Genomic DNA, 56,102 nt, shown 5'->3' on the forward strand with positions numbered 1-56,102 from the left:
AAGCTCGACGTGCTGCTCACGCACGGCGCCGGCGCAGGAGCCGGAGGGGGCGACCACGTAGTCGATCGACGGATCCGAGAAGGCGTCGACGTAGGTTTCGATGATCGGAAGGGCCTGCTCTTTATAGCCGGTGTTCACGTGCATCTGGCCGCAGCAGGTCTGCTGTTCGGGAAAGACAACGTCGTAGCCCAAGCGGGAAAGCACAATGGCCGTAGCCTTGTGCGCGTCGGGGAAGAGGGCGTCGCCGATACAAGTAGAAAACAGCGCTACTCGCATGTTCGGACTCCTAAAATTGTGAGATCACAGGGAAAAATGAAAGCCCCCGCAGGCTGTGATGACCTCGAGGGCTCCGATATTCGGTTGTCAGTTACGGAACGACCGGCGCAAGCACGCTCAGAACGTTCGACTGAAGGAAGACTATCACGCACACTGCAACCAAGAAGCCGAAGCTCCAGCCGACGACATTCTTGAAGATCTCGGATTCCTTGCCCTCCATGTTCACCGCGGTGGCGGCGATGGCGAGGGACTGCGGGGAAATCATCTTGCCCACAACACCACCGGTGGTGTTGGCTGCCAGCATGAGGTCCGGGTTGAGCCCCAGGTTGTTCGCGGCGGTGACCTGCAGGTTGGCAAACAGGGCGTTGGCGGAAGTGTCGGAGCCGGTCACAGCCACGCCAACCCAACCGAGGACCGGAGAGAAGAAGGCGAACGCCGGGCCGAGGTTGGCGAAGAACTCGCCGATGGTCACGGTCTGGCCGGAGTAGTTCATCACGTACGCCAGCGCCAGCACGAGCACGATGGTCAGCGCGGACCAGCGCATCTTCCACACAGTATCGGTGAATTCTTTGCCCACCTGGCCCCAGGTCAGGCTGTAGCGGCCGTTCTCGTTGAACACCATGTACGCCACGGACACGATCAGGGCGGAAATGACCAGCAGCGTGCCCGGGTTGTTGATCCAGGCGAAGTTGTAGTCGCTGTTGACGGTCTCACCTGCGGCGTCGAGAAGCTTGCCGTCCAGGCCCGGCCACGGGAAGGAGATCTTGAACTTGTTCAGCCAGTCCGGGATGGTGCTGCCCAGGTTGGCCAGACCGAAGATAACCACAACAACTGCGTACGGCATCAACGCCATCCACACACGGTGTCCTGGCAGTTCTGCTTCCTCGGTGCGCTCCGGGAGTTCGAGGCGCTGGCGCATCTCGTTGATGCCCTTCGGCTGCCAGAAGCGCAGCAGCAGGAACGCCGCGCCGAGCGCGACGATGCAGGCGACGACGTCGGTGAGCTGGTAGGCGAAGTAGTGGGAGGTCCACCACTTGGCCACGGCGAAGGTCAGGCCGATGGTGAACGCGGCCGGTGCGGTTTCGCGCACGCCGCGCTTGCCGTCGATGATCAGCGCGATGATGAAGGGGACGAAGAACGCCAGGATCGGGGTCTGGTTACCGATGATCGCCGCGATGTTCTCGGTCTGCTCGACCGTGCGGCCGCCGACCTCGCCGGCGGTGGTGATCGGAATGCCCACGGCGCCGAACGCGACCGGGGCGGTGTTGGCGAGCAGCACCACGGTGGCGGCCTTCAGCGGCGGGATGCCCAGCGCGAGGATCATGGTGGCGGTAATGGCTACCGGCGCGCCGAAACCGGCGAGCGCCTCAAGCAGGCCGCCGAAGCAGAACGCGATGAGCATCGCCTGGATGCGCACGTCGCCGTTGCCCATCTTGTCGAAGACCAGGCGCAGGTCTTCGAAGCGGCCGGAGGCGACGGTGATCTGGTAGAACCAGATGGCCGTCAGGATCACGAAGACGATGGGGAACAGGCCGAACAGGCCGCCGCGGAAGGCCGAGGAGATGGCCATGCCGGTGGGCATATTGAAGCCGAGGATGGCTACCAGCAGCGCAACAACGAGCGCGACGGCGCCGGAGGTGTGTGCGCGGGCCTTCAGGCCGAGCAGCATGATGAAGAAGGTGAGCAACGGCAGGGTGGAAACCAGTGCCGAAAGGCCCACGCTGCCACCGATTGCGTCGGTGAACACTTGGAATTGATCCATGGGGGAGGCTCTTTCGAGTCAGTACGGGCAATGACTGGGAAACAATATGCCACCATAACCCCGGAAGTGACCAATAGAGGGGTATTACTTTGGTGTGACCTATTGCACCGCGGTGCCTGTGGGCATGCTTCGTGCGGTGTCGGCGGGTGTTTTAAACTTGTGCCCCATGACGCCAGCTGAACTCGCAACCACCGTGAAAGAGGCCGCGACCCGCGTGCTCGCCGCCCACGACCTCGACGCCTCCGTCGTCCCTGAGACCGTGACCGTGGAGCGCCCCCGCAACCCCGAGCACGGCGACTACGCCACCAACATCGCGCTCCAGGTGGCCAAGAAGGCTGGCACCAACCCGCGCGAGCTTGCTACTTGGCTTGTCGACGACCTGTCGGCCAACCCCGCAATCGACTCCGCCGAGATCGCCGGCCCCGGCTTTATCAACCTTCGTCTGGCCGCCGGCGCGCAGGGCCAGCTCGTGGCGAAGGTACTGGAGGAGGCCGAGAAGTTCGGTCACTGCGACCTGTACGCGGACGAGAAGATCAACCTCGAGTTCGTCTCCGCCAACCCCACCGGCCCGATCCACCTGGGCGGCACCCGCTGGGCGGCGGTGGGCGACTCGCTCGGCCGCGTGCTCGAAGCCGCCGGTGCTGAGGTGACCCGCGAGTACTACTTCAACGACCACGGCGGGCAGATCGACCGCTTCTCCCGGTCACTGGTCGCCGCGGCGAAGGGCGAGCCCACCCCGGAAGACGGTTACGGCGGCGATTACATCCGCGAGATTGCCCAGGCGGTCGTCGAAAAGCATCCTGATGCTCTCGACGGCACCGACGCCGAGGTGCAGGAGACCTTCCGCGCGGCTGGCGTGGAGATGATGTTCGCGCAGATCAAGCAGTCCCTACACGAGTTCGGCGTGGACTTCGACGTGTACTTCCACGAGAACTCGCTGTTCGAGTCGGGCGCTGTGGACAAGGCCGTGCAGACGCTGAAGGACAACGGCAACCTGTACGAAAACGACGGCGCGTGGTGGCTGCGCTCCAGCGACTTCGGCGACGACAAGGACCGCGTCGTGCTCAAGTCCGACGGCGACGCCGCCTACATCGCCGGCGACATCGCGTACGTGGCCGACAAGTTCGACCGCGGCCACACCCTGGCCATCTACATGCTGGGTGCGGACCACCACGGCTACATTGCCCGCCTCAAGGCCGCGGCGCAGGCGCTGGGCTACAACGCAGACGCTGTCGAGGTGCTCATTGGCCAGATGGTGAACCTAGTGCGTGACGGCCAGGCCGTGAAGATGTCCAAGCGCGCCGGCACCGTGATCACGCTCGAGGACCTCGTGGACGCTATCGGCGTCGACGGTGCGCGCTACTCGCTGGTGCGCTCCTCGGTGGACTCCACCCTGGACATCGACCTGGACCTGTGGACGAAGCAGTCCTCCGACAACCCCGTCTACTACGTGCAGTACGCCCATGCCCGCCTGTGCTCCATCGGCCGCAAGGCGGAGGAAGCTGGTGTGTCCTTCGCTGACCCGGACCTGGCGCTGCTCACCCACGACAAGGAGGGCGACCTCATCCGCACCCTCGGCGAGTACCCGGCCGTCGTGCGCGCCGCCGCCGAGCTGCGCGAACCGCACCGCATCGCCCGCTACACCGAGGAGCTGGCAAGCGCGTTCCACAAGTTCTACGACTCCTGCCAGATCCTGCCCAAGGCTGGCGAGGACGCGGAGCCGATCCACACCGCGCGCCTCGCGCTGGCGATGGCGTCGCGCCAGGTCGTCGCAAACGCGCTCGGCATGATCGGCGTGAGCGCACCGGAGCGGATGTAAATGACCGTTTTTGTCTCCACGCCCTACGAGAAAGACAGCGGCGACTTCAACGACCTGCCCGCACACGTCTGGCCCCGCTGCGCCAAGCGCGAAGAAGATGGCGTGGTCACCATCGCCGGTGTGCCGCTTTCCGAGATCGCCGCGGAGTACGGCACCCCGGTCGTGGTCATCGACGAGGACGACTTCCGCTCCCGCTGCCGCGACATGGCCGCCGCGTTTCTGGCGCCAGGCAACGTGCACTACGCCTCCAAGGCGTTTCTGACCCGCCGCGTGGCGCGCTGGGTGGATGAGGAGGGCCTCGCCCTCGACGTGGCCAGTGAGAACGAGCTTCGCATCGCTTTGGCCGCGGACTTTCCACCGGAGCGCATCACCGTGCACGGTAACAACAAATCGGACGAATTCCTGCGACTGTGCGTGGAGTCCAAGGTCGGCCACGTGGTCATTGACTCGCACCAGGAGCTGGCGCAGCTCGAGGCCGTCGCTAAGCAAGCTGGCGTAAAACAGGATGTCTTCGTCCGTGTGAAGCCCGGCGTGGACGCGCACACGCACGAATTCATCGCCACCAGCCACGAGGACCAGAAGTTCGGCATCTCGCTCGCAACCGGCGACGCACTGACGGCCGCCACCGCAGCCATCGCATCCGACTGGCTGGAGCTGACCGGCCTACACTGCCACGTCGGCTCGCAGGTCTTCGACGCCGAGGGCTTCAAGCTCGCCGCCGAGCGTGTGCTGGGCCTGTACGCCGAGATCTGGAAGACCCAGGGCGTGGCGCTGGGCTACCTCGACCTCGGCGGCGGCTACGGCATCGCCTACATGCCGGGGGAGTCGCCCCTGGATGTCAACGCTGTGGCGCGCGACCTGCTCGCCGCCGTCCAGGAGGTCGCCGACGAGCTGGGCATCGCCGCGCCCACCGTGGTGGTCGAGCCCGGCCGCGCGATCGCCGGCCCGTCCGCGGTTACCGTGTACACCGCCGGCGTGATCAAGGACGTGGACACCTCGTACACCACCTCGCGCCGCTACATCGCCGTCGACGGCGGCATGAGCGACAACATCCGCCCCTCGCTGTACGGCGCGCTTTACGACGCCCGCGTGGTCAACCGCTTCACCGATGGCGCCCTCACGGACACGCGCCTGGTGGGATCCCACTGCGAGTCCGGCGACATTCTGGTGGAGGAGGCCTCCTGGCCCGACGACATCGCCCCAGGCGACCTCATCGCCCTCGCCGCCACCGGCGCCTACTGCTACTCGATGGCCTCGAACTACAACGCGTTCGGCCGCCCGGCGGTGGTTTCAGTGCGCGGCGGTGAAGTCACGCCGATGGTGCGTAGGGAGACGGTCGAGGATCTCATCGCCCGCGAATATTAATTGACCGTCGGTGCCATTTGCGCGATAGTAGACAAAGCGGTTCACCGCTGATCCCCGCCACGTACGACGAAGGAGCTACACGCAACATGACTTCCGCCACCGCCGAGGGATACAACGGCAACTACCCGGGCAAGGGCATCGGCACCCCCGTGGGCATCGCCGTGCTGGGCAAGGGCACCGTCGGTACCGAGGTGCTGCGCCTGCTGTCGGAGTTCTCCTCGAACTTGGAGCACCGTATCGGTAGTCCGATTGAGGTGAGGGGCGTTGCGGTATCGGACGTCGAGAAGCATAAGGATGCTCCCGAGGTCCAGGGCTTGTACTTGACCGGGGATGCGCGCGAGCTGGTCACCCGCGACGACGTGGACATCGTGGTCGAGCTGATCGGCGGCATCGACTACCCGCGCGAGCTCGTCCTCGAGGCGCTGAAGGCGGGCAAGTCCGTGGTCACCGCGAACAAGGCCCTTGTGGCCGCCCACAGCGCCGAGCTTGCCGACGCCGCCAACGCCGCCGGCGTCGACCTCTACTACGAGGCGGCCGTCGCCGCCGCCATCCCGGTGGTGGGCATGCTGCGTCGCTCGCTGGCGGGCGACCAAGTGCAGAGCATCTCCGGCATCGTCAACGGCACCACCAACTTCATCCTCGACGCCATGGCCTCCACCGGCGCGAGCTACGAGGAAGCGCTCGCCGAGGCCACCCGCCTCGGCTACGCGGAGGCAGACCCGACCGCGGACGTGGAGGGCCACGACGCCGCATCCAAGGCCGCGATCCTCGCCTCCATGGGCTTCCACACCCGCGTGACCTTCGACGACGTGTACTGCGAAGGCATCACCAAAATCACCGCAGACGACATCGAGGCCGCGAAGAAGTCCGGCCACACCATCAAGCTGCTGGCCATTTGCGAGCGGCTTGTCGACGACGCCGGCAACACCACCGGCGTCAACGCCCGAGTCCACCCGACGCTGGTGCCCAACGAGCACCCGCTCGCTACCGTGGACAAGTCCTACAACGCCATCTTCGTCGAGGCAGAAGCAGCAGGTCGACTTATGTTTTACGGTAACGGCGCCGGCGGCGCCCCCACCGCATCCGCAGTGCTCGGCGACCTCGTCGGCGCTGCCCGCAACAAAGTCCACGGCGGTCGCGCCCCGGCCGAGAACCCTTACGCGGACTACCCGGTCGTCCCGTTCGAGCAGGTGACCACGCGCTACACCATCAACATGACGGTCAACGACCGCGTCGGTGTGCTCGCCGACCTCACCGCCCGCTTTGCCAAGGCCGGGATTTCGCTGTCCGCGGTGCGCCAGGAGGAGTCCGGCGACGGGGCCCACCTGATCGTTGTCACCCACGCCGCGCTCGAGGAGGATCTCAAGGCGATCGTGGAGCAGCTCACCGGCCACGACGACGTGCTCGCCGTCAACTCCGTTATCCGCCTCGACTCCTAAGGTTTCCGTCTATGGCTATCGATCTGCAGCCCGGCCTGAAAGTCAAGGTCACCGTCCCCGGCTCGTCGGCGAACCTGGGCCCCGGCTTCGACACCCTCGGCATCGCGCTGAGCATCTACGACACCGTTGAGGTCGAGGTCACCGAGTCCGGCCTCGACGTGGAGATCTTCGGCGAGGGCGCCGACGACCTACCCCGCGACAGCTCCAACCTCGTCGTCCGGGCCATCCAGTCCGGCCTGACTGCCGCCGACGTCTCCGCACCCGGCCTGCGCGTGGTGTGCCACAACAACATCCCGCAGTCCCGCGGCCTCGGCTCCTCTGCCTCGGCCGCCGTCGCGGGCGTGGTGGCCGCCAACGCGCTGGCGGGCTCGCCTTTGGACGAAGACGCCGTCGTGCAGTTGTCCTCCGAGTTTGAGGGCCACCCCGACAACGCCGGCGCATCAGCCCTCGGCGGGGCAGTGGTGTCCTGGACGGACATCCCCGTCGACGGCCAATCCAAGCCGTCCTACCGCGCCGTGCGCATCCCGGTCGACGAGTCCATCAAGGCCGTCGCCCTCGTTCCTGATTTCCACGCCTCCACCAACGCCGTGCGCAAGGTGCTGCCCAGCCACGTCACCCACACCGACGCACGCTTCAATGTCTCGCGCACCGCAGTGATGACGGCCGCGCTGCAGCATCACCCGCAGCTGCTCTTCGAGGGCACCCGCGACCGCCTCCACCAGCCGTACCGCGCCGACGTTCTGCCGGTGACGGCTGAGTGGGTCAACCGCCTGCGCAACCGCGGCCACGCCGCCTACCTCTCCGGCGCCGGCCCGACCGCGCTGATGCTCACTACGACTGAGGTGGAGCCTTCGCTTCTCGACGAAGCCCGTTCCGCCGGCCTCCGCGTCATCGAACTCGACGTCGCAGGCCCAGCCACCGCGGAGCTCGTGCGCGACTAACTATTCCGCGAACGAGTCACCCGGCGTAACTGTGTCGCGCAGCGGACCAGTGTGGTCGCGCGTCCTCGTCGGCAGGGAGCGGTTCCTAGACACATACTGCGTTCCGTCCTGAAGTCGGAAGTACAGGTCAGGGCCGTGCGGCTGAATATAGGCGAGTCCGTGGCTAATCTTTGCGTGGCAGCTCGAGCACAGTGGGATCAGGTTGTCCATGTTCGTCTCGCCACCTTCTTCCCATTCCCGGATGTGGTGGATCTCGATGAAACGCTTGTGGTTGCAACCGGGCATCGCGCACTGGTGGCCCCAGGCCGTGAGCAAGGCGAGCACCTGGGCGTCCGTGGCGAAGCGGCGGGACCGGCCGACGTGGATAGTCAGTCCTTTCTTGTCTAGCAGGTGCAGCCGAACATTCGCGTTTGCGATGTAGCTTCGAACCTCCGCTGAGCGAGCCGAGGTGTTCTGCGGCATCCATGCCCCGCCGTCCTCCGTGAGCACAATATTGACGTGGGCGCCCGGTGCGCGCAGGGCGCTGACTGGGTTCGTACGCACCATCTCCATCATGGCAACAAAAGCGGGGTAGAGGTCCTTCCTTTCCGGATTGCCGTAGCGGGACGGGGGCCGCAAGATGCTGTCCATGTCCAACTTTGTCCGTGGGCGTTCTGTTTCCACCGTCTCGTCTGCAGGGCACGCCTCCGGTTCGTTTTCTACTGCGTCAATGAGCCTCTCTAGCTCCTCTGGGTCTGCAAGCTCGTCCACATCGGGGAGTTCTGCGCAGTAGTTCGCCAACTGCGCGATTTTCAGCGCGCAGAGCAGCGCCTGGCCCTGGACAGCCGGAAGCAGTGCGCGGAAATCGAGCATGCCGTCCGTGCGAAACTTCGCGGTCACCACTGGTTCCTCCGGCTCCCGTTCCTCGGCGGGATCGCTGCCGGCAAGGACCTGCTCGAGTTCGGAGTAACCGTGAATTAGAGCGAGGTCTACCAGTTCTTCCTCGTTCTGCTCGTGCATGTAGCGCAGCAGCAGGCGCATGGTGGAGTACGGCATGATGCCGGAGCGAAACGTCTCATACAGCAGGCGGAATCTGCGAAGACCCCGGGAGACGTGGACGTATTCGTAAGCCGTGGCCGTGGCAAGGTTGAGCTCGCGTTTGAGCCAGGTGGCGGTGGATGTCTCACCTCGCTGGGAGGCGATGTCGGCTTCATCGAGTTGGCCGAGGGCGTTAAGCATTTCGGCGCGGTGGAAGTGGGAATTGCGGTGGTGGTGCTTTAGCTCGTCGATAAGCAGAGATGTGCGCTCGGTTTCGATGGCTGCTGTCATGGCAGGTCCCCCGGGGATGGTTTGGCGGTTGCTGTTTGGCGTCGAGCGTAAACGCAAGAGTGTTCGATGTAAAGGATTTTTGTGTTCATTTTAGTGGACATCTGGGGGCGGATCCTGCAATTGCGGAACCATCTCAAGTGCACATTTAGGGAAATGTCCGATTGTGTCCGATCGTTCCGCAACTGCAGAATGGAAAATGGAAAACGGGGGTATGTTCGATATGTCCGGTTGTGTCCGAACGTTCTGCAATTGCGGAAACAGGCATAAAAAGGGGCCGCACGAAAGCATCGTGCGGCCCCGGATCGCGCGAGTTTAGTGCTTCGCCTCGTACTTCTTCGGTTCCGGCAGGCCGCGCTCTTCGCGGACGCGGCGGGCGGTGTGCTCGAGGGTGATCAGCGCCTCGACAACCTGGGCCGGCTCGACCGGGAACGGCATGTTGTGGATGGTCTCCTCTTCGGCGGTCGCGGCCTTGGCAACAGCCTCGAGGACGTCGGTGTCCTCGGGGGACAGGCCCACCTCAGTCAGCGTGGTAGGCAGACCGACCTTGGTGGTGAACTCGATGAAGTCTTCGATCTCCTCGGAGTCGGCGCCCTCCATGATCAGCTGGGCGAGAGTGCCGATGTTGACCTTCTCGCCGTGGGAGAGGCCGTGGGTTTGCTCGGCGGCGGACAGGCCGTCGTGGATGGCGTGGGCCGCGGCCAAGCCGCCGGACTCGAAGCCGAGGCCGGACAGCAGGGTGTTCGCCTCCACCACGGCGTCAAGCGCCGGGGTGACTACGCCTGCGCGAACCGCATCGAGGGCGGCGAAGGAGTCCTTGCGCAGAATGTCAGCGCACAGCTCTGCAAGAGCAGCGCCTGCGCGAGTGGGGTGGCCGCCGTTCATGGTGGTGCCATTGCCCCTTGCGGTCGCGCGTGCCTCCACCCAAGTAGCCATGGCGTCGCCGATGCCAGCGATGAGGAACTGCTCCGGGGCGCCGGCGACCAGCTGGGTGTCAATGAGCACCAAGTCGGGGTTGCGGGGGAAGAAGCGGTATTCGTCGAAGGCGCCGTCCTCGGTGTATATCACCGAAAGCGTGGAAGTCGGAGCGTCGGAAGACGCCGCGGTGGGCACCGAAGCCCAGCGGATGTCCGCCTCGAAGCCGGCGGCCTTCGCGGAGTCGATGGCGGAGCCGCCGCCGAGGCCGACCACCACGTCGTAGTTATTGTCCTTGATCAGCTTGACCGTGTCGTTGACACGCTCGGCGGTTGCGAAACCTTCGAACTTGACGCGGTTGACCGGGAGGCCTTCCTTTTCAAACCCGTCGGTGAGGGACTGTTCGACGAGGCCCCACACCGTGTCGTCGGAAAGCAGCAGCGGGTTCTCGCCGAGCTGCTTCAGGTACTTGCCCAGCTCGTGGATGGCATCTTTGCCCTGCACGTAGCGGGATGGACTGGAGAAAATGCTTGGCTTTGCTGTCATGCCCCGCCATCGTACCGTGACTTTTCGCTTTACGACGTCGCCTTCGGCCGGCTGCCGGGGCCGGGCAAGGCGATGATGTCGAACTCGTCTTTGGCGAGGTGTTTGCGCAGGTCCTTCTTGTCGAACTTGCCCACGGACGTCTTGTCGATGGAGTCGACAAAGGTCCAGTACTCGGGCGCCATCCACTTCGGCAGCACGTCGGCGAGCCCGGCGCGCAGGCGAGCGGCGGTCTCCGCAGTGGGGGCGACCTCGGCGGTCAGCTTGGTCACAGCGAGGGGGCGCTCGCCCCACTTGTCGTCGGGGATGCCGATGACGGCGCACTCGATGACTTCTTCGGATTCCATGATCAGGTTTTCCACCTGGGCGGAGTAGATCCATTCGCCGCCGGAGCGGATGACGTCGCGGGCGCGGTCGTAGAGCGTGAGGAAGCCGGCGTTGGTCACGGTGCCCACGTCGCCGGTGCGCAGCCAGCCGTCGGCGGTGAAGTGCTCGCGCTCGTCGTCGACATCTTCGCCGCGGAAGCGCGAGGCGATCTCGCCGGGCTCCTGGGTGGGCGAGTGGTAGTAGCTGGCGGCGACCATGTTGCCGCGCACCTGGATCTCGCCCTGGGTGAGGTCGGTGGGCGCCATGACTTGGCCGTCGTTGACCAAGCGGTACTGCAGGGTGGGGGCGAAGCGCCCCGGGGAGACGCGGTAGGCCCAGCGGGCCTCACCCGACGCGCCCGACGGCGGCCGCGCCACGGTGCCGACGGTGGAGGTCTCGGTCATGCCCCACACGTGCACCACGTCCACGCCGTAGCGCTCCTCCCAAACCTTGATCAGTGCGGGCGGGGCGGGGGAGCCGCCAACGAAGATCTCCTGCAGGCTCATGCGCTCGGGCGGGTTGTGCAGGTAGTGCACCATCAGCTGGATCCACAGGGTGGGCACGCCGTGCGCCACGCGCGGGTGGGTGCCGGCGATGAGCTTGGCCAGGGTGGGCGCGGACATGTCCGAATCCGGCAGCACCAGCGGAGTGCCGGCCAAAAACGCGGCGAGCGGCACGCCCCAGCTGAGCACGTGGTAGATGGGGATGCAGCACAAAAAGGTCTCGCCGTGGGTCACGGCGAGCGAGTCGGTGGCGCGCAGGCCCGTGGCCTCCAGCCACAGGGAGCGGTGCGAGTACGCCACGCCCTTCGGCGCGCCGGTGGTGGCGGTGGAGTACACCAGCGCTGCGGCGGTGTTTTCCGGCAGTTCGGGCCATGGGTAGGACGTCGGCCGGCCGTCGAGAAGCTGCTCGTAGCTGTGCACCTGGACTGTGTCGGGGAGGTGCGAAGCGGCGTCGTCAAGCGGGGCGATGCCTGTAAACGCCACCGCGCGCACGGTGGGGCAGTCCCGCAAGATTGCGCCGAGCTTCTCCGCCAGGCGCGGGTCCGCGACGATGACTTCGGACTCGGAGTGGTTGACCACGTACGCGATCTGATCCACCATGAGCTGCACATTCAACGGGTTGAACACCGCGCCCTTCGCGGCGACGGCGAACATCACCTCGATGTGCTCCGCGCAGTTGTACAGCAGCGTGGAGACACGCTGGTCGCCGTCGATGCCCAGGTCGCTGTGCAGCGCGTGCGCAAAAGCCGCGGCGCGCGCGCCAATCTCGGCGAACGTAGTCTCCTCCGCGCCGGATGCGCGCCACGTCGTGCACTTCGTGTTGGCGTGGGCGGTGGTGCCGAACTCCAAAATCCTGGCGACGGAGAACGGCACCTCCTGCATCGTTGAAAGCATGCAGGCCATGTTAGCGCGGGCCTGATTAGCGCAGGGCCTTCTATGCGCTACACTTTTGCGTGGATCGTGCGAATTGCACCCGTCCCGGAACTTTTCCGGTCGAGGGTGCTGGCGGAGCAACCGGGAGGAACGTTTCCCCGGGCCCGCGGGATCCGTAAGACCGCACACGACCGCTACCGGTGTATGCAAACGCGAATATCTGCGCGATGAAGCAGCTGGCTTAGCGACGAAAGGACACACGTGACCGAAACCGGCACCGCGGCCGACCTCGCCGCAATGAAGATTCCGGAGCTGCGCAAGCTCGCCGCCGAGAAGGGACTCAAGGGGATCTCTGGGCTCCGCAAGGGGGAACTCATCCAGGCCATCGTCACCGGGCAGGTGCCGCGCAAGGCCGCCGCCGAAAAGGCTGCGCCGGTGGAGAAGCCGGAGAAGGCGGAGAAGCCGGCCGAGCCAGCTGAGAAGCAGCAGCCTGGCGACGACGACGAGTCCCGCGGGGCGTCGCGCTCCGCGGCACGCCGCGCCCGCCGCAACCGCGCGCGCTCGCAGCACGACGAGCAGCAGGGCGGCGAAAACCGGGACAACCGGGACAACCGCGACGAGCAGGACGGCAATCAGGAGCGCGGCAACAACGACCGTGGCGGCCGCAACAACCACGGCAACAACAACCACGGCGGCAACAACAACGACGACCACCACGGCGGGGGACGCCGCGGCCGCCGCGGGCGCCGCAACCGTAACCGCAACCGGGACCACAACAACGGCGGTGGCAACCACGGAAACAACGGCAACAACAACGACAACCAGAACTTCAACCCGGAGGACCTGCAGGATGTCGCGGGTATCGCGGACGTGCAGGACAACGGCTCCGCGTTCATCCGCACCACCGGCTACCGCCAGTCCAACGCGGACGTCTACGTGCCGCAGAAGCTGGTGCGCCAGTCGGGCCTGCGCTCCGGCGACGCGGTGACGGCCCAGGTGCGCGCGAACGGCCAGTCCCACTCGCAGGGCAACGGCCGCAACCGCCGCAGCTACAACCAGGTTGTGCGGGTGGATGCCATCAACGGACAGACCACTGAGGCGGCGAAGGCGCGCAAGGAGTTCCACAAGCTCACCCCGCTGTACCCGAACCGCCGTCTGCGTCTGGAAACTGAGCCGAAGATCCTCACCACCCGCGTGATCGACCTGGTCATGCCGATTGGTAAGGGTCAGCGCGCGTTGATCGTCTCCCCGCCGAAGGCCGGTAAGACGACGATTCTGCAGAACATCGCCAACGCGATCGCCACCAACAACCCGGAGTGCTATCTCATGGTGGTGCTGGTGGACGAGCGTCCGGAGGAAGTCACGGACATGCAGCGCAGCGTCAACGGCGAGGTGATTGCCTCCACGTTCGACCGCCCGCCGTCAGAGCACACCGCCGTGGCCGAGCTCGCAATCGAGCGCGCGAAGCGCCTGGTGGAGATGGGCCAGGACGTGGTGGTCCTGCTGGATTCCATCACCCGCCTGGGCCGCGCGTACAACAACTCCTCCCCGGCGTCCGGCCGCATCCTCTCCGGCGGCGTGGACTCCAACGCGCTGTACCCGCCGAAGCGTTTCCTGGGCGCCGCCCGCAACATCGAGGAGGGCGGCTCGCTGACGATCATCGCCACCGCGATGGTGGAGACCGGCTCGGCAGGCGACACCGTGATCTTCGAGGAGTTCAAGGGCACCGGCAACGCCGAGCTCAAGCTGGACCGCAAGATCGCGGAGCGCCGCGTGTTCCCGGCTGTGGACGTCAACCCGTCCGGCACCCGCAAGGACGAGCTGTTGATGAGCCCGGAGGAGGCGCGCGTGATGCACAAGCTGCGCCGCATCCTTTCTGCGCTGGATCCGCAGCAGTCCATTGACATGCTGATCAAGCAGCTGAAGAAGACGAAGACCAACGGCGAGTTCCTCATCGGCGTGGCCAACTCCGCGCCGATGGCGCAGACGGAAAACGATGAGGAGGACTACTCCTAATGGCAGACAAGACGCAGGTTTCGCTTGTCGACGACTACGTTGCCGAATACCAGGGCATCCAGGCCCAAATGGGCGACCCGGAGGTTGCGGGTGACCAGGACCAATTCCGCAAGCTGTCCAAGCGCTACGCCGAGCTGCAGCCGATCATCAACGTCTACAACGACCTGACCCAGGCACAGGAGGACCACGAGGCCGCGGCCGAGATGGCCAACGAGGACAAGGAGTTCGCCGAAGAAGCTAAGCGCCTCGAGGGCGAGATTGTCCGCCTGGAGGAGGAGCTGGCCGACCTGCTCGCTCCGCGCGACGAGCACGACGGCGACGACATCATCATGGAGCTCAAGGCCGGCGCCGGCGGCGAGGAAGCCGCGCTGTTTGCCGGCGACTTGGCGCGCATGTACCAGAAGTACTGCGAGAAGCACGCCCTGACCTGGGAGGTCCTCGACGTCGCAGAGTCCGATCTGGGCGGCGTGAAGGACATGACCGTCGCGGTCAAGTCCAAGAACCCGTCGCGCGACGGCGCCTGGTCCAAGCTGAAGTTCGAGGGCGGCGTGCACCGCGTGCAGCGCATTCCCGTCACCGAGTCCCAGGGCCGCATCCAGACCTCTGCGGCTGGTGTGTACGTCTTCCCGGAAGCGGACGAGATTGAAAGCGTCAACATCGACGAGAAGGATCTGCGCGTCGACGTGTACCGCTCCTCCGGCAAGGGCGGCCAGGGCGTGAACACGACTGACTCGGCCGTGCGCATCACCCACCTGCCTACCGGCATTGTGGTGACCTGCCAGAACGAGCGCTCGCAGATCCAGAACCGCGCCCGCGCCATGCAGGTGCTGCAGGCTCGCCTGGACCAGCTCGAGCGCGAGAAGCAGGAGGCCGAGGAGGCCGAGGGCCGCGCGTCCCAGGTGCGCACCATGGACCGCTCCGAGCGCATCCGCACCTACAACTGGCCGGAGAACCGCATCTCGGACCACCGCATCAACTACAAGTCCAACAACTTGGACTCGGTGCTGGACGGCAACATGGACGACCTCATCACGGCGCTGCAGACCCACGAGCGCCAGGAGCGTCTTGAAGCAGAGTAGCGTTCGCTCACTCATCGCGAGCGCCGCAAACACGCTGCGTGAGGCGGGCGTCGACTCGCCTGAGGTGGACGCGCGCCTGCTTGCCGCGCACGTGCTCGGCGTCGCGCCGATGCAGCTCATGTTCGCCGACGCTCCGGCGGACTTCGCCGAACGCTACACCGGACTCGTCGCCCGCCGCGCCGCGCGCGAGCCGCTGCAGCACATCATCGGCACCGCGCCGTTTTACGGCGTCGATCTCGCCGTCGGCCCCGGCGTGTTCATCCCCAGGCCCGAAACCGAGGTCCTCGCCGAGTGGGCGGTGCGAAAGCTTATCGACGCCCCTCCGGCCCCCACCGTCGTCGACCTCGGATCCGGCACCGGAGCCTTAGCCATAGCGGTGGCCCGCGACAGGCCGGATGCGATCGTCTACGCGGTGGAACGCTCGGAGACCGCGCGCGCTTATCTGCAGCGCAACGTCGAAAAACAAGCGCCCCAGGTCAAGGTGGTGGCGGGGGACATGACCGACCCGGAGCTGCTCGCCGGGATCGGCGCGGACGTGGTGGTGTCCAACCCGCCGTATGTGCCGGAGACGCCCGAGCTGCAGGCGGAGGTCTACGCGGACCCGCACGAGGCAGTGTTTTCAGGCGCGGACGGGATGGCGGCGATTCGCGGGCTCGTGCCCGTCGTCAAGCAAATGCTCAAAGATGGGGGAGCGGTGGGCATCGAGCACGACGACACCACCTCCGAGGCTGTGCAGGCCGAGCTGCGCGCCGGCGGTTTCGCGGACGTGCGCCCGCTGGAGGACATGACTGGGCGGGCCCGGTTTGTCACGGCGAGTAAGCTAGCCCGGTAACTGCCCGACGGCCAAGGAGCGAACATTGAGGGAAACGTACGACTGCCTCGACCCGCAGAAGCGCATCGAAGGCGTGCGCGCGGCCGCCGACGCCGTCCGGGCCGGCCGCTGCGTCGTGCTGCCGACGGACACCGTGTACGGCATCGGCTGCGACGCGTTCAACAACAACGCCGTGGAAACACTTCTGGCCACCAAACGCCGCGGACCCGACATGCCGGTGCCGGTGCTGGTGGGCTCCTGGGTGACCATCCAGGGGCTCGTGCGCGAGTTCACCGAAACCGCGAAGACACTGGTTGAGGCCTTTTGGCCGGGCGGGTTGTCCATCGTTGTCCCCGAGGCGCCCAGCCTGCCGTGGAATCTGGGCGACACGCGCGGCACCGTGCTGCTGCGTATGCCGAACCAGCCGCTGGCACTCGAGCTTTTGCAGGAGACCGGGCCGATGGCCGTGTCCTCCGCCAACATCTCCGGCAACCCGCCGGCGACCACCGCCACCGAGGCGCGGCAGCAGTTCGGCGACGCGGTGCCCATCTACCTCGACGGGGGCACGGCGGAGATCGGGGAGCCGTCCACAATCATCGACATTTCCGGCCCCGCGCCGCGGATCCTGCGCGAGGGGGCGATTTCCGCCGAACGCATTGGTCAGGTCTTAGGGCTTGACCCGGAGAGCTTGCGGAGGAAGTAGCCGCCGATGAACGCCTCCGGTGTTCCGCTGCGTGAGCTGGGACTTGTCCTGCTCGTGGCGGCCGCAGTCACGTACCTGGCCACCGGGCCGGTGCGGTCCATGCTCGTGCGCACGGGCAGGGTGGCGGAGATCCGCCAGCGCGACGTGCACACGCAGCCGACCCCGTCGCTAGGCGGGCTGGCCATGTTCACCGGATTCTTGGCTGCCTACGGGCTCGCGCAGCAGTTGCCGGCGCTGACCCGCGGGTTCGCCCCAGTGACCCCGGAAATGACTGCGGTACTGGTGGGCGGGCTCGCCATCGTGCTCGTCGGCGTGGTGGACGACCTGTACGAGCTGCGCGCGCTGACCAAGCTAATCGGGCAGTTCGCCGCCGCGATCATCATGACCGCGCTGGGCATTATCTTCACCGTGTTCTATCTGCCGTTCGGGGAGGGCACCACGCTCATCCTGGATCAAGCCCAGGGCATGGTCTTGAGCGCGCTGTTTACGGTGCTGCTCATCAACGCAGTGAACTTCGTCGACGGCATCGACGGGCTCGCCGCCGGGCTGGGCATGATCGCGGGCTCTGCGATCCTGATCTATTCGCTGGCGGTGCTCCACGACCAGGGCGGGGCAGTCTCCGCCTACCCGCCGGCGATCATCTGCGCGATCCTGGTGGGGATCTGCGCGGGATTTTTGCCCCACAACTTCGAGCCCGCGCGCATCTTCATGGGCGACTCCGGGGCGATGCTGATCGGGCTGCTGCTCGCCGCGGCGTCGATTTCGGCATCCGGCAAGATCAACATGTCGCTCTACGGCGCCGCCGACCTAGTGGCGCTGGTCAGCCCGATCATCGTTGTGCTGGCCGCGATCGCGCTGCCAGTGCTGGACCTGGTGTGGGCCGTGATCCGCCGCACCGCGCGCGGGCAGAGCCCGTTTGCCGCGGACGCAGGGCACATCCCCCACCGCCTACTTCGGCTCGGGCACACGCACCGCCGCACCGTGCTGGTGCTCTACATGTGGGTCTCCGCCGTCGCCTTCGGTGCAGTGAGCTTTTCCGTGGTGCCGTTCAAAGTCGCGGCGTCGTTAAGCGTGGCGGCGCTGCTGGTTGCGTTTTTGCTCACGCTGGTGCCCTTGGCCAAGGGAAAGATCGGCCCAGCAGGTAGGATGACGCAGCGTGAAACCGCTTGAAGTCAACGACGCTAACGCCATGACCGACCACCGCAAGCCTCTCGTGCGCGCGCTGAAGGTGGCCAGCTGGGCGCTCGTGGTGCTCACTGTGGTCGCGCTGATGGGGTGGGGCGCCGCCCGCGACCTGCCCGGCATCTGGGCCGCGCTGATGGGCGTCGCAGTGGGCGGAAGCTTCGTGCTGCTCACCGCCGCAACCGTGCTGGCCACCTCGAACTCCACCCCGAACGCCACGATGGCGATCGTGCTCGGCGGCTGGCTGCTCAAGATGGGTGTGCTGGTGCTGTTTTTCCTGTGGATCCGCGGCTTCGACTTCTACGACCACCAGGCGTTCGGCATCACCACGATGGCGGCCCTAGTTGTCGCCCTGGGTGCCGAAACCTGGGGCTTGATCACCACCCGCACCACCTACCTGGATTAGAGGTACGCGCAAGCTGTGACAGACCTAACAGCAGGGCGGAAAAGCGTCCGAGCTGGGTAGTTGCCCGGTTTCGTGGGTTGGGGTGGTGCGTCGGGGGGACAACTACACAGGTAAAACCTACTTTGCGCGGACGGCCTGTTAGGATTACCGCTGGGTTTGTTCCGAGTCGATATTAACCCTCGTAAGCAGGGGAAACCGGCGCAAGAACGACATCCCCTGCCCCCGCGGAAGCAGATGTGCGACGGAGTCCGCCGCGGAGGCAGTCTTTGTTGAAGACGTCCATCGCACCGCGCGCCGAGCGCATCGGAGCGCGGCCCGAGAACGGGAGAGAACGCTGAGCGTTACAACTTTGGCCATGAAGGGTGAATTCCACGCACCTTCGCTTGGTCCAGAATTTTTCCCGGGGCAGACGTACGGCCAGCTCATTGGCGAAGACTTCGCTAATGGGTGGTTCGCACTCGATCGCATCATGCTCGTCCGCCTGTTCATGGCGGCGATTTTGGTGCTCCTCTTTGTTATTGCCTTCCGGAACCCGAAGCTGGTTCCCAAGGGCTTGCAGAATGTCGCCGAGATCGGTGTCGATTTCGTCCGCGTGCATATCGCGGAGGACACGCTGGGGAAGAAGGACGGCAAGCGGTTCCTGCCGCTGCTGTGCACCATCTTCTTCACCACGCTGTTCATGAACGTCGCAACGATCATCCCAGGCCTGAACATCTCGCCTAACGCACGTATCGGCATGCCGATCGTCATGGCGGTTGCGGCCTACATTGCGATGATTTACGCCGGCGTGAAGCGCTACGGCATCGCATACTTCAAGCACTCGACCGTGATTCCCGGCCTTCCGCCGCTGCTCCACCTCCTGGTGGTGCCGATCGAGTTCTTCTCGACGTTTATTCTGCGTCCGGTCACCCTGGCTCTTCGTCTTATGGCGAACTTCCTGGCTGGCCACATCATTCTCGTCCTGCTGTACTCCGCCACGAACTTCTTCTTCTGGCAGCTGAACGCATGGACGGCAGTGAGTGGCCTGACCCTCATCGCAGCGCTGCTGTTCACCGCATACGAGTTGATCATCATCTTCCTGCAGGCGTACATCTTCGCTCTGCTGACTGCGGTGTACATCGAGCTGTCGCTGCACGCGGATGCGCACTAACAAAGCGCGACCACACGGCCAACTGAATAACCCCACCATCTGTCACTCGCTCACCCGCACCCCGCGGGAGAGCACCTAGAAAGGGAACGACTTTCACATGAACGACATCATTCTTGCTCAGGCAGCGGAGACCGTGAACCGCTACGAGGGTCTCGGCACCATCGGCTACGGCCTTGCAACCATCGGCCCGGGCATCGGCATCGGTATGCTCGTCGGCAAGACCGTCGAGGGCATGGCTCGCCAGCCGGAGATGGCTGGCCAGCTGCGCACCACCATGTTCCTGGGTATCGCCTTCGTTGAGGCGCTTGCCCTGATCGGCCTCGTCGCCGGCTTCCTGTTCTAAAAAACACGAACGAGTAACCCGTACATTTTTTAGATCAGGAGCAACCAATGACTGACGTCACTGCATTCCTCGCTGCCGCAGAGGCCAGCGAGAAGCTGCCGCTGGAGAAGGAACCTTCCATTCTTCTGCCGGCAGCGTACGACGTGGTTTGGTCTCTTGTCGTTTTCATCATCGTCGGCCTACTTTTTGCGAAGTACGTCATTCCGAAGTTCCAGGAAGTGCTGGCGGAGCGCGAAGACCGAATCAAGGGTGGCATCGAGCGTGCTGAGGTCGCCCAAAAAGAAGCCAAGGCTGCCCTGGAGAAGAACAACGCCGAGCTTGCGGAGGCGCGCCACGAGGCCGCTGAGATCCGTGAAGCCGCCCGCACCCGCGGCAAGGAAATCGAGGCTGAGTCTCGTGCCCGCGCCGAGGAAGAGGCCCGCCGCATCATCGAGTCCGGTGAGAAGCAGCTGCTGGCCTCCCGCGAGCAGGTTGTCGCTGAGCTGCGCAACGAGATGGGCCAGAACTCCATCTCGCTGGCTGAGCGTCTGCTGGGCACCGAGCTGTCGGATTCGACCCGCCGCTCGAACACGATCGACGAGTTCCTGAGCGAGCTCGACCGCGTGTCGACGAGGAAGTAGGCGAGATGAAGGCAGCTAGTCGCGAAGCACAGTCGCACGTTACGGGCAAGCTCGAGGAGCTGATCCGGAACGCCGACAATTCCGTCGCCGTGGCTGCGCAGATCGGTACCGAGCTGTTCCTCACCGTGGACCAGCTCGACACCGAGCGCGCGCTGCGTATTGCCGTGGCCGACACGTCGCTGGAGTCCTCGCAGCGCGAGGGCATCATCCGCGACGTCTTCGGCAACAAGGTTGCGGAGCCCACCCTGAACATCCTCATCGCTGCGGCGCAGCAGGAGTGGTCGACCCCGCGCGAGTTCCGCGCCGGTCTGGTCAACCTCGGCCGTCACGCGCTGGAGCTGGGTGCCAAGGAGCAGGGCCAGCTGGAGCAGGTGGAAAACGAGCTGTACCAGCTCTCCACGCTGCTCGAAGGGGAGAAGGAGCTGACCCAGCTGCTCTCCGACCGCACCGCGACCCCGGCGCAGAAGCGCGGACTGTTGGCTAGCGTGATTTACGGCAAGGTGACGATGTTCACCGAGGCACTGGCATTGCAGGTTATCGGCCGCCCCAACCACAACCCCGTCGACGACTTGGCCGAGCTGGCCGCGGGCGTCGCGGAGCTGCGTGGCAAGGCTGTCGCACGCGTGAAGGCCGCTGAGGCACTCAGCGACACCCAGCGCGATGCACTGGCCCGCAAGCTGGAGCAGATTTACGGTCGCGAGATGGCCATCCACTCTGAGGTTGACCCCAGCCTCCTCGGCGGAATGGTTGTCCGTGTGGGCGATGAGGTCATCGACGGTTCGACGCGCGGGAAGATTAACCGCCTGCGCACCGACATGGCGGCCCAAGCGACCAAATAGAAAACAACATGCTGGAAGAAACTACCGAGAGCAGGAAGAACATGGCGGAGCTGACGATCTCCTCCGATGAGATCCGTAGCGCGATAGCGAACTACACCTCGAGCTACTCCGCGGAGGCCTCCCGTGAGGAGGTCGGCGTGGTGACTTCGGCTGCAGATGGTATTGCCCAGGTTTCCGGGCTGCCAGGTTGCATGACGAACGAGCTGCTCGAGTTCCCGAACGGCGTCATCGGCGTCGCACAGAACCTCGAGACCGATTCCATCGGTGTCGTGGTGCTGGGTAATTTTGAGACCCTTTCCGAGGGCGACGAAGTCAAGCGGACGGGCGAGGTTCTCTCGATCCCGGTCGGCGAGAACTTCCTCGGCCGCGTGATCAACCCCCTGGGCCAGCCGATCGACGGCCTGGGCCCCATCGAGTCCAACGAAGAGCGTGCCTTGGAGCTCCAGGCCGCAAGCGTGCTCGACCGCCAGCCGGTCGAGGAGCCGCTGCAGACCGGCCTCAAGGCGATCGACGCCATGACGCCGATCGGCCGCGGCCAGCGTCAGCTCATCATTGGCGACCGCAAGACCGGCAAGACCGCAGTCTGCATCGACACCATCCTCAACCAGAAGGAATTCTGGGAGACCGGTGACCCGTCGAAGCAGGTGCGCTGCATCTACGTCGCCGTCGGCCAGAAGGGCTCCACCATCGCCGGTGTGCGCCAGACTCTGGAGGACAACGGCGCACTGGAGTACACCACCATCGTGGCGGCTCCGGCATCCGACTCCGCAGGCTTCAAGTGGCTGGCACCGTTCTCCGGCGCCGCCCTGGGCCAGCACTGGATGTACCAGGGCAAGCACGTCCTGGTGATCTACGATGACCTGACCAAGCAGGCCGAGGCATACCGTGCCATCTCCCTGCTGCTGCGCCGCCCGCCGGGCCGCGAGGCATACCCGGGCGATGTGTTCTACCTGCACTCCCGCCTGCTGGAGCGTGCCGCCAAGCTCAACGACGAGCTCGGTGCCGGCTCCCTGACCGCGCTGCCGATCATCGAGACGAAGGCGAACGACGTGGGCGCCTTCATTCCGACCAACGTCATCTCGATTACCGACGGCCAGGTCTTCCTGCAGTCTGACCTCTTCAACCAGGGCGTGCGCCCGGCTATCGACGTGGGCATCTCCGTGTCCCGTGTCGGTGGCGCCGCGCAGACCAAGGGCATGAAGAAGGTTGCCGGTAACCTCCGTCTTGACCTCGCCGCATACCGCGACCTGGAGGCCTTCGCGGCCTTCGCGTCCGACCTCGACGCCGCTTCCAAGAAGCAGCTCGAGCGCGGCCAGCGTCTGGTGGAGCTGCTGAAGCAGTCCGAGAACTCTCCGCAGGCAGTCGAGTACCAGATCATCTCGATCTGGTCCGCGAACCAGGGCGTTTTCGACGTCGTTCCCGTCGAGGATGTCCGCCGCTACGAGGCAGAGCTGCACGAGGCCATCCGCGCCAACGCACCGCAGGTCTACGACCAGATTGCGGGCGGCAAGCAGCTTGACGACGACTCTCAGGCCGCGATCCTGCGCATCAACGAGGACCTGGCGCGTAACTTCCAGGCTTCCTCCGGCGAGCGCATCGTCCGCGAGGCCGAGGCGGAGCCGCTCGACTCCAAGCACGTGGCCAAGAACCAGCTCAACGTCAGCCGCTCCTAGTGCGCGTGCAACGCGACTAGGACTACTACATAAAGGAAGGGAGGAAACACCATGGCAACGCTTCGCGAATTGCGCGACCGCATCAGGTCCGTCAACTCAACGAAGAAGATTACGAAGGCCCAGGAGCTGATCGCCACCGCGCAGATCACCAAGGCCCAGCAGCGCGTCGAGGCGGCTAAGCCGTACGCCGACGAGCTGAAAGACGTCATGGAACGCCTCGCGTCCGCGAGCTCCCTGGCCCACCCCATGCTCCACGAGCGTGAGAACGGCCGGGTCGCGGCAATCCTCGTGGTCACTTCTGACCGCGGTATGGCCGGCGGTTACAACCACAACGTCCTGAAGAAGGCCGCGCAGCTGGAGCGCATGCTCACCGATGCCGGGTACGAGGTAGTGCGCTACGTCACCGGCAACAAGGGTGTCACGCACTTCAGGTTCCGCGACATGGACGTTGAAGGTTCTTGGACCGGGTTCTCGCAGCAGCCGTCGTGGGATGACACCCACGGCGTGCGCCACCAGATCATCGACGGCTACATGGCAGGCTCCGAAGGCTCGGTGCCGCTGCGTGTCGACGGTGCCGAAGGTGCATCCGTGCGCGGCTTCGACGTCGTGCACGTCGTCTACACCGAGTTCGTCTCCATGCTGTCGCAGGAGGCCCGGGTCACCCAGCTCCTGCCGATTGAGCCGGTGCTGGAGGAGTTCAAGTACGAGCAGCAGGACATGCTGACCACCTCCGGCGAGGTGGGCCCGGACATGAGCTTCGAGCCCGACGCTGACACGCTGATGGAAGAACTGCTTCCGGTGTACGTCTCCAGGTTGCTCTACTCGATCTTCCTGGAGTCCGCTGCAGCGGAGTCGGCATCGCGCCGCACGGCTATGAAGAACGCGACGGATAATGCTACGGAGCTGGCTAACGACCTGTCCCGTGAAGCTAACCAAGCCCGTCAGGCAAAGATCACCCAGGAAATCACCGAGATTATCGGCGGCGCTGGCGCGCTGTCCGGTAGTGGAGAAAGTGACTAAATCATGACTACTGCTCACTCTTTTGATGAGCGCAACGACGAGCTGGCGGGTGCGGCTTCTGAGACCGACACCGCACCGGCTCAGGTCGAGAACACTCAGAACCCGCGCGGTTCTGAGAACGGCCGTGTCGTGCGCGTCATCGGCGCAGTCGTCGACGTGGAGTTCCCGCGTGGCGAGCTGCCCGCTCTGTACAACGCGCTCGAGGTCGACATCGACCTCGGCGAGATGTCCAAGACCATCGTGCTCGAGGTCGCCCAGTTCCTGGGCGACAACCTCGTGCGCACCATCGCTATGGCGCCGACCGATGGCCTCGTCCGTGGCGCTAAGGTGGCAGACTCCGGCAACCCGATCTCCGTGCCGGTGGGTGACCAGGTGAAGGGCCACGTGTTCAACGCGCTCGGCCAGTGCCTGGACGACCCGTCGGTGGGCGAGAACGGCGAGCGCTGGGGCATCCACCGCGAGCCGCCGGCGTTCAAGGACCTCGAGGGTAAGACCGAGATCCTGGAGACCGGTATTAAGGTCATCGACCTGCTCACCCCGTACGTCAAGGGCGGCAAGATCGGCCTGTTCGGTGGCGCTGGTGTGGGCAAGACCGTGCTGATCCAGGAGATGATTACGCGTATTGCACGCGAGTTCTCCGGTACCTCGGTCTTCGCCGGCGTCGGCGAGCGCACCCGTGAGGGCACCGACCTGTTCCTCGAGATGGAGGACATGGGCGTGCTGCCGGATACCGCGCTTGTCTTCGGCCAGATGGATGAGCCGCCGGGGGTCCGTATGCGCGTGGCCCTGTCCGGCCTGACCATGGCGGAGTACTTCCGCGATGTGCAGAACCAGGACGTGCTGCTGTTCATCGACAACATCTTCCGCTTCACCCAGGCGGGCTCCGAGGTGTCGACCCTGCTGGGCCGCATGCCTTCCGCCGTGGGCTACCAGCCGACCCTGGCCGACGAGATGGGTGTGCTCCAGGAGCGCATTACCTCGACCAAGGGCCGTTCGATTACGTCGCTGCAGGCCGTCTACGTGCCGGCGGACGACTACACCGACCCGGCTCCGGCCACCACCTTCGCCCACCTCGACGCGACCACCGAGCTTTCCCGTTCGATCGCGTCGAAGGGCATCTACCCGGCCGTGGACCCGCTGACCTCCACGTCTCGTATCCTCGAGCCGGGCATCGTCGGCGAGCGTCACTACGCGGTCGCGCAGAAGGTGATCGGTATCCTGCAGAAGAACAAGGAGCTGCAGGACATCATCGCCATCCTCGGTATGGACGAGCTGTCCGAGGAAGACAAGATCACCGTGCAGCGCGCGCGTAAGATCCAGCGCTTCCTGGGCCAGAACTTCTTCGTCGCAAAGAAGTTCACCGGCGACGAGGGCTCCTACGTGCCGCTCGAGGAGACGATCGACGCGTTCGACCGTCTCTGCGAGGGCGAGTTCGACCACTACCCGGAGCAGGCCTTCAACGGCCTTGGCGGTCTGGACGACGTCGAGGCTGCGTACAAGAAGCTGCAGGCGTAGGAGGGTAGAAGATGGCTGAACTTACCGCTCAACTGGTCGCGGTCGACCGCATGCTCTGGAAAGGCCAGGCAAGCATCGTCACCGCCCAGACCACGGAGGGTGAGATCGGCATCCTTCCTGGCCACGAGCCGCTCCTTGGCCAGCTCAAGGACAACGGTGTGGTGACCATCCGCCCGGTGGACGGCGAGCGCATTGTCGCCGCCGTCCAGGGTGGGTTCCTGTCCGTTGTGGGCGACAAGGTGACCATCTTGGCCGACTACGCGATCTTCGCCGACGAGGTTGACACCGCTGACGCGGAGTCCCACCTGCACGACGAGGACCGCGTTGTCAAGGCACGTTCCGAGGCGGAGCTCGCCGCGGTTCGCCGTCAGAGCCAGTAGAAGTCTCTGGCAAGGAAGGCATAGACGCCGACCGCCACGAACGCACCCCTTCCCGGGAAACCGGGAGGGGGTGTTTCGCATTTGTGCGATATGATCACTGGCAAATGTCTATCCAGCGTGGTCGAGGAGGTTGGGCCGGGATGATGGTCGTCGCAGGTGTTGCAGCGCTAGTCCTGGTAGTCCTCGCAGCGGCCGCGGGGTGGCGCTTTGCAATGGTGCGCAACTCCGGCGCGCGGGCGATGATGCGCGAGCTGCCGGCTGAGGGGATCCACGGCTGGCGGCATGGCGTGCTGCGCTACGACGGCGAGCGGCTGCTGTTTTTTAAGCTGCGCTCCCTGACGTTCCACCACGACGTGGAGCTGGATCGCCGCGGGGTGGAGTTCGAGGGGTTCAGGGACGTGACCGAGGGCGAACGCGAGTTCATGCCGGAGATCGGTCACGTCCTCCGCTTTACTGGCCCGCAGGGCGATTTCGAGTTCGCGGCGGACCGCCACACGGAGATGGGGCTGGTGTCGTGGGTGGAGGCGGCACCGGATGTGCGCCAGGAGCGTATCGACGTACGTTCGCTGGTCCAGCGCGCGCAGCGCGATGCAAACCAGCGTTAAGGGCGGCTGTACCCTGACAGGCATGCGTCTAGTCATAGCCCGTTGCTCCGTGGATTACGTCGGCCGCCTGGATGCGCACCTGCCGGAGGCGATGCGCCTGATTCTGGTCAAGGCGGACGGGTCTGTGTCCATTCACGCGGACGACCGCGCCTACAAGCCGTTGAATTGGATGACGCCACCGTGCACCACCCGGGTGGAGCACGTGGTGGACGTGGACGGCGAGGACACCGGTGAAGAGCTGTGGATCGTGGAGAACCCGAAGGGCGAGCAGCTTCGCATCACCGTCTCCGAGGTACTGCTGGACGAGACGAAGGAACTCGGCCAAGACCCGGGGCTGGTCAAGGACGGCGTGGAGTCCCACCTGCAGGAGCTTCTGGCGGAGCACATCACCACGCTCGGCGACGGCGTGACTCTGGTGCGCCGCGAGTACCCAACCGCGATCGGCCCGGTGGACATCCTGGCGCGCGACCCGCAAGGAGGCACGCTGGCGGTGGAGGTGAAGCGCCGCGGCGGCATCGACGGCGTCGAGCAGCTCAGCCGCTACGTGGAGCTGCTCAACCGCGACGAGCTGCTGCGCCCGGTGCGCGGCGTGTTCGCGGCGCAGGAGATCAAGCCGCAGGCGCGCACGCTCGCGGGCGACCGCGGCTTCGAGTGCGTGACCCTGGACTACGACGAGCTGCGCGGCATCGAGTCCGCGGAGCTGCGCCTGTTCTGATGCCGCGCAGGAACCGTCGCCAGCACCAGGTGCCGCGGTACGTGCTGCCCAAGGACGGCTCCACGTTCCTCGGCACCCAAGAGATGGAGGGGCCGAGCTGGACCAACGGGGAGATCTTCAAGGTCCGCCAGATCGGCTCGGCGGCTGCGACGAAGTACTACATCTGCCCGGGCTGCAACCAGAACATCCCACCCGGGGTGGCGCACGTGGTGGCGTGGCCGCGCGATACCGGCCGGGGCGCGGACGACCGGAGGCACTGGCACAAGCACTGCTGGCAGCGACGCTAGTATTGGCCGCATGATTGCAGCGTTTTCTGTGGCACCGACCATGACCGAAAACTCCAACGCGGAGATGTCCGACGTTGTCGCCCGGGCGGTGAAGGTGGTCCGCGAGTCAGGCCTGCCGCACGAGACCACGGCGATGTTCACCACCATCGAGGGGGAGTGGGACGAGGTCATGGACGTGATCAAGCGGGCGACGCAGGCGGTGGAGGAGGTCTCCCCGCGCGTGTCGCTGGTGGTCAAGGCGGATATCCGCCCCGGCTACGAGAACATGATGCAGCAGAAAGTCGAATCCCTGAACAAGCACCTGGAGGCGTAATATGACCAACCCGCAGTTCACCGGCGGCGCGATCGACCTGGGAGCGCTCGCGGACCGCAACGACGAGGCGCAGGGCGGCTTCGAGCCGTTTATCACGGTCACCGAGGCCAACGTTGAAAAGGACATCTTCGAGCGCTCCATGCAGATTCCCGTGGTGCTGCTCATCGGCACGCCGCGCAGCCCGGATTCGGAGAGCTTGAAGGCCCAGTTTGAGAAGTTGGCGGCGGGCCAGCGCGCCTTCCTGGTCGGCTACCTGGATGCGGACGCCACCCCGCAGGTCGCCCAGGCGATGGGCGTGCGCGTGCTGCCTACGGTGGTCGCGCTTGCGGGTGGGCGCCCGGTGGCCAACTTCGAGGGCAACCAGCCGACGGACGAGCTCGAGCAGTGGGTGGGTGCTTTGGTCAGCCAGGTGGGCCCGCAGTTGCAGGGGCTTGCCGACGACACCACGCCCGCCGAGGACACCGAGGACCCCCGCTTAGACCGCGCGACGGAGGCGCTCAACGCGGGCGACTTCGACGCCGCCACGGCGGTCTACGACGAGATCCTCGCGGACGACCCAACCAACGCGGACGTCAAGCAGGCCAAGGCAACCGTGGCTGTGCTCAAGAGGGTGCAGGGGCAGGGGGAGCCGGAGGTTGGCGTCGAGAAGCTGCTGTGGTTGGCGGACAAGGAGTTTGTCGCAGGCCAGCCTGAGGCGGCCTTCGACCGCCTGCTGGAGCACGTCAAGGCCGAGCCGCGCGCCAAGGAGCGGCTGCTGGAGCTGCTGACGCTTTTGGAGCCGGGTGATCCGCGCGTGATCGCGGCGCGCACCCGGCTCGCCAGCGCCCTGTTCTAGCGGCGCAGGATGTAGTACTGCGCGCTCATCGCCGGCACGTGCAGCTCGGCGGACTGCTCGAAGCGGTCCCACTCGGTCGGCTCGGTGTGAAGCACCTGCGGCAGGTCGTTGCCGGCGCCGCCGTAGACGGCGTCGTCGGTGTTGACCAAAAGCTCCCACTCGCCGGCCTCGGGAAGCCCGAGGCGGTAGTTGGGCTGGGAGGCACCGGAGAGGTTCACCACGGCGAGCACCGGGGTGGCGTCCACGCCCCAGCGGATGTAGGCGAGGATGTTGTTCGCGGCGTCGTCGCCCTTGACCCACTGGAAGCCCATCGGGGTGTTGTCCTGCGAGTACAGCGCCGGGGTGTCGCGGTAGACGCGGTTTAAGTCGCGCACGAGGCGCTGGATGCCGCGGTGGTAGCCGTGGCCCCAGCTATCGGCAATGTTGTCCCAGTTGACGGAGTGGGCCTCGTCCCACTCGGTGGTCTGGCCCCACTCGCAGCCCATGAACAACAGCTGCTTGCCGGGGTGCGAGAACATGTAGCCGTACAGGGCGCGAAGGCCCGCGGCCTTGTTCCAGTCGTCGCCGGGCATGCGAGTCCACAGCGAGCCCTTCCCGTGGACCACTTCGTCGTGGCTAAAGGGCAGCACGTAGCGCTCGGAGAACGCGTAGACCAGCGAGAAGGTGATCTCGTTGTGGTGGTAGGAGCGGTGGATGGGATCCAGGGAGAAGTACTCCAGGGTGTCGTTCATCCAGCCCATGTTCCACTTCAGGGAAAAGCCCAACCCGTCCGCGTCGGTCTGCGCGGTCACGCCCGGCCAGGCGGTGGATTCCTCGGCGATGGTGAGCACGCCGGGGTGCTCGCGGTGCACGGTGGCGTTCATCTCCTGGAGGAACTGCACGGCCTCCCAGTGCTCGCGGCCGCCGTACTGGTTGGGCAGCCACTCGCCGGGCTCGCGGGAGTAGTCCAGGTAGAGCATGGAGGCCACGGCGTCCACGCGCAGGCCGTCCAGGTGGAACTCCTCGCACCAGTACAGGGCGTTGGCCACCAGGAAGTTGCGCACCTCGCGGCGGCCGAAGTCGAAGACGTAGGTGCCCCAGTCCTTCTGCTCGCCGCGGCGCCAGTCGGGGTGCTCGTAGAGCGCGGAGCCGTCGAAACGCGCAAGCGCAAAGTCGTCTTTGGGGAAGTGGGCGGGCACCCAGTCCACCAGCACGCCGATGCCGTTGGCGTGCAGGGTGTCCACGAGTTTGCGGAACTCGTCCGGGCAGCCCCAGCGCGCGGTCGGGGCGTAGTAGCCGGTGACCTGGTAGCCCCAGGAGCCGCCGAAGGGGTGCTCCGCCACGGGCAGAAACTCCACGTGGGTGAAGCCGTTTTCCACCAGGTAGGGCACGAGCTCCTCGGTTAGCTGGGCGTAGTTGGAGCCCTGCTTCCAGGAACCGATGTGGCACTCGTAGACGCTCATGGCGGAGTTGGTGGCGTCGATGCCGGCGCGCGCATTCATCCACTCTTCGTCGGTCCACTCGAACTCGCTCGGCGCGGCCACCACGGAGACGGTCTCCGGCGGGGTGAGCGTGCGCTTGGCCAGGGGGTCGGCCTTGTCCACGCGGGTGCCGTCGGCGGTCTGGATGGCGTACTTGTAGGTCGCGCCGTCGCCGATGCCCGGGATGAAGATCTCCCACACACCGGAGGAGCCGAGGGAACGCATTGGGTACTGGTTCGGGTTCCACTCGCAGAAGTCGCCGATGACGGCCACGCCCTGAGCGTTCGGCGCCCACACGGCAAACGAGGTGCCGCGTACCTCGCCCAGGGAGGTCTCGTAGGAGCGCACGTTCGCGCCGAGGACCTCCCAGAGGCGCTCGTGGCGGCCCTCGTTGATCAGGTGCAGATCCAGCGAGCCCAAGGTGGGCAGGAAGTGGTACGCGTCCGCCACAATGCGCGGTTCGGCGCCGGGGTAGGTGACGCGGAAGCGGTAGTCGGGCGCGTGCTCGTCGTCAAGCAAAATTGCCCAGATGTCGTCGCCGATGGGCTCCATGGCGCGGGCGCCGTTGTGGATGAGCAGCTCCACGCGCTCGGCGCCGAGGAAGCGGGTGCGCACGACGGATCCTGCGCCCACGCGGTGCCAGCCGTAGAAATCGTGGGGCGCGTGGTGCTTGCACTCGGTCAGGCGCTGGCGGTCGCCTTCGGGGATGAGCAGGTCGGTGTTCATTGGCTTCCTTAGGGACGGTAGTCGTGGTCTGAGATCTGACGGTACGCAAGTGCTTCTCGACGAACCGAAGGCACCTCCGGCAACCGGAAAATATGCGCGACATTCTTCTCGGGGGCGAGGCGGATGAAGTTGCCGGTCTCGGCGGTGGTCCAGGTGTAGCGCTCGCCGGTGATCTGGTCGTGCACCTCGAAGGTTTCGCCGTCGTTGAGGCCGACCGCGGAGGCGTCGACACGCAGCATGCCCTCCTGTGTGGAGGAGGGATCCAGGTTGACCACCACGAGCACCGCGTTGCCGGTCTCGGCGTCGACCTTGGAGTAGGCGATGATTTGGTCGTTGGCGATGTCGTGGAAGCGGATCTGGCGCAGCTGCTGCAGCGCCGGGTTGTCGCGGCGGATGGTGTTGAGCAGCGTGAGGTACGGCTCGAGCGAGGCGCCCTTTTCCAGCGCGGCGGCGAAGTCGCGGTGGCGCAGCTGGTACTTCTCGCTGTCGTGGTACTCCTCGCTGCCCTCGCTAACGGGGCGGTCCTCGTAGAGCTCGTAGCCGGAGTAGACACCCCACAGCGGGCTCATCGTGGCGGCCAGGGTGGCGCGCAGCGCAAATGCCGCCGGGCCGCCCTGCTGCAGCGTGGCGTGCAGGATGTCGGGGGTGTTGACGAAGAGGTTGGGGCGGGAGACGTCCGCGACGTCGACGAGCAGCTGCGCGAAATCGGTCAGCTCCGCCTTCGTGGTCTTCCACGTGAAGTGGGTGTAGGACTGCGAGAACCCTGCTTTGGACAGCCCGTACATGCGCGGAGGACGGGTAAACGCCTCCGCCAGGAAGATCACGTCCGGGTCGGTCTCGTGCACCTTCGCAATCAACCAGTGCCAGAAATCCACCGGCTTGGTGTGCGGGTTGTCCACGCGGAAGGTGGTGACGCCCAGGTCCACCCAGTACATGAGCACGCGGTAGATCTCCGCGTAGAGCTTCTCCGGGGCGTTGTCGAAGTTGAGCGGGTAGATGTCCTGGTACTTCTTGGGCGGGTTTTCGGCGTAAGCAATCGTGCCGTCGGCCAGGACGGTGAAAAACTCCGGGTGCTCTTTCGCCCACGGGTGGTCGGGGGCTGCCTGCAGCGCGAAGTCGAGGGCGATTTCCAGGCCCAGCTCGTTGGCGTGGTCCATCATGTCCAAGAACTCGTCCTCGCCGCCTAAGTTCGGGTCGAAGGCGTCGTGGCCGCCGTGCTTGGAGCCGATCGCCCACGGCGAGCCGACGTCGCCGTCTTCGGGGGTCAGCGTGTTGTTGCGGCCCTTGCGGTTGACCTCGCCGATGGGGTGGATCGGCGGGAAGTACACGGTGTCGAAGCCCATGTCGGCCACGCGTTGCAGCTGCGCCGCGGTGGTTTCCCACGTGCCGTGGACGGGGTTGCCCATCGCGTCCACGCCGCCGGTGGAGCGGGGGAACAGCTCGTACCAGGAATTCACCAGCGCCTCGCGGCGCTCCACCAGGATGTCGGCCACGGGCCCGCGTGTGACAAGCTCGCGCAGCGGGTACTCGGCCAGCACGTCGCGCACCTGCTTGGAGACGCACGGCGCGATGCGGTCGGCGAGCGGCAGCGTGTCGTCGAGAAGCAATGTGCGAGCGCTTTCTAACGCTTGCGGGGAGGGGGTCTGGGCGATGGCCGCGGCGAAGAGGTCCGCGCCGTGGGCGATGTCGTTGGCCAGCTCGGCTTCGGTCTGGCCCGCGGCGAGCTTCTTTTCCACCGCGTTGCGCCACGTGGCCATCACGTCGCTCCACGCGTCCACGCGGTAGCGCCACAGCCCCTTCTCGCGGGGGATGAAGATGCCGTGGACGTAATCCGGGCGGTAGACCTCCTGGTGCATCGGCACCGAGAACTGCTCGCCGGACGGAGAAACAAGCACCAGTGTCGCCGCGATGGCGTCGTGGCCCTCGCGCCACACCAGCGCCGAAATAGGCACCACCTCGCCGACCACCGCCTTCGCGGGCAGCGTGCGCCCGGAAACTTGGGGGCGCACATCGTCGATGCCAAAGCGAGCAACCATTTTTCAGACCCTCTCAACCTGCCTGCATTCCATCAGCCAGGGTAGCGCGGGCCTCCCACACACGCGGGCCGAAATAGGTAAAGATGGATGCGTGAATGCGAGTGAGGAATTGGTGACAGATCCGGACCTGCTGGTGGACATGCGCGACGTGGAGTTCATCCGCGGCGGCAACACCCTCGTCGGTCCCGTGACGTGGCAGGTGGAGCTGGATGAGCGGTGGGTTGTCGTCGGGCCCAACGGCGCAGGCAAGACCACGCTGATCCGCATGGCATCGGCGCAGGAGTTCCCGTCCAAAGGCAACGTGTTCATCCTGGGTGAGCGCGTCGGCGCCACCGACATGCGCGACCTGCGCGCGGCGATCGGCGTGACCTCGTCCGCGGTGGCGCAGCGCGTGCCGGACAACGAGAAGGTGGGCGACTTGGTCGTCTCCGCCGGCTACGCCATTCTGGGGCGCTGGCGCGAGGACTACGACCAGATGGACTACGACCAAGCCCTCGAAGTGCTCGAGCAGGTCGGCGCGATCCACCTGATTGACCGCACTTGGGGCACGCTGTCCGACGGCGAGAAGAAGCGCGTGTTGGTCGCGCGCGCGGTGATGACCAATCCGGAGCTTCTGATCCTGGACGAGCCGGCCGCAGGCATGGACCTGGGCGGGCGCGAGGACCTGCTGGCCTACCTGGGCGATCTGGCCATGGACCCGGACGCACCGGCGATTGTCATGATCACCCACCACTTAGAGGAGATCCCGGCGGGCTTCACCCACGCCATGCTGCTGGACGAGGGAGAGGTGGTCGCCCAGGGGCTTATCGACGACGTGCTGACCTCCGAAAACGTCTCGCGCGCATACCACCAGCCCATCGAGGTCACGGTGGACGAGGGCCGCTTTACTGCGCGCCGGGCTCGCGCCAAGCGCGGGGGTGCGCACCGGGCGTAAGCCTGGGGGTTTTCGGCCATGCCCACGAGAAGGAATCGCACCCAGGGCGTGCTGACGCACGACGTCGGCGACACCATCGACGTCCACGAGCGCAGCGGGTTTCAAGGTGCCCGCCTGTCCGCGACGGTGATGCTGCTTCGCGACGGTGCGGACGGGCTCGAAGTGTGGATGCAGGAGCGCGTGTTATCCATGCCGAATTACCCGGGCATCACGGTCTTTCCCGGCGGCGGGGTGGATTCGCGCGATTTCCCGCCGCGCGCGTGGGACGACGGCGAGCTGTGGCTCGGCCGCTCCGCCATTTCCCTGGCCCGCCAGCTGGGCGTGACCAAGTACAAGGCGCACGCGCTGCTGTTCGCGGCGGTGCGCGAGCTGTTCGAGGAGACCGGCACGCTGCTCGCCGTGGACGACGACGGCGTGTTGCTGGGCGACGCGCGCCCCTTCCACGAACACCGCCTGAAGCTGGAGTCGCACGAGCTTTCGCTTACCGACGTGCTCCGCGAGTCCAACCTCAACGTCTGCGCCGACCTGGTCAAACCGCTCGCGAGGTGGGTAGGCAAGTCTGAAAGCGGCAACTGGTTCGACACCTTCACCTTCGTCGCCGCCAACCCGGAGGGTCAGGAGCCGGATTCCAACACCGAGGAGGCGGACGACGCCAACTGGTTTCCGCCCCAGCTGATCTTGGAGGGTTGGCGCCACGGATTGGTGCGCCTGGCGCCCTCGACGTGGGCGCAGCTGAACGAGGTGGCGCGCTTTGCCGACGTGGAAGAGGCGCTGGCCGCCGCGTGGCGCGCGGACTTGTCGCCGATGGTGGGCGACCCGGTGGACGACCTGCGCTACCACGACTTCTTCTCGTTCACGCCGATGGACAGGATTGGACGCCGCGGTGGGATTTAGCGTTGCAGAAGCCCGCTTTTTGGCGGCGCACGCCGGGGAGATCGCAGACGTTGCGCCGGAGGTGGCGCTGACCAAGCAGTCGGTGTTCGCGGACCGCGCGGTGCTCGACGCCCGCTTCGGCGAGTACGCCCGCGCTGTCAGCGTGCTCATCTCCTCCCAGCGCGCGGCGGTAGGGAAGTTCCCAGGGGATTGGCTCACCGACGCCGACGCCGTCCAGCAGGCCACCCCGGCGCGCGTGGCGCGTGTGAGGGCGCAGCGGATTGCGGCGGCCGGGGTGGAGTTCGTCCACGACGTGACCTGCTCGGTGGGCTCGGAGGCGCCGGCGTTTCGTGATGCTGGCGTGGCCTGGCTCGGCTCCGACCTGGACGCCGCCCGCCTGGTCATGGCCAGCCACAACCTCGGGCCGGACGCCTGGCTGGCCCGCGCGGACGCACTTGCGCCGGTGAGCAAGGGCGGGGCGGTGGTGGCCGACCCCGCGCGCCGGGCCGGCGGCAAGCGCATCACGGACCCCGCCAAGCTCCTGCCGCCGCTGCCGGACCTGCTGGCCGCGCACGCAGGCCGCGAGATGGCGGTCAAATGCGCGCCGGGCATCGACTACTCCGGGTGGGACGGGCTGGTTAGTGTCGTGTCCGTGGATGGGGGAGTCAAGGAGGCGTGCCTGTATACGCCGGGGTTGGCGGGCGGAGCTCGTCGAGAAGCAGTAGTGCTGCGGGACTCTGAGGAGCGCGTCACCGACGACGAGCCGGACGAGGTGGAAATCACCGCGCCGCGCAAATGGATCATCGAGCCGGACGGGGCGGTGGTGCGCGCCGGGCTGGTTCGGCAGTGGGCCGCGCGCCACGGCCTGAGCATGCTGGACGAACACATCGCCTACACCACGGGAAATGCGATCCCGGAGGGTTACAGCGGCTTCGAGTTCATCGAGGCGGTGCCGCTGCGCGCGCTGAAGAAGACGCTTGCCGGCCACGGCGCGGGCAGCGCGGAGATCCTCGTGCGTGGGGTGGACGTGGACCCGGACCAGCTGCGCAAGAAGCTCAAGCTGCGCGGGGACAGGCAGATGGGCGTGGTGATCGCGCGCGTGGGCAACGACGCGGTGGCGCATGTGTGCGGCGCGCGCGTGCACGCCTAACCTTTGGGGCATGGTCTACCTCGATCACGCAGCCACCACTCCCATGCGCCAAAGCGCCATCGACGCGTGGGTGGAGCACGCCGGCGCCCTCAACGCCGGCAGCCAGCACGCCGCCGGGCGCAAGGCGAACGCGGTGCTCGCCGACGCGCGCGAGCGCATCGCCGCGGCACTTGGCGCGGACCCGGTGGAGGTGGTGTTCACCGGCTCCGGCACCGAGGCGAACAACATTGGGGTGCGCGGGCTTCACGACGCCTCCGGCGGCGGCCGCGTCGTGTCCACCCCGATCGAGCACCCGGCTGTGCTCGAGGTAGTCAAGCCTCTGGACCAGACCGAATGGCTGCCGGTAGGGCGAAACGGCGTGGTTTCGGACCTTGCCGCGCTGGATGCCCCGGCCGCGGTGGCGGCGGTGATGTGGGCGAACAACGAAACCGGCGCGATCCAGCCGGTGCGCGAGGCGGTTGCGCGTGCCGAGGCCGCGGGCACCCCGGTGCACGTGGACGCGGTACAGGCGGTCGGGCACATCCCGGTTCACTTCCACGAGCTCGGCGCGGCCACGCTTGCGGCCAGCGCCCACAAGTTCGGCGGCCCGCGCGGGATGGGCCTGCTTCTGGCGCGTCGTTCGCCGGCGCCGAAGCCGGTGATCCTGGGCGGCGGGCAGGAGCGCGGCATCCGCTCCGGCACAGTGGACGTGGCCTCGGCCGCGGCGACGGCGGCGGCGCTGGAGGAGGCTGTCGCCGAAATGGGGCAGGAGCAAAAGCGGATCGCGGGCCTGCGCGATGCGGTCATTGCTGGGGTGAAAGAGACGGTGCCGGAGGTGATCGTCGCAAAGCATGAGCCCTGCCTGCCGGGGCACGCGCACTTCATGTTCCCCGGGGCGAACGCGGATGCGCTGATCATGCTGCTGGACGCGCAAGGGATCCAGGTGTCGGCCGGGTCGGCGTGCGCCAGCGGTGTGCTGCGCATGAGCCACGTGCTGGAGGCGATGGGCTTCACTGAGCGCGAGGCGATGGGCGCGCTGCGCGTAACGGTGGGGCGGACGAACACGCGCGAGGACGTGGAGAAGTTCCTCGCCGCGATCCCGGAGGTGGTGGAGCGGGCGAGAGCCGCCGGCGCGCTGTAACTTGCGTGTCGCGTGTGGTGCGTGTGACTTGAGTGGTTTAGTGTGTCGGTCATGCAGATTTCTCGCCGCATCCGTACCGCAGCCGCCGCCGTGACCGCGCTCGCCTTGGGCCTGAGCGTGATCAACCCGGTGACCGGGCCCGCAGACGCCCAGTCCATCCCGGGCGTGGTCTCCGGCGTGGACGTGGCGGGCCACCAGCGCCCGGGCGGCGCCGCCATTGACTGGCGCTCCGTGAGCACCGTCGGCGGCCAGGATTTCGCCTACGTGAAGGCCTCCGAGGGCGACGGCTGGAAGAACGACTTCTACGACGAAGACGCCCAGGCCGCGGCCGACGCCGGGCTGAAGGTGGGCGCCTACCACTACGCGCGCCCGGCGGAGGACCCGGTGGCGCAGGCGCGCTACTTCGCCTCCGTGGTCAACGACGGCCCGGCCACCCAGCTGCCGCCCGTGCTGGACCTCGAGGTCGATGAAGGCCTGGGCCCGGTGCAGCTGGCGGGCTGGACGCAGGCGTTCCTCTCCGAGCTGGAGGCGCGCACCGGCAAGCGCCCGATGATCTACACCTACCGCTACTTCTGGTACGAGCGCATGAACGATACCCGCGCCTTCACCTCGTACCCGCTGTGGCTGGCGGCTTACCAGAACCGCCCGCCGGCCCCGGTCGGCGGCTGGGACAAGCTTTCCTTCTGGCAGCGCAGCGATTCCGGCCGCGTGGTAGGCATCAACACGCCGGTGGACATGAACATCTTCAACGGCAACGCCGCGCAGCTGGGCCAGTTCGCGGCCGGCGACCTGCGCGCAGGCGGCGGCGTGCTGGAGCAGTTCCAGGCGCCGGATTCCGGCGAGCTGAAGGTGCTCGAGCAGGACAGCACCAAGCTCGTTGTGGCCATTCTCGCGCTCGCCGCGGGCGGTCTGGGTGCGCAGCAGCTTATCGACGCCGCCCGCCTCGCCGGCTTCGACCCGACCGACGCGGACAACATCGCCAACCTCGTCCGCGCGTTGGCGGGTCAGGGCGAGCTGCCGATCGAGGACCTGCAGAAGATGATGGTCGGTGACTACCAGATCGGCGACCTGCTCATCCTGCTGGACAACGCCGCGAAGGAAGCGAACAAGGGCTAGATCGAGCGCTAGTCGTGCCGCGGTGTCGTCGCCAGGCGGCGGCACCACGCCTCGTCCTTGAACTGCGCCGGCACCCCGCCTTTGAGCAGGTTGCGGGTGAGCGCGTCGCTCGCCTCGAGCGGCAAGTTCGCGCCGATGAGGACGATGTTGCCGTAGCGGCGGCCCTTCAGCATCGGCGGATCCGCGATGGCCGCGACGTGCGGGAACACCTCCAACATCCCCGCCAGCTCCTCTTTGGCTTCCTTGAGGTCCGAGTGCGAGCCGCAATTGGCCACGTAGAAGCCGCCTTCGCTTAACGACGTCCACGCCGCGGCGTAAAACTCCACCGTGGTGAGGTTTCGTGGGGTGGTGGCGGAGGTAAACACGTCGCGGATGATCACGTCGCGGGTCGCAGGCTTGAACGCGTCGGTGACTTCGCGCGCGTCGCCGACGCGGATTTTCACGGTGGGGGACCGGGGGACGTCGAAAAGCTCGCGCGCAAGGACGGCAAGCTCCGAATCGATCTCGACGACCGTGCTTCGCGAGCCGGGCCACGCCGCGGCGAAGTAGCGGGCGAGCGTGCACGCTCCGCCGCCGAGGTGCGTCAGACGCGACTTCGCCCGCGCGGGCTCCGGGTAGGCATCGTCGAGGAAATCTGCCATCCAGCGCATGTACTCGAAATCCAGCCGGGTCGGCTCGCCGGGGACGACGTGGGAGCTGGGCACGCCGTTGACCAGCAGCACCATGGAGCCGTCGGGTTCGTGCAGGACTTCGGCGACGCCGGTGTCGATCTCGTGAAACTCACTTTTGGCAGCCATGGCTGGTGAGAGTACTAGAGGCGCGCGTCGGTCCCGCGCAGGTAGGCCACAGAGGCGGCCCATCCGGCCGCCGCGAGTGCGGCCGAGGCGAGCACCACGGTCAGAACGGTCCCGGCGTCGATTGCGCCGGCGTCGGCGACAGCGGTGCTGCCCAGCCACAGCGTTTCCGACAGCAGCGCCGGCGCCGAGACGAACCGCACGCCGGGCATGCCGGACGCGAGCGCGCCGAAGGAGATGAGGCTGGCCACCACGCCGATGCCGATGGGGACCGCGAAGTTGCGGATCACCATGGAGAAGAGCGACTGCCAGGCCGCCACCGCCACCATCGGCGCCAGCGACAGGAACGCGGCGGCGAGGAGGTAGACGGGGATCTCGCCCGGCACGCCGAGCACCAGCCCGACTGCGAGCGCGAGGATCACCAGCACCGCGTGCATCATTGCGGCGACGACGCTGATCGCCGCGATCTTTGCGGCCACGAGGCTGCCGGTGCCGCGGGTGGAGGTGAGCATGGTCAGCCAGTTGTGTCCTCGGTGCTCCACGCGCCAGGCGTACGCGGCCAGCACTGCGATGCCGGCGGTGCAAAACAGCAAGCCGTAGAAGAGCATGATCTGGGAGAAGTAGCTGTCCCATCCTGCGGTCAGTGTTTCGGAATTGGCGGAGTAGTTGCCGGCGCCGATGCCGACGGCGATGAGCGGCACGAGGACCACCACCGCCCACATGTGGGAGCGCTTGAACTTCAGCAGGTCGTTTGTGATCAGGTGCATGGTTTAGATTTCCTTCCGGTCCAGTGCCTTCGAACCTGCGGTGAACACTGCGGCGGCGAGCACGAGGTATGCGGCCCACAGCCACCAGCTGGGCTGGGTCGGCGCGACGCCCGACTCGGTGAAGCTGAACGGCAGCAGCACGGCGTAGTAGCCGAAGGGGTTGAGCGCTGCGAGCCAAGACGGGGAGAGCAGCGCGGCGACGCCTAAGAACCCGCCGACGATGCCGACGCCCAACACGACGATCTGGGAATCGACCACCGCCGCCAGCAGCAGCATCACGGCCAGCAGCGCAATGCTGGTGCCCACAGCGCCGAGCCCGAAGCGCAGCCACGTGGAACACATCGCCGCGTCAGGGGCGGGTGCGCCCATCGCGACGGGCAGCGCGAGGGTTGCGGCGAATTCGAGCGCGGTGAACACGACCACGATCAGGCTGGCAACGCCGAACTTCCGGGAAAGCAGCGTCCCCGGCCTCGTGCCGGCAATCGCGTTGAGCCGCCACCCGCCGCTCGCGTGCTCCGCGTCGACGATGCGGCTGGCCACCAGCGCCAGCTGCAGGGGAGTGAGAAACGCCAGGGCCATGCCCAGCCCGACGAGGTGGCTGGCCCATTGAGTGTGCGGGTCGGCCTGGAAGTCGGCGATGGGATCGCCCGCGAACAGATTCATGTTGGCAAACAGCACGATGCCGGCGCACATGAGCAGGCACAGCAACACAATCTTGGTGCGCTTGAGCTTTGCAAACTCGACCATCATGCGCCCATCGCCTCCTTGCCCGTCAGGCCGATGAAGACGTCTTCCAGGCTGCGCCGCTTGCGCACCACCTGGTGCAGCGCCACGCCGTGGGAGACGAGGTGGGCGCAGGTCTCGGCGACCTGGGCGTCGCTAAGCCCGGAAAGCTCCAGGCCACCCTCGACGTAGGTGGGGCCAAGCGCTCGCAGTACCTCGGCGGCGGCATCGGGGTGAGGGGTTTGGATGAACACGTCCGGCAGCTGCGCGCTGTAGAGCTCGTCCTGCGAGCCCTGAAAGACCAGTTCGCCGTGGTTGATGATGGTCAAATCCGAGGCCATCTTCTCAATCTCGGACAACAGGTGGCTGGACACCAGCACGGTGCGGCCGTGGTCGCGGGCGAGGCTGATGATTAGCTCGCGGATCTCCTCGATGCCGGCGGGGTCGAGGCCGTTGGTGGGCTCGTCCAGGATCAGCAGCTGCGGGTCGCGCACCAGCGCCATCGCGATGCCGAGGCGCTGCTTCATGCCCAGCGAGTAGTTCTTCACCAGCTTGTCCATGTGGTTCTCCAGGCGCACAAGCTTCACTGCGCGGCGCGCCTGCTCCTTGTCGGCGCCGAGCAGGCGGGTGACTATGCGCATGTTCTCCCCGCCGGTTAAGTGCGGGTAGGCGGCCGGAGCCTCAATGAGCGAACCGACGCCGGAGAGCACCTTCGCCCGGTTGGCGCGGGTGATCGGCTGGCCCAACATCGTGATTTCGCCGCCAGTCGGCGCGATCAGCCCGAGGAGCATCTTCATGGTGGTGGACTTGCCGGAGCCGTTCGGCCCGAGCAGCCCGTGCACCACGCCCGGCCGGACTTCGAGGTTGAGGTCGTGGACAACGTCTGTGCTTCCGTAGGTCTTGGTCAGGCCCCGGGTGTGAATGATCGGTGTTTCCATGCGTTCAAGGTTCGCGCATGGCACGGGCCTTCCGCGTCGGCGCGGGGCACGATTTTGGACGTGATACCCAGGTATGACGCGCCTTAGGAATCCAGCAGGTCCGCGCGCGAGACCAACCCGGTGCGGTACGCGAAAAGGGCCGCGTGCACCCGGTCGCGCGACTGCGTCTTCGCCAGCACCCGGCCCACGTGCGTCTTCACCGTGGGCATGGAGATGAACATCCGCTCCGCGATCTCGCCGTTGCTCCAGCCCCGGGCAATCGCGACGAGCACCTCGCGCTCGCGCTCGGTGAGCTCGCCCAGCGCGAGGCGGTCGGCGGGGGATAAGGCCACCGCATCTTCTGTCGGGGCAGCAAGCTTTGCGACGATCCGGTTCGTCGCCCTCGGCGAAATCACCGCGTCACCGCCTGCAACCGTGCGGATCGCGTCCAGCAGCGCCTCCGGTTCGGCGTCCTTGAGCAGGAACCCGCTCGCGCCCGCGCCGATCCCGCCGAGCACGTAGTCCTCGTCGTCGAACGTGGTCAGCACGATCACCTTCGTGTCCGGGTGGTGCTGGGTGATACGCCGGGTGGCGGCGATGCCGTCGAGGACGGGCATCTGGACGTCCATAAGCACAATGCCCACCGGATCGCTATTGCTTGCCTGCACTGCCTCCTCGCCGTTTGCGGCGAGCCAGCGGACCTCCATGTCCGGCTGGGAGTCCAGCACGTTGCGGATGCCGTGGAGAAACAGCGCTTGGTCGTCTGTGAGTCCGAGAGTGATCATGAGTTCAGCGGGATCCTTGCTGTTGTGGTCCAGGTGCCGGCGGGGGTGGCGGCTGCGGTCACTGTGCCGCCGGAAAGCGCCGCGCGCTGCCGCATGCCCTCCACGCCGTGGCCCGGACGGGTGGCCGCGCCGGGAGCGACCGGGTTGGTTGTTTCCACCACGACGTTATCTGCGCCCCAGCGCACCGCGAGCTGGGCGCGGCCGGTGCCGTGCTTCATGGCGTTGGTCAGGGATTCCTGCACGATGCGCTGGACGGTGAGCGCGGTTGCCGGGGCCAAGTCCCCGGGAGGTGCGCCCTCGGCGGTGTATGCGACCTGGAGCCCGCCCGCGCGGCTGGTGGCGACAAGGCCGTCGATGTCCAATTCCGTCGCCGGTTCAAGGGGGCGCTGCTCGGCGCTTCGCAACAGCTCCACCACGCCGCGCATCTGGCGCAGCGAGTCGCGGCCGACGCCGCCGATGGTGCGCAGCGCCTCGTCTTTCGCCTCCGGGGTGGCGGCGAAGCGCGCGCCGTCGGCCTGCGCGACGATGACGGTCAGCGAGTGGGTGACAATGTCGTGGATCTCGCGCGCGAGGTGGGCGCGCTGCTCCTGGGCATCGCGCTCGAACTGCTCGCGCTGCCGGGCCAGGTCCTTCTCCGCGGTCTCCTCGGCCCGGCGGCGCAGTTCACCGAACAGCAGCGCGACGGTGAGCAGAATGATGCTCCAGAAGACGTAGGGGATCCGCTCAACCGGTTCGAGTGCGGTGAGCGCGGGGATGACGAACGCGGTGGCTGCGGCGTCGCCAAGCAAAAGTGCAGCCGTGGCGATATCGCGGTGCGGGGCAGGCAGGTGGCGCCTGGCGACGTACGCGGCGAAGGACGACACAGCGATGGCGCCGACGGGGAGGGTTTCGCAAAACGCCGTGGGAATGAGCACCGCGACAATCGCAGCGAACGTTTCCAGGGGCCAGCGCCAGCGGGTAAACGGGGCCACAACGGCGCAGGCTAGCAGCGCGAGTCCGACGACCAACTGCCGCGAATCCGGCAGCAGCCCAATCAGGCAGGCAACCAGCATGACCGCCGCCATGCTGGCATTGCGGATGCGCACTGCGCGGGTGGTGGAAAAGTTCATGGCCGTCCACGCTACTTGCCGCTGCGAGCGGCCACGTCGTACTGCGGTATGACGTTTAAGAATGAAGGTCTTGCGCTATCATCGCTAGTACTGATCCAGAGGATCGACGTCTGCGGGACATTCGCGAAAGGAGGGCAAATGTCGACTCCGGTTCCCCGAATGCTTTCGAACGACGAGATCATCCAGGAATTGGCAAACATCGAAAAAGAGATGCAGCCCTACAACGTCGAAGTCCTACGTAGGCTGCGAGACGCAGGTGCCTTGAAGTTCGACGAAGAACGTCTGCTGGAACGTCACGAAGCCTTGTCGTGGATGCTTAACGGGTAAGTGCTTTGACCGACACAGCCTGGGTACAACACGCGACTACGTTCGTCGGGGAAATCCAGGATCTGCTCGAAAGCACACTAGTAGGGTCCACCACACTCGAAGTTTTCGAGAATTCCAAAGAGAGCCTTCGATCGTGGTTCAAAATCTCGAAGGAACTCGTAATAGGCAAATCTGGAAGCAATCGATTACATCTTGCTGTCGAGTTCCGGTTGCGTCCAAGCAGTTCCGGGAGCGGTGTAGCCGTCGAGAAAAGCTCGATAAAGGTCGAATTTAGAGCTACGCAACGCTTTGTACCCATTGTTCGGTTCGAGTTCGACCGCGAAGCCAGAAACAAGCCCTCAAGTCATTTTCAGTTTCACGCGGAATCTGTACCGCTGGGATTGCTCCTGGCAAGAAGCGGGCGCTACGAGACCGCGGCGCAGCAGCAGAATATTCACTTTCCCCTCGGTGACCCGCAGTTCCGCGTCACGGTGGAGGATGTTGTGGAGTTAGTTGTTAGAGAATTCGATGCACAACCAATGCCGGGGTGGGAGGAACGCGTGGAAGAGGGGCGTAGACGATTCGTAGAAAAGCAAACGGAAGCAGTAATACGTCGGGACCCCACCAAAGCAGCTGAGGTATTGCGCTCCGCTGGATTTACTGTGCATCCTCCATCAGACATAGGCTGACGTTTCACCTTTCGCTGAGTACGGACACGCAACAGACGCACGAGTCCTCCCACGGCTGTCTAGGACTTCACCATTCGCGCGATTGCGGCGGACGCCTCTTCGATCTTGGCGTCGGCTTCCTGCCCGTCGCTGATCGCATCGGCAACACAGTGCTTCAAATGGTCGTCCAGCAAACCCAGTGCTACGCCCTTCAGCGCCGCGTTGACCGCACTGATCTGGGTGAGGATGTCAATGCAGTAGGCGTTTTCGTCGATCATGCGGTGGATACCGCGGGTTTGCCCCTCGATTCGTTTGAGCCGGGCGAGGTAGCGGTCTTTATCGCTGATGTAGCCGTGGTCGTTCATCATGGGCCTCCTGAGTGGTGTGGACGGTGTCGGGTCACTTGGACCGGTTAAGTATCCGGTCGGCGCTGCTCTGCGGGGTGAGGTCGAGGCGGCGGAGCAGCTGCGCATTGAGGGCGACGACGACGGTCGAGGCCGACATCAGAATTGCGCCGACGCTCATCGGCATCACGAACCCGATTGGGGCGAGGATACCGGCAGCCAGCGGAACGGACAGCAGGTTGTAGCCGGCCGCCCACCACAGGTTCTGCTTCATCTTCCGGTAGGTCGCACGGGAGAGCTCGATGACCGAAAGCACCGATCGCGGGTCGGAGCTTGCCAGGACGACGCCCGCCGAGCCGATCGCCACGTCTGTGCCGGCACCGATCGCGATGCCGACATCGGCCTGGGCCAGCGCGGGGGCGTCGTTGACGCCGTCGCCGACCATGGCGACCTTGTGGCCCTCGCCTTGCAGTTCCTTGACTTTCGCGGCCTTGTGCTCGGGACGCACACCCGCGAAGACCCGGTCAATGCCCAGATCCTTGGCGACGGTGTCCGCGACGGCCTGCGCGTCGCCGGTGATCATGACGACCTGGGCGCCCGCAGAGTGCAGTGCGTCGACGGCGTCGCGGGACTCGGGACGGATCTCGTCGGCAAGCCGGAGTGCTCCGATCACTTCGCCGTCGGCGAGGACGTGGAGAATGATCGCGCCCTCCTTTCGCCACTCGTCTGCGATGGGGAGCTCTTCGGCGGAATGCTTCTCAAGCAGGTAGGGGCCGCCGACCTCGATTACCTCACCGTCAACAGTTGCCTTCACGCCCACGGCTGGCGACGAGGAGAAGTCGCTGGCACTCGGCACAGCCACGTCACGGGTCTCCGCCGCACCGGTGATGGCGCGAGCGAGTGGGTGCTCACTGTCCGCCTCGGCGGCCGCTGCCAGCGCGAGCACGTCTGCTTCCTCATATCCGCTGATGGTGTCGATCGCGGTGACGGTGGGTTCGCCTTTGGTGAGGGTGCCGGTCTTGTCGAACAACACGGCGTCGACGGTGCGCATGGATTCGAGAGCGAGCCGATCCTTGATCAGTACCCCGCCGCGGGCGGCGCGCTCAGTCGCAATCGAGACGACCAGCGGGATTGCGAGACCTAGGGCGTGAGGGCAGGCGATGACGAGCACCGTAATGGTGCGCACTACGGCGTCGTTTGGCATGCCGACGACGGTCCAGACCACGGCGGTCAGAATGGCGGCGCCGAGGGTGAACCAGAACAACCACGCGGCGGCCTTGTCTGCGAGGCGCTGCGCCCGCGATGACGATTCTTGCGCATCGGTGACGAGCTTTTGAATGCCGGCCAACGCGGTGTCGCCACCCGTGGCTGTGACCTCGATGCGCAGACCCGAGTCTGTCGCGATGGTGCCAGCGACCACGTGCTCGCCCTCACCGCGCCGCACCGTTTTCGACTCACCGGTGACCATCGACTCGTCCATGCTGGCGCTGCCGTCGACGATTATGCCGTCGGCAGGCACGGACGCGCCGGGCCGCACGATCACGACATCGCCGACCTCAAGATCCGCCGGGGTGACCTTCACTACTTCGTCGCCGTCGATCTTCTCGGCCTCGTCGGGCAGAAGTGCGGCGAGCGAATCCAGGGCCGAGGTGGTCTGGGCGAGGGAGCGCATCTCGATCCAGTGCCCCAGCAGCATGATGACCACCAGCAGCGCCAGTTCCCACCAGAAATTCAGCTCGCGGTCCAGCAAGTTCAGGCTCGCACCCCAGGAGGAGACGAAAGCGACCGTGATCGCCAGGGCGATCAGCAGCATCATGCCGGGTTTTCGTGAGCGGATCTCGGAGACAGCACCCGTCAAGAACGGGCGACCTCCCCAGAAGTAAATGACCGTGCCCAAGAGCGGCGAGATCCAGCGGGTCCATTCCGCGTCAGGTAGCTGGTAGCCGATGAGGTGGGCGAAGGTTTCGCTAAATCCGACGACCGGGATCGCGAGAACCAGCATGATCCAGAAGAGCCTGCGGAACTGGGCTACGTGATCGCCATGGCCTGCGTGGCCCGCGTGGCCATGGCCTCCATGTTCTCCGTGGCCCGCGTGCTCTGTGTGGTTGTGGCCGGCAGGGCCTCCGTGGTTGCTGTGTTCGTGATGGCTGGCGTGCCCACCGGGTTCGGTGCTGGAGTGGGCGTGTCTGTCGTTCATGGTTCTGTCCTCTCGTTGCAGTTCATCGTTGTGGTCGGTTCGGTCGTGCCGGGGGCCTAGCACGACGGCCGTCTTCCACCTTAATACCCCAGGGGGGTATGTGTCGAGGGGGTGTTTCCACGCGACCAGCCGGACGTTTCACCTTTCGCCTTCACGGGACTACACTGCGCCGACATGCGAGTATTGGCGGCCATGAGCGGGGGAGTGGACTCCTCTGTCGCTGCTGCGCGCCTGGTGGAGGCGGGCCACGACGTTGTCGGCGTGCACCTTGCACTGAGCAAGGACGCGCAGCAGACGCGCGAGTCTGCCCGCGGCTGCTGTTCCCTGGAGGACTCCGCCGACGCGCGCCGCGTGTGCGACCACCTGGGTATCCCGTTTTACGTGTGGGACTTCTCTGACCGCTTTAAAGAAGAGGTCATCGACAACTTCGTGTGGTCCTACGAACACGGCGAGACCCCCAACCCGTGCCTGCGCTGCAACGAGAAGATCAAGTTCGCGGCACTGCTCGACCGCGCGGTGACCTTGGGCTTCGACGCGATCGCCACCGGGCACTACGCAATTATCGACGACCAAGGAAACCTCCGCCGATCCACCGACCCGAAGAAAGATCAGTCCTACGTGCTCGGCGTGCTCACCCGCGACGAGCTGGACCGCTGCATCTTCCCTGTAGGGGATACTGAAAAGCCGCAGATCCGCGAGGAGGCGGCCCGCCACGGGTTCGCCACTGCGTCCAAGCCGGATTCCTACGACATCTGCTTCATCCCCGACGGCAACACCCAGGCGTTTCTGGGCCGCTCGATCGGCATGCGCCCCGGCATGATCAAAGACACCGAGGGCCACGAGTTGAAAGAGCACGACGGCGCGTTCCAGTACACGATCGGCCAGCGCAAGGGACTGAACATCCGCGTGCCTGCGGAAGACGGCAAGCCGCGCTACGTCACCGACGTGGACACCACCACCGGCACGGTCACCGTCGGCCCTCGCGAGGCGCTGAAGGTCCACGAGATCACCGCCGACCGCCTGAAGGTGCTGCACCCGGCGATGGAGGGCGAGTTCGAGGCCAACGTGCAAATCCGCGCCCACGGCGGGGTCGTGCCCTGCACTGCCCGCATCGACGGCGATCAGATGACGCTCGCCCTGCACGAGCCGCTCGAGGGCGTGGCGCGCGGCCAGGCTGCGGTGCTCTACCTGCCGGACCCGGACGGTTTGGGCGACATCGTGCTGGGCTCCGGAACCATCTGCGCCACTGCGTAACATCGGCTCCGTGACAACACTTCCTCCCACAGCGTTCGGCCTCGGGCCTCTGCCCGGCACCGACCTCGCGCAAGCCGCGGACGTGGTGCTCTCCGAGTCGCCGCTGCCGCACGTCCCGCAGCTGCCGGACCGTGGCGCCGGCTCGGACCTGATCGGCCGCACCGCCGCGATGCTGGAAATCCCCGTGGCGCGCGGGCCCCGCGGCTGGCGCGTGGCGGCTCGGGCACGCAAGGATGCCGACCGCATGGAGCGCGACCTCGACCACCTCGAGGAGCTCTGGCACGGCAAGGCGGACACCGTGAAGGTGCAGCTGGCCGGCCCGTTCACGCTCGCCGCCGAGATCGAGATGGCCAACGGCCACCGCATGATCACCGACCCTGGCGCGCTTCGCGACCTCACAGACGCGCTGTTGGAGGTGTGCGTGGGGCACCGGAGGGACGTCGAGAGGCGGTTTGGCAAGAGTGTCTTGCAGTTGGACGAGCCACGCCTGCCCGAGGTCGTCGCCGGCACGCTGCAAGGCGCGACCGACTTCGAGACCATCCGCGCGATCCCCGAGCCGGAGGAGACGCTCGCGCGCTTCGGCGAGCACCTGCTGCATACGCCCAAGCTTGTCGACGTTCCGTGGCTCACCTGCGACCCGCGCCGCGCCGGCAAAGACGCGCTTGCCCGGCTGCTGGACGCCGGCACACGCATCGCGATTCCCGTTATGGCCCCGCGCGAGCTGTACAACCTCTTCGACGAGCTGCAGCTTGACCCGGCCACCACGACCGTGGACGTCTACGCCGAGCCGGCCGCCACACTGGTGGACAGCGCGGCGAACTACCGGGCGGCCCGGGAGATGGCCGAGGCACTTACAGTGGAGGCATGAGCGCACCGCTGCACTGGGACAAGAAGAAGGCCGACCTCTCCACAGGGATCGTTTTCGGCGTGATGTTCTTCGTCGTCTTCGGCCTCATGATGGACGACATGATTTTCGGCATTGCCATCGGCATCGCGTTCTTCGCCGCGTTTGGGCTTTTGTCGGGCAAGCGCGAGGCCGATTTTGACGGGCAGACGCTGCGCCTGGTGGAGAAGAAAGAGACCACAGAGCTCGATTCCGCCAGCATTGCCGACGTGATCATCAGCGAGTCGGGCGCAATGGTGGTGAAGACGAAGTCGGGGGAGACGTACTCGGTCGAATCCGAGGGCGACAACCGGGGTCTGCACGACTTCGCCGAGAAGCTGCGCGCGGAGCTTGCGCTCAACTAGCCCAGAACTAGCCGAGCATGGGCCAGCCGGGCAGCACGTTCGAAGCGTCGCGGCCCTGGGACTCGAAGTAGCGCTTCCGATCCTCCTGCAGCGTGAAGTACTGCACCGCCTGATATTCCATGAGCTCGCCGGTGTCCATCTGGGCAAGATCCGGGTAGAGCTTGCGCACCTGCATCCACGCCACACGCGCGGCGGCGAACGCGTCGGCGGTGGCCTCGTGCGCGTTGTCCAGCCGCACGCCGTAGTGCTCGCACATCGACGTCAGGTTGCGCGGGCCTTTTCGGTAGCGGTCCTTGGCGCGGTCGATGAGCAGGGGGTCGAATACCGGTCCGGTGACCGTGAAGTCACCGGTGAGCTGGCGCAGCACCGTCAGGTCGTAGGGGGCGTTGAACACCACCAGGGTCAGTCCGTCCTCCCAGCCCTGCTTGATCGCCTCCACGGTCTCGCGCACCACCTCGTCGTGGTCGCGTCCCTCCGCGCGGGCCTTCTCGGTGGTGATGCCGTGCACCTTCGCGGCCTCTTCCGGGATCTCCACCCCAGGGTCGGCGAGGGTTTCGTTGGCGTCGACCTCGGAGCCGTCGATACGCACGAGCGCAGAGGTGACCACACGGGCCTCGCGCGGGTTGGCGGAGGTGGTCTCCAGGTCGAAGGAGAGCATGCGGGAGGCGTCGAAAGTGGCCATGAGCGACATTGTAATGAGCGCGCCGACACGGGCAGCGGGCAAGTCATTCGCCGAGCGTACGCACGCTGATGAACTCCGACAGAGGCACTGGGTCGCGGTTGAGGTCGTAGGCGCGCAGCAGGCGGATGTATTCGGACTTATCCAGGTCCCAGTCGTACTCCTGCGCGTGCGGGAGGCGCTGCGCGGCGGCGAAAACGAGGTCTGCCATGAGACGGGTGACGCGACCATTGCCGTCCGAGAACGGGTGAATGCGGACGAGCTCTGCGTGGGCGGCAACGCCCAGCTGGCGGGCGGTGAGAAGCCTCTCGCTGGCCTGGTAGCCGAGGTTGCCAAACGCGGTGTGCAACTCCGTCGAAATCAGGTGCGGATCCACCCCAATGTTCAGACCCGTCCGACGCAGTGCCCCGGCCCACGTCCAGATGCCCCCGAAGAGCTGTTCGTGGAGGTGTACGAGAAACGACGTGGTGAGGATGTCGTCGAGGGAAAGCCGGGCGGCGTCGACGCTTTCGAGCAGCCGGGTCCGGGCGATAAGAAGCAACTCTGTTTCGAGGTCGTAGATCTCAGCCTTGCTAGGAATTCGGCCGTACCGGTCGAGCACCAGCGGCTCCAAAGCGTCGATGCGATCACCTTCGAGTGGTGTTTCGCCGTACCCGGGGCTTAATCCCAACCGCGTGCCCTTCGGAGGTCAGAAAGAAGTGCGGCGGTCGTTTGAGAACGCGAGTACTCGGACGGCAGGCTGCGGTTTTCTAACTTCATTGATGCCACTGCTGCTTCGCGGGAAAATTCCGTGAGGGTCTGAACGGCGATTGTTCGTGCTTCGGTCATGTGCTGGCCTCCTTCCTCAAAAACATCCTAGATGGTGCTGTTGCAAAGTTGGGGCAGTAGGAAGAGCGACGTGAAATAATCACAGCCATGGGTATCTGAACACCGGCAGGTGAAATACCTCAACAACATCCTGGAAGGCGACCATGGTCGGCTGAAGCGGATCCTCGGGCCGAAAGACGCGTTTAAGAACCGGACATCTGCATATCGGACGTTGAAAGGGATGGAGGCGATGCACTCATTGCGGAAAGGGCAAGGCACGATGTTTGCCTACGGGCAACCGAACCCGGACGCGGTGATCGTCAACCGGGTCTTCGAGACGGCCTGAGAACGCCCACACGCAGCGGCCATCAGGGAATGAGAAACTGAGTCTTCGCCGCTCTCCCCCCCAACTTTGCAACAGCACCTATACGAGCCAGGTGCGCGTCATGCGGGCAGCCCATTCAACAACGGCTGCACCAGTCGACGCTGCGTCGGTCACGGCCTGTGTTTGTTTTGTACTCCATAGTCCATCAACTGCTAGCATCGCGGATATGGGTAGACCAAGAACGTTTGACGAGGCGACGGTGCTGGATGCCGCGGCCGCGCAGTTCAGGGTGCGTGGATTCGCGGACACGTCGACTGAGCAGTTGTGCGCGGCGGCCGGGGTGCGGCGGAGCAGCCTGTACAACGCCTTCGACTCCAAGGATGAGCTGTTCGTTCGAGCACTGGAGCGCTATGTCGAGGTCACTGGTGAGAGTCAGGAGGCGGTGCTCGCCGATGCCGAACTGGATGGCTTCGCACGCGTGAGCGGTGTTCTGAATCTCATGATCGCCGAGGAGTACGAGGCGTCCACTGAAGGGCACGCGGCCGGGTGCATGGTCGTGACGACACGCATGACGCCGGACCGCGGCAGTCAGGACCCGCGCGTCGCCCGCATCCTCGACCGTGCACTGGGACGCCAGCTCGCGATGCTGGAGCACGCCGTCAGGGCCGGCAGGTTCGACGGCAGCCTCCGGCCGGACCTGGACGCTCGGGACACCGCACTGCTGGTCGTCACCCTGATCTCAGGGATTCGCGTCATGGCACAGGCCGGCTCCGCACCCGAGGAACTGCGGCGGATCGTCGCACTCGGCCTCAGTGCCCTGACACCTTGATACGCCACTACTGAGAAATCCGTGAGCTGTCGGGCTCACCTGCACCTTTATTTTGTACTAGAGAATCCACATTGGAGACCGAGCAATGAAGAAATACCTGTACGTACTGATGCTCACGATCATGGTGGTGGTCATGAGCGAGTTCCAGACCGCGGGGATGATGCCGCAGATCGCCGCAGACCTGGGCGTCTCGACCGGCCAGGTCGGGACGGTGGTCACTTTGTACGCGCTCGGCATGGCGCTCGGAGGCCCGCTGCTGGTGTACCTCCTGCGGCATCGCCCACCCAAAGCCTCGCTGTTGATCGTCATCGGAACCTATGCCGCGCTGGAGGTCCTGGTCCCGCTGATCCACGAGTTCTGGTGGCTGGCACTGCTTCGCGTTCTGACCGGATGCCTCTCCGGCGCCGCCTATGGCATCGCCGTGGCCTACAGCGCCCGACTGGCCCCGAGTCCGGAGAAGATCGGCGAAGCAGTGTCCATCGTGCTCGGCGGCATCATGATCGGAACCGTCATCGGCCTGCCGCTGTCGCACTTCCTCGCGGCCCGCTGGGGCTGGCAGTCCAGCTTCTACATCCTAGGCATCGCGGCCTTCGCCGTGTTCCTCATCAGCCTGCTCACCCTGCCCGCCCGTGAAGCCGCCACCCAGGAAGCCGCCGCACAGGACCTGCGCAAGCTGCGCTCGCCGAAACTCTGGTCCAGATACCTGGTCAGCCTGCTGACCATCGGCGCAGCCTTTGCCGGCTTCTCCTACTTCACCCCGCTGCTGGAACAGAACGCCGGCTTCGCGACGAATACGACGACCCTGATCCTGCTCGCCTACGGGATCGTGTCCTTCATCGGCAACCTCATCGTCGGCAAGTTCGCCGACCAGCACGCCATCGGCATCCTGCGCATCGGACACACACTGCTATTCATCTCACTCGCGCTCCTTGGAGCCTTCAGCAACGCACAGCCGCTCGTGCTGGCCATGGTGCTCATCGTGGGCGTCGCCGGAGTGCCGATGAACCCCGCCATGGTCGCCCGCGTCGCTGAAATCGGAGGAACCGGGAACATGGTCAGCACGGTGCACACCTCCGTCATTACCATGGGCGTCGCCCTGGGATCAGCAATCGGCGCGCTCGCCATCGGCCGAGCCGGTGACGATCCCTCCGCAGCCATGTGGATCGGAGCATCCTTCGCCGTTCTCGCCACACTCACCCTCGCAACACAAGCACGAGGCAGAAGACAACCTCTTCGACCGCCCCATGCAACTGAAACAGTAGATTGTGTCTGATCTGCTGATCTGATCAGATCACATCTCAAATCGGCAGGCCCGTCGATCTCCTGGACCATCAAACAGACGTAGCTACTTTCGCATCCCAACGGCGTTCTCGTCTCCATGTAGCGCTGTGTTGCTTATGACACTTGGTCGAGCGGGTCGGACTACTTGAGCCCGACGGGTGCGGCGTCCTCGTCCGCCGAACTCAGGACGGATGCCAGGAGTCCGGGGAAGCGTTCTTCGAGGTCGTCGGCGCGCAGATGGACGTAGCAGCGGGTTCCTTCGTCGCGGGTGCGGGTGATGCCCGCGCTGCGCAGCGTTTTCATGTGGTGGCTCAGCGTCGACTTCGACACGGGGGCATCCAGTTCGCCCCACTGCCGCTCTTGCCCGTCGGAGAGCAGGCAAACGATGCCGAGGCGTAGCGGATCGGACAGCGCGGAGAGCACTCGCGTGAGCGAGAGGTCCGCGGTGGCCGGGTGCTTGGTGTCCGCATGGTCGGTCGGGGGCATGCCTCGATCCTACCTTGTTCGCCGCCTATCGAACGATCTGCTAACGTGTTCGATGTTCGTGAAACATAGAACATCACCATGCTTCGACGCGACCGGAGGTGCCCATGCCCCGCAGTTCCCTGTGGCTTACCGCCCTGTTCATCGCCACGCTCTCGCTCGGCACCGACGAGTTCGTGATCGCCGGCGTGCTCAACACCGTCGCCGCCGACCTCGACGTCACCCCCGGCGCGGACGGCCAGCTCGTGACCGGCTTTGCCTTCGCGTTCGCCCTGGGCGCTCCGGTGCTCGCGGTCTGGTTGGATCGCTACCCGCGCCGGCTCGTCCTGTTCGGCGGGCTGAGCGTGTTCGTGCTGGCGAACCTCGGCTGCGCGATCGCACCCGACCTGACCACGCTCTTCATCCTGCGGATCGTCGCGGGCTTATCGGCTGCAGCGGTCTCGACCACCGCGTTCGCCGCCGTGGCCGAGGGCGCGCCCGAGGGCAATCAGGGCACCTACCTGTCCGTGGTCACCGCAGGGCTCACGGTCGCCCTGTTCACCGGCGTGCCGGTGGGTACCTGGCTCGCCGGCGCGTGGGGCTGGCGCGCTACGTTCGTGCTCATCGCGATCGTCGCCGCCCTGGCCGCGATCATCGCGCTGACGACGATGCCCCGCCTGCCCGGAGCGAAGCCCGGCACTCTCGGCGAGCGTCTTGCGCCGCTGCGCAACCCCGGCGTGCTGCGCATGGTCGCCGCGGTGCTGTTGCAAAGTTGGGGCAGTAGGAAGAGCGACGTGAAATAATCACAGCCATGGGTATCTTCTCCGGTCGTCATTTCCCCCCGTGACATCATTCTGTGGGCAGTGCGGTGGTACTGCCGCTACGGGGTGAGCTACCGCGATCTGGAGGAAATGATGACCGAGCGGGGCGTGCCGGTCGATCACACCACGATCTACCGCTGGGTCCAGAAATACGCCCCTGAGCTGGACAAGCAAACACGGTGGTACCGGCAGGTACCTGACTGGCAGGCCAGTTCCTGGCGGGTGGATGAGACCTATATCCGGGTCGGCGGCAGGTGGTGCTACCTCTATCGGGCGATCACCGCCGGTGGCCAGACCCTGGACTTTTACCTCTCTCCGAAGCGGGACGTGGCCGCAGTGAAGCGTTTCCTGGCCAAGGCTCTCAGATCCAATGCGTCAGCCGGGTATCCCAGAGTGATCAACACCGATAAAGCACCCTCCCTAGCCAGGTCAATCGCCGAGTTGAAGTCAGAGGGAATCTGCCCGCCAACAGTGGTACACCGGCAGGTGAAATACCTCAACAACATCCTGGAAGGCGACCATGGTCGGCTGAAGCGGATCCTCGGGCCGAAAGACGCGTTTAAGAACCGGACATCTGCATATCGGACGTTGAAAGGGATGGAGGCGATGCACTCATTGCGGAAAGGGCAAGGCACGATGTTTGCCTACGGGCAACCGAACCCGGACGCGGTGATCGTCAACCGGGTCTTCGAGACGGCCTGAGAACGCCCACACGCAGCGGCCATCAGGGAATGAGAAACTGAGTCTTCGCTGCTCTCCCCCCCCCAACTTTGCAACGGCACCTCCTAGATGCACCGGTGCACCGATGAATAGAAACTTGTCGGGCCCGCGGAAATCCAGGGCGCGCCAAGCATCACCTCTCTAGTCTTGGCACTCTTCAACAACTATGTACCCGTGTAAGACCTACACTGGCTTGCCGTGAGTGAAATTTCCGCTGATCTGCACCGTGAATGGGACGAGCTGGCCGCTGAGGTCCGCAAGCACCGGGACCTGTACTACAACGGCCAGCCGGTGATCACCGACGGCGAGTTCGACGAGCTGTTCCGCCGCCTTCAGAAGATGGAGGAGGATCACCCGGAGCTGGCGGTGCCGGATTCGCCCACGAAGGAGGTCGGCGCACCCGCTACCGACACCGCGTTCGCGGACGTGACCCACCCCGAGCGCATGATGAGCCTGGACAACGTCTTCAATGAAGACGAGATGCGTGAGTGGCTCTCTAAGGCGCCCGGCCCGTACTTGACGGAGCTGAAGATCGACGGGCTGTCCATCGACCTCGTTTACGAAAACGGCGAGCTGACCCGCGCGGCCACCCGCGGCGACGGCACAACCGGCGAGGACATCACCGCCAACGCCCGGGTGATCGAGGACATCCCGCAAAAGCTCACTGGCGACGCCCCGGCGTTCCTGGAGGTCCGCGGTGAGGTGTTCATCCGCCCCGAGGACTTCCCGGAGCTCAACGAGCTGCGCCAGAAGGAAGGCGGCAAGCCGTTCGCCAACCCGCGCAACACCGCGGCTGGTGGGCTGAGGCAGAAGAACCCGGAGGACGTCAAGAAGCGAAAGCTCCGCATGATCTGCCACGGCATCGGCGCGCGCGAGGGCTTCACCCCGAAAAGCCAACACGAGGCGTACGAGAAACTCGCCGAGTGGGGACTGCCGGTCAGCGAGTACACGCGCCGGGCTGAGACCGCCGACGAGGTCATCGAGGCGGTCAATTACTGGGGCGAGCACCGCAACGACGCCATCCACGAGATGGACGGCTTGGTGGTCAAGGT

57 protein-coding genes and 2 pseudogenes (2 of these 59 cut by a window edge) are annotated in these 56,102 nt (G+C 65.7%); 40 read left to right on the forward strand and 19 right to left on the reverse strand.

Features of this window, described 5'->3' with window-relative positions:
• Together H0193_RS01375 and H0193_RS01380 are read right to left on the reverse strand one after the other, a co-directional pair.
• A protein-coding gene (locus H0193_RS01375) for a (Fe-S)-binding protein (protein WP_181888230.1) crosses the window boundary here: on the reverse strand, positions 1–276 show its start. 510 nt of this gene lie to the left of the window's left edge; only the first 276 of its 786 coding nucleotides appear in the window; its start codon is at positions 274–276; its stop codon lies beyond the left edge, outside the window.
• 91 nt (positions 277–367) lie between these two features.
• Positions 368–2,038, reverse strand: coding sequence for an L-lactate permease (locus H0193_RS01380; protein WP_181888231.1), 1,671 nt, complete (start codon positions 2,036–2,038; stop codon positions 368–370).
• A gap of 166 nt (positions 2,039–2,204) precedes the next feature.
• Here H0193_RS01380 and argS point away from each other — a divergent pair, with 166 nt between their 5' ends.
• The 4 genes from argS to thrB all read left to right on the forward strand — a co-directional run bounded on the left by argS (position 2,205) and on the right by thrB (position 7,602).
• Positions 2,205–3,857 carry an arginine--tRNA ligase gene (gene argS, locus H0193_RS01385; protein WP_181888232.1) on the forward strand — a complete coding sequence of 551 codons (1,653 nt, stop codon included), beginning with the start codon at positions 2,205–2,207 and terminating at the stop codon, positions 3,855–3,857.
• Positions 3,858–5,222 carry a diaminopimelate decarboxylase gene (gene lysA / locus H0193_RS01390; protein WP_181888233.1) on the forward strand — a complete coding sequence of 455 codons (1,365 nt, stop codon included), beginning with the start codon at positions 3,858–3,860 and terminating at the stop codon, positions 5,220–5,222.
• Between the two features lie 86 nt (positions 5,223–5,308).
• Positions 5,309–6,661, forward strand: coding sequence for a homoserine dehydrogenase (locus tag H0193_RS01395; RefSeq protein ID WP_181888234.1), 1,353 nt, complete (start codon positions 5,309–5,311; stop codon positions 6,659–6,661).
• 11 nt (positions 6,662–6,672) lie between these two features.
• The gene (gene thrB, locus H0193_RS01400; RefSeq protein ID WP_181888235.1) at positions 6,673–7,602 is read left to right on the forward strand and encodes a homoserine kinase; all 930 of its coding nucleotides are present in this window, start codon (positions 6,673–6,675) and stop codon (positions 7,600–7,602) included.
• Here the strand turns inward: thrB and H0193_RS01405 are convergent, their stop codons facing one another.
• From H0193_RS01405 to H0193_RS01415, 3 genes are all read right to left on the reverse strand, one after another.
• Entirely contained in the window at positions 7,603–8,910 is a 1,308-nt protein-coding gene (locus tag H0193_RS01405) for an HNH endonuclease signature motif containing protein (protein ID WP_070474839.1), read from the reverse strand.
• A gap of 312 nt (positions 8,911–9,222) precedes the next feature.
• A complete protein-coding gene (locus H0193_RS01410; protein WP_070474840.1) occupies positions 9,223–10,368 on the reverse strand; it encodes a glycerol dehydrogenase in 1,146 nt (381 codons plus the stop codon).
• Positions 10,369–10,397: 29 nt separating this feature from the next.
• On the reverse strand, positions 10,398–12,128 hold the full coding sequence (locus H0193_RS01415) for a long-chain fatty-acid--CoA ligase (protein WP_181888236.1): 1,731 nt from the start codon (positions 12,126–12,128) through the stop codon (positions 10,398–10,400).
• Between the two features lie 240 nt (positions 12,129–12,368).
• Here H0193_RS01415 and rho point away from each other — a divergent pair, with 240 nt between their 5' ends.
• From rho to H0193_RS01510, 19 genes are all read left to right on the forward strand, one after another.
• Positions 12,369–14,123 (forward strand): transcription termination factor Rho, encoded by a 1,755-nt coding sequence (gene rho, locus H0193_RS01420; RefSeq protein ID WP_181888237.1) that lies wholly within the window; start codon positions 12,369–12,371, stop codon positions 14,121–14,123.
• Positions 14,123–15,202, forward strand: coding sequence for a peptide chain release factor 1 (prfA, locus tag H0193_RS01425; protein WP_181888238.1), 1,080 nt, complete (start codon positions 14,123–14,125; stop codon positions 15,200–15,202). The genes rho and prfA overlap by 1 nt, the downstream gene beginning before the upstream one ends.
• Positions 15,189–16,034 (forward strand): peptide chain release factor N(5)-glutamine methyltransferase, encoded by an 846-nt coding sequence (prmC, locus tag H0193_RS01430; protein ID WP_181888239.1) that lies wholly within the window; start codon positions 15,189–15,191, stop codon positions 16,032–16,034. The genes prfA and prmC overlap by 14 nt, the downstream gene beginning before the upstream one ends.
• A gap of 25 nt (positions 16,035–16,059) precedes the next feature.
• Positions 16,060–16,716, forward strand: a complete 657-nt coding sequence (locus H0193_RS01435; RefSeq protein ID WP_181888240.1) for an L-threonylcarbamoyladenylate synthase — start codon at positions 16,060–16,062, stop codon at positions 16,714–16,716.
• A gap of 6 nt (positions 16,717–16,722) precedes the next feature.
• Positions 16,723–17,886, forward strand: a complete 1,164-nt coding sequence (locus H0193_RS01440; protein ID WP_181888241.1) for an MraY family glycosyltransferase — start codon at positions 16,723–16,725, stop codon at positions 17,884–17,886.
• 19 nt (positions 17,887–17,905) lie between these two features.
• Entirely contained in the window at positions 17,906–18,304 is a 399-nt protein-coding gene (locus H0193_RS01445; RefSeq protein WP_070844173.1) for a Cg1360 family ATP-synthase-associated protein, read from the forward strand.
• Positions 18,305–18,659: 355 nt separating this feature from the next.
• Complete coding sequence (gene atpB, locus H0193_RS01450) at positions 18,660–19,454, forward strand: F0F1 ATP synthase subunit A (protein ID WP_181888242.1); 795 nt, start codon at positions 18,660–18,662, stop codon at positions 19,452–19,454.
• Between the two features lie 97 nt (positions 19,455–19,551).
• On the forward strand, positions 19,552–19,797 hold the full coding sequence (locus H0193_RS01455) for an ATP synthase F0 subunit C (protein ID WP_034999811.1): 246 nt from the start codon (positions 19,552–19,554) through the stop codon (positions 19,795–19,797).
• A 47-nt stretch (positions 19,798–19,844) separates the two neighbouring features.
• Positions 19,845–20,417 carry a F0F1 ATP synthase subunit B gene (locus H0193_RS01460; RefSeq protein ID WP_070844089.1) on the forward strand — a complete coding sequence of 191 codons (573 nt, stop codon included), beginning with the start codon at positions 19,845–19,847 and terminating at the stop codon, positions 20,415–20,417.
• Between the two features lie 5 nt (positions 20,418–20,422).
• Positions 20,423–21,256 (forward strand): F0F1 ATP synthase subunit delta, encoded by an 834-nt coding sequence (locus H0193_RS01465; protein ID WP_181888243.1) that lies wholly within the window; start codon positions 20,423–20,425, stop codon positions 21,254–21,256.
• Positions 21,257–21,264: 8 nt separating this feature from the next.
• Positions 21,265–22,929 (forward strand): F0F1 ATP synthase subunit alpha, encoded by a 1,665-nt coding sequence (gene atpA, locus H0193_RS01470; protein ID WP_181888244.1) that lies wholly within the window; start codon positions 21,265–21,267, stop codon positions 22,927–22,929.
• 51 nt (positions 22,930–22,980) lie between these two features.
• Positions 22,981–23,949 (forward strand): F0F1 ATP synthase subunit gamma, encoded by a 969-nt coding sequence (locus H0193_RS01475; RefSeq protein WP_181888245.1) that lies wholly within the window; start codon positions 22,981–22,983, stop codon positions 23,947–23,949.
• A 3-nt stretch (positions 23,950–23,952) separates the two neighbouring features.
• Positions 23,953–25,464, forward strand: coding sequence for a F0F1 ATP synthase subunit beta (atpD, locus tag H0193_RS01480; RefSeq protein ID WP_236883397.1), 1,512 nt, complete (start codon positions 23,953–23,955; stop codon positions 25,462–25,464).
• 11 nt (positions 25,465–25,475) lie between these two features.
• Positions 25,476–25,844: a F0F1 ATP synthase subunit epsilon gene (locus H0193_RS01485; protein WP_070474849.1), complete on the forward strand. Its 369-nt coding sequence runs from the start codon at positions 25,476–25,478 to the stop codon at positions 25,842–25,844.
• A gap of 140 nt (positions 25,845–25,984) precedes the next feature.
• Positions 25,985–26,449, forward strand: a complete 465-nt coding sequence (locus H0193_RS01490) for a DUF2550 domain-containing protein (protein ID WP_181888246.1) — start codon at positions 25,985–25,987, stop codon at positions 26,447–26,449.
• A 22-nt stretch (positions 26,450–26,471) separates the two neighbouring features.
• Positions 26,472–27,164, forward strand: coding sequence for an endonuclease NucS (gene nucS / locus H0193_RS01495; RefSeq protein ID WP_181888247.1), 693 nt, complete (start codon positions 26,472–26,474; stop codon positions 27,162–27,164).
• On the forward strand, positions 27,164–27,451 hold the full coding sequence (locus tag H0193_RS01500; protein ID WP_181888248.1) for a hypothetical protein: 288 nt from the start codon (positions 27,164–27,166) through the stop codon (positions 27,449–27,451). Before nucS ends, H0193_RS01500 begins: the two co-directional genes overlap by 1 nt.
• Positions 27,452–27,461: 10 nt before the next feature.
• Complete coding sequence (locus H0193_RS01505) at positions 27,462–27,764, forward strand: MTH1187 family thiamine-binding protein (protein WP_181888249.1); 303 nt, start codon at positions 27,462–27,464, stop codon at positions 27,762–27,764.
• 1 nt (position 27,765) lies between these two features.
• Positions 27,766–28,599: a tetratricopeptide repeat protein gene (locus tag H0193_RS01510; RefSeq protein ID WP_181888250.1), complete on the forward strand. Its 834-nt coding sequence runs from the start codon at positions 27,766–27,768 to the stop codon at positions 28,597–28,599.
• Here the strand turns inward: H0193_RS01510 and glgB are convergent.
• Both glgB and H0193_RS01520 read right to left on the reverse strand, forming a co-directional pair.
• Positions 28,596–30,785 (reverse strand): 1,4-alpha-glucan branching protein GlgB, encoded by a 2,190-nt coding sequence (gene glgB / locus H0193_RS01515; protein ID WP_181888251.1) that lies wholly within the window; start codon positions 30,783–30,785, stop codon positions 28,596–28,598. The genes H0193_RS01510 and glgB overlap by 4 nt on opposite strands.
• An 8-nt stretch (positions 30,786–30,793) precedes the next feature.
• Positions 30,794–32,821 carry a maltotransferase domain-containing protein gene (locus tag H0193_RS01520; protein WP_181888252.1) on the reverse strand — a complete coding sequence of 676 codons (2,028 nt, stop codon included), beginning with the start codon at positions 32,819–32,821 and terminating at the stop codon, positions 30,794–30,796.
• 139 nt (positions 32,822–32,960) lie between these two features.
• Here H0193_RS01520 and H0193_RS01525 point away from each other — a divergent pair, with 139 nt between their 5' ends.
• From H0193_RS01525 to H0193_RS01545, 5 genes are read left to right on the forward strand one after another with little or no spacing between them, the layout of a single operon-like run.
• Positions 32,961–33,755 carry an ABC transporter ATP-binding protein gene (locus tag H0193_RS01525; RefSeq protein WP_236883464.1) on the forward strand — a complete coding sequence of 265 codons (795 nt, stop codon included), beginning with the start codon at positions 32,961–32,963 and terminating at the stop codon, positions 33,753–33,755.
• Positions 33,756–33,773: 18 nt separating this feature from the next.
• Positions 33,774–34,649, forward strand: a complete 876-nt coding sequence (locus H0193_RS01530) for an NUDIX hydrolase (protein ID WP_181888254.1) — start codon at positions 33,774–33,776, stop codon at positions 34,647–34,649.
• A complete protein-coding gene (locus tag H0193_RS01535; protein WP_181888255.1) occupies positions 34,639–35,778 on the forward strand; it encodes a THUMP-like domain-containing protein in 1,140 nt (379 codons plus the stop codon). Before H0193_RS01530 ends, H0193_RS01535 begins: the two co-directional genes overlap by 11 nt.
• A 10-nt stretch (positions 35,779–35,788) precedes the next feature.
• On the forward strand, positions 35,789–36,898 hold the full coding sequence (locus H0193_RS01540) for a cysteine desulfurase family protein (protein WP_181888256.1): 1,110 nt from the start codon (positions 35,789–35,791) through the stop codon (positions 36,896–36,898).
• Positions 36,899–36,949: 51 nt separating this feature from the next.
• Complete coding sequence (locus tag H0193_RS01545) at positions 36,950–38,014, forward strand: glycoside hydrolase family 25 protein (protein WP_181888257.1); 1,065 nt, start codon at positions 36,950–36,952, stop codon at positions 38,012–38,014.
• Between the two features lie 8 nt (positions 38,015–38,022).
• Here H0193_RS01545 and H0193_RS01550 read toward each other — a convergent pair whose 3' ends face one another.
• From H0193_RS01550 to H0193_RS01575, 6 genes are all read right to left on the reverse strand, one after another.
• Complete coding sequence (locus H0193_RS01550) at positions 38,023–38,811, reverse strand: spermidine synthase (protein WP_181888258.1); 789 nt, start codon at positions 38,809–38,811, stop codon at positions 38,023–38,025.
• 14 nt (positions 38,812–38,825) lie between these two features.
• A complete protein-coding gene (locus H0193_RS01555; RefSeq protein WP_181888259.1) occupies positions 38,826–39,575 on the reverse strand; it encodes an ABC transporter permease in 750 nt (249 codons plus the stop codon).
• Positions 39,576–39,578: 3 nt separating this feature from the next.
• Positions 39,579–40,325, reverse strand: coding sequence for an ABC transporter permease (locus tag H0193_RS01560; RefSeq protein ID WP_070474859.1), 747 nt, complete (start codon positions 40,323–40,325; stop codon positions 39,579–39,581).
• Positions 40,322–41,236 (reverse strand): ABC transporter ATP-binding protein, encoded by a 915-nt coding sequence (locus H0193_RS01565; protein ID WP_181888260.1) that lies wholly within the window; start codon positions 41,234–41,236, stop codon positions 40,322–40,324. The genes H0193_RS01560 and H0193_RS01565 overlap by 4 nt, the downstream gene beginning before the upstream one ends.
• 83 nt (positions 41,237–41,319) lie before the next feature.
• On the reverse strand, positions 41,320–42,000 hold the full coding sequence (locus H0193_RS01570; RefSeq protein ID WP_181888261.1) for a response regulator: 681 nt from the start codon (positions 41,998–42,000) through the stop codon (positions 41,320–41,322).
• The gene (locus H0193_RS01575; protein ID WP_181888262.1) at positions 41,997–43,109 is read right to left on the reverse strand and encodes a sensor histidine kinase; all 1,113 of its coding nucleotides are present in this window, start codon (positions 43,107–43,109) and stop codon (positions 41,997–41,999) included. Before H0193_RS01575 ends, H0193_RS01570 begins: the two co-directional genes overlap by 4 nt.
• A gap of 138 nt (positions 43,110–43,247) precedes the next feature.
• Between H0193_RS01575 and H0193_RS01580 the strand changes: the two genes are divergently transcribed.
• Positions 43,248–43,436 carry a hypothetical protein gene (locus H0193_RS01580; protein WP_181888263.1) on the forward strand — a complete coding sequence of 63 codons (189 nt, stop codon included), beginning with the start codon at positions 43,248–43,250 and terminating at the stop codon, positions 43,434–43,436.
• 5 nt (positions 43,437–43,441) lie between these two features.
• Positions 43,442–44,104, forward strand: a complete 663-nt coding sequence (locus H0193_RS01585) for a hypothetical protein (protein ID WP_181888264.1) — start codon at positions 43,442–43,444, stop codon at positions 44,102–44,104.
• A 59-nt stretch (positions 44,105–44,163) separates the two neighbouring features.
• Here H0193_RS01585 and H0193_RS01590 read toward each other — a convergent pair whose 3' ends face one another.
• Positions 44,164–44,451 (reverse strand): metal-sensitive transcriptional regulator, encoded by a 288-nt coding sequence (locus H0193_RS01590; RefSeq protein WP_070569367.1) that lies wholly within the window; start codon positions 44,449–44,451, stop codon positions 44,164–44,166.
• Positions 44,452–44,482: 31 nt separating this feature from the next.
• Positions 44,483–46,429 carry a heavy metal translocating P-type ATPase gene (locus tag H0193_RS01595; RefSeq protein ID WP_392399014.1) on the reverse strand — a complete coding sequence of 649 codons (1,947 nt, stop codon included), beginning with the start codon at positions 46,427–46,429 and terminating at the stop codon, positions 44,483–44,485.
• A gap of 30 nt (positions 46,430–46,459) precedes the next feature.
• Here H0193_RS01595 and H0193_RS12545 point away from each other — a divergent pair, with 30 nt between their 5' ends.
• From H0193_RS12545 to H0193_RS01610, 4 genes are all read left to right on the forward strand, one after another.
• Positions 46,460–46,684 (forward strand): hypothetical protein, encoded by a 225-nt coding sequence (locus tag H0193_RS12545; protein ID WP_392399013.1) that lies wholly within the window; start codon positions 46,460–46,462, stop codon positions 46,682–46,684.
• A gap of 114 nt (positions 46,685–46,798) precedes the next feature.
• Complete coding sequence (gene mnmA / locus H0193_RS01600; protein WP_181888266.1) at positions 46,799–47,878, forward strand: tRNA 2-thiouridine(34) synthase MnmA; 1,080 nt, start codon at positions 46,799–46,801, stop codon at positions 47,876–47,878.
• A 10-nt stretch (positions 47,879–47,888) separates the two neighbouring features.
• Entirely contained in the window at positions 47,889–48,746 is an 858-nt protein-coding gene (locus tag H0193_RS01605) for a uroporphyrinogen decarboxylase/cobalamine-independent methonine synthase family protein (protein WP_181888267.1), read from the forward strand.
• The gene (locus tag H0193_RS01610) at positions 48,743–49,126 is read left to right on the forward strand and encodes a hypothetical protein (protein WP_181888268.1); all 384 of its coding nucleotides are present in this window, start codon (positions 48,743–48,745) and stop codon (positions 49,124–49,126) included. The genes H0193_RS01605 and H0193_RS01610 overlap by 4 nt, the downstream gene beginning before the upstream one ends.
• Positions 49,127–49,133: 7 nt before the next feature.
• Here H0193_RS01610 and H0193_RS01615 read toward each other — a convergent pair whose 3' ends face one another.
• The 3 genes from H0193_RS01615 to H0193_RS01625 are packed head-to-tail and all read right to left on the reverse strand — an operon-like array spanning position 49,134 to position 50,633.
• Positions 49,134–49,808 (reverse strand): 3'-5' exonuclease, encoded by a 675-nt coding sequence (locus H0193_RS01615; RefSeq protein WP_181888269.1) that lies wholly within the window; start codon positions 49,806–49,808, stop codon positions 49,134–49,136.
• 43 nt (positions 49,809–49,851) lie between these two features.
• A complete protein-coding gene (locus H0193_RS01620; RefSeq protein WP_181888270.1) occupies positions 49,852–50,475 on the reverse strand; it encodes a Fic family protein in 624 nt (207 codons plus the stop codon).
• Entirely contained in the window at positions 50,466–50,633 is a 168-nt protein-coding gene (locus H0193_RS01625; protein ID WP_181888271.1) for a hypothetical protein, read from the reverse strand. Before H0193_RS01625 ends, H0193_RS01620 begins: the two co-directional genes overlap by 10 nt.
• 85 nt (positions 50,634–50,718) lie before the next feature.
• Between H0193_RS01625 and H0193_RS01630 the strand changes: the two are divergent.
• From H0193_RS01630 to H0193_RS01640, 3 genes and pseudogenes are all read left to right on the forward strand, one after another.
• Positions 50,719–50,958 (forward strand): annotated as a pseudogene (locus H0193_RS01630) (DDE-type integrase/transposase/recombinase); the annotation flags it as partial.
• 205 nt (positions 50,959–51,163) lie between these two features.
• Positions 51,164–51,766: a TetR/AcrR family transcriptional regulator gene (locus H0193_RS01635; RefSeq protein WP_042529878.1), complete on the forward strand. Its 603-nt coding sequence runs from the start codon at positions 51,164–51,166 to the stop codon at positions 51,764–51,766.
• A gap of 85 nt (positions 51,767–51,851) precedes the next feature.
• Positions 51,852–53,039: an MFS transporter gene (locus tag H0193_RS01640; RefSeq protein WP_181888272.1), complete on the forward strand. Its 1,188-nt coding sequence runs from the start codon at positions 51,852–51,854 to the stop codon at positions 53,037–53,039.
• 149 nt (positions 53,040–53,188) lie between these two features.
• Here H0193_RS01640 and H0193_RS01645 read toward each other — a convergent pair whose 3' ends face one another.
• Positions 53,189–53,533, reverse strand: coding sequence for an ArsR/SmtB family transcription factor (locus H0193_RS01645; protein WP_181888273.1), 345 nt, complete (start codon positions 53,531–53,533; stop codon positions 53,189–53,191).
• 104 nt (positions 53,534–53,637) lie between these two features.
• Here H0193_RS01645 and H0193_RS01650 point away from each other — a divergent pair, with 104 nt between their 5' ends.
• The 3 genes and pseudogenes from H0193_RS01650 to ligA all read left to right on the forward strand — a co-directional run.
• Positions 53,638–54,312 (forward strand): MFS transporter, encoded by a 675-nt coding sequence (locus H0193_RS01650; protein ID WP_202032077.1) that lies wholly within the window; start codon positions 53,638–53,640, stop codon positions 54,310–54,312.
• An 8-nt stretch (positions 54,313–54,320) separates the two neighbouring features.
• Positions 54,321–55,032, forward strand: a pseudogene (locus H0193_RS01655) (IS6 family transposase).
• A 216-nt stretch (positions 55,033–55,248) separates the two neighbouring features.
• A protein-coding gene (ligA, locus tag H0193_RS01660) for an NAD-dependent DNA ligase LigA (RefSeq protein WP_181888274.1) crosses the window boundary here: on the forward strand, positions 55,249–56,102 show its 5' end (the start). 1,174 nt of this gene lie beyond the right edge of the window; the window shows 854 of its 2,028 coding nt (coding positions 1–854); the start codon lies at positions 55,249–55,251; its stop codon lies off the right edge, out of view.

Origin of the sequence: Corynebacterium haematomassiliense, assembly GCF_013978595.1 — a bacterium.
In the GTDB taxonomy this organism is placed as follows: domain Bacteria; phylum Actinomycetota; class Actinomycetes; order Mycobacteriales; family Mycobacteriaceae; genus Corynebacterium; species Corynebacterium lehmanniae.

Coding starts and splice junctions, on each gene's coding strand:
- H0193_RS01625 (WP_181888271.1), bottom strand. CDS start 50,633: ATGACCGAAGCACGAACAATCGCCGTTCAGACCCTCACGGAATTTTCC.
- thrB (WP_181888235.1), top strand. CDS start 6,673: ATGGCTATCGATCTGCAGCCCGGCCTGAAAGTCAAGGTCACCGTCCCC.
- H0193_RS01395 (WP_181888234.1), top strand. CDS start 5,309: ATGACTTCCGCCACCGCCGAGGGATACAACGGCAACTACCCGGGCAAG.
- H0193_RS01455 (WP_034999811.1), top strand. CDS start 19,552: ATGAACGACATCATTCTTGCTCAGGCAGCGGAGACCGTGAACCGCTAC.
- argS (WP_181888232.1), top strand. CDS start 2,205: ATGACGCCAGCTGAACTCGCAACCACCGTGAAAGAGGCCGCGACCCGC.
- H0193_RS01500 (WP_181888248.1), top strand. CDS start 27,164: ATGCCGCGCAGGAACCGTCGCCAGCACCAGGTGCCGCGGTACGTGCTG.
- atpB (WP_181888242.1), top strand. CDS start 18,660: ATGAAGGGTGAATTCCACGCACCTTCGCTTGGTCCAGAATTTTTCCCG.
- H0193_RS01415 (WP_181888236.1), bottom strand. CDS start 12,128: ATGCTTTCAACGATGCAGGAGGTGCCGTTCTCCGTCGCCAGGATTTTG.
- H0193_RS01505 (WP_181888249.1), top strand. CDS start 27,462: ATGATTGCAGCGTTTTCTGTGGCACCGACCATGACCGAAAACTCCAAC.
- H0193_RS01575 (WP_181888262.1), bottom strand. CDS start 43,109: ATGAACTTTTCCACCACCCGCGCAGTGCGCATCCGCAATGCCAGCATG.
- H0193_RS01640 (WP_181888272.1), top strand. CDS start 51,852: ATGAAGAAATACCTGTACGTACTGATGCTCACGATCATGGTGGTGGTC.
- H0193_RS01635 (WP_042529878.1), top strand. CDS start 51,164: ATGGGTAGACCAAGAACGTTTGACGAGGCGACGGTGCTGGATGCCGCG.
- atpA (WP_181888244.1), top strand. CDS start 21,265: ATGCTGGAAGAAACTACCGAGAGCAGGAAGAACATGGCGGAGCTGACG.
- H0193_RS01405 (WP_070474839.1), bottom strand. CDS start 8,910: ATGACAGCAGCCATCGAAACCGAGCGCACATCTCTGCTTATCGACGAG.
- H0193_RS01570 (WP_181888261.1), bottom strand. CDS start 42,000: ATGATCACTCTCGGACTCACAGACGACCAAGCGCTGTTTCTCCACGGC.
- H0193_RS01525 (WP_236883464.1), top strand. CDS start 32,961: ATGCGCGACGTGGAGTTCATCCGCGGCGGCAACACCCTCGTCGGTCCC.
- H0193_RS01550 (WP_181888258.1), bottom strand. CDS start 38,811: ATGGCTGCCAAAAGTGAGTTTCACGAGATCGACACCGGCGTCGCCGAA.
- H0193_RS01530 (WP_181888254.1), top strand. CDS start 33,774: ATGCCCACGAGAAGGAATCGCACCCAGGGCGTGCTGACGCACGACGTC.
- H0193_RS01460 (WP_070844089.1), top strand. CDS start 19,845: ATGACTGACGTCACTGCATTCCTCGCTGCCGCAGAGGCCAGCGAGAAG.
- atpD (WP_236883397.1), top strand. CDS start 23,953: ATGACTACTGCTCACTCTTTTGATGAGCGCAACGACGAGCTGGCGGGT.
- H0193_RS01555 (WP_181888259.1), bottom strand. CDS start 39,575: ATGCACCTGATCACAAACGACCTGCTGAAGTTCAAGCGCTCCCACATG.
- H0193_RS01545 (WP_181888257.1), top strand. CDS start 36,950: ATGCAGATTTCTCGCCGCATCCGTACCGCAGCCGCCGCCGTGACCGCG.
- H0193_RS01560 (WP_070474859.1), bottom strand. CDS start 40,325: ATGATGGTCGAGTTTGCAAAGCTCAAGCGCACCAAGATTGTGTTGCTG.
- H0193_RS01465 (WP_181888243.1), top strand. CDS start 20,423: ATGAAGGCAGCTAGTCGCGAAGCACAGTCGCACGTTACGGGCAAGCTC.
- H0193_RS01610 (WP_181888268.1), top strand. CDS start 48,743: ATGAGCGCACCGCTGCACTGGGACAAGAAGAAGGCCGACCTCTCCACA.
- mnmA (WP_181888266.1), top strand. CDS start 46,799: ATGCGAGTATTGGCGGCCATGAGCGGGGGAGTGGACTCCTCTGTCGCT.
- H0193_RS01595 (WP_392399014.1), bottom strand. CDS start 46,429: ATGCTGGTTCTCGCGATCCCGGTCGTCGGATTTAGCGAAACCTTCGCC.
- nucS (WP_181888247.1), top strand. CDS start 26,472: ATGCGTCTAGTCATAGCCCGTTGCTCCGTGGATTACGTCGGCCGCCTG.
- lysA (WP_181888233.1), top strand. CDS start 3,858: ATGACCGTTTTTGTCTCCACGCCCTACGAGAAAGACAGCGGCGACTTC.
- H0193_RS01510 (WP_181888250.1), top strand. CDS start 27,766: ATGACCAACCCGCAGTTCACCGGCGGCGCGATCGACCTGGGAGCGCTC.
- H0193_RS01645 (WP_181888273.1), bottom strand. CDS start 53,533: ATGCCCCCGACCGACCATGCGGACACCAAGCACCCGGCCACCGCGGAC.
- H0193_RS01445 (WP_070844173.1), top strand. CDS start 17,906: ATGACCGACCACCGCAAGCCTCTCGTGCGCGCGCTGAAGGTGGCCAGC.
- H0193_RS01590 (WP_070569367.1), bottom strand. CDS start 44,451: ATGATGAACGACCACGGCTACATCAGCGATAAAGACCGCTACCTCGCC.
- H0193_RS01410 (WP_070474840.1), bottom strand. CDS start 10,368: ATGACAGCAAAGCCAAGCATTTTCTCCAGTCCATCCCGCTACGTGCAG.
- H0193_RS01475 (WP_181888245.1), top strand. CDS start 22,981: ATGGCAACGCTTCGCGAATTGCGCGACCGCATCAGGTCCGTCAACTCA.
- H0193_RS01485 (WP_070474849.1), top strand. CDS start 25,476: ATGGCTGAACTTACCGCTCAACTGGTCGCGGTCGACCGCATGCTCTGG.
- H0193_RS01440 (WP_181888241.1), top strand. CDS start 16,723: ATGAACGCCTCCGGTGTTCCGCTGCGTGAGCTGGGACTTGTCCTGCTC.
- H0193_RS01380 (WP_181888231.1), bottom strand. CDS start 2,038: ATGGATCAATTCCAAGTGTTCACCGACGCAATCGGTGGCAGCGTGGGC.
- H0193_RS01520 (WP_181888252.1), bottom strand. CDS start 32,821: ATGGTTGCTCGCTTTGGCATCGACGATGTGCGCCCCCAAGTTTCCGGG.
- glgB (WP_181888251.1), bottom strand. CDS start 30,785: ATGAACACCGACCTGCTCATCCCCGAAGGCGACCGCCAGCGCCTGACC.
- H0193_RS01540 (WP_181888256.1), top strand. CDS start 35,789: ATGGTCTACCTCGATCACGCAGCCACCACTCCCATGCGCCAAAGCGCC.
- prfA (WP_181888238.1), top strand. CDS start 14,123: ATGGCAGACAAGACGCAGGTTTCGCTTGTCGACGACTACGTTGCCGAA.
- H0193_RS01565 (WP_181888260.1), bottom strand. CDS start 41,236: ATGGAAACACCGATCATTCACACCCGGGGCCTGACCAAGACCTACGGA.
- H0193_RS01650 (WP_202032077.1), top strand. CDS start 53,638: ATGCCCCGCAGTTCCCTGTGGCTTACCGCCCTGTTCATCGCCACGCTC.
- H0193_RS01490 (WP_181888246.1), top strand. CDS start 25,985: ATGATGGTCGTCGCAGGTGTTGCAGCGCTAGTCCTGGTAGTCCTCGCA.
- H0193_RS01580 (WP_181888263.1), top strand. CDS start 43,248: ATGTCGACTCCGGTTCCCCGAATGCTTTCGAACGACGAGATCATCCAG.
- H0193_RS01615 (WP_181888269.1), bottom strand. CDS start 49,808: ATGGCCACTTTCGACGCCTCCCGCATGCTCTCCTTCGACCTGGAGACC.